General features: G+C 51.0%; 55 protein-coding genes, 1 tRNA gene and 3 pseudogenes (1 of these 59 cut by a window edge). 42 read left to right on the forward strand and 17 right to left on the reverse strand.

The window, feature by feature from the left end; all coding sequences use genetic code 11:
- The 13 genes and pseudogenes from rpmA to ON072_RS09060 form a co-directional block, all read left to right on the forward strand.
- Nucleotides 1-157: the 3' portion of a 50S ribosomal protein L27 gene (gene rpmA / locus ON072_RS09000; RefSeq protein WP_011760936.1), read on the forward strand. 98 nt of this gene lie to the left of the window's left edge; 157 of the gene's 255 nt are visible here — the last part of the coding sequence; the start codon falls outside the window, past its left edge; its stop codon occupies nt 155-157.
- 134 nt (nt 158-291) lie between these two features.
- Entirely contained in the window at nt 292-1458 is a 1167-nt protein-coding gene (cgtA, locus tag ON072_RS09005; protein ID WP_045282961.1) for an Obg family GTPase CgtA, read from the forward strand.
- 23 nt (nt 1459-1481) lie between these two features.
- Complete coding sequence (locus ON072_RS09010; RefSeq protein WP_025012065.1) at nt 1482-2243, forward strand: threonine/serine exporter family protein; 762 nt, start codon at nt 1482-1484, stop codon at nt 2241-2243.
- Nucleotides 2243-2710, forward strand: a complete 468-nt coding sequence (locus ON072_RS09015) for a threonine/serine exporter family protein (protein WP_174840187.1) — start codon at nt 2243-2245, stop codon at nt 2708-2710. Before ON072_RS09010 ends, ON072_RS09015 begins: the two co-directional genes overlap by 1 nt.
- Nucleotides 2711-2733: 23 nt before the next feature.
- The gene (gene folA, locus ON072_RS09020) at nt 2734-3216 is read left to right on the forward strand and encodes a type 3 dihydrofolate reductase (RefSeq protein WP_025890098.1); all 483 of its coding nucleotides are present in this window, start codon (nt 2734-2736) and stop codon (nt 3214-3216) included.
- 132 nt (nt 3217-3348) lie between these two features.
- The gene (locus ON072_RS09025; protein ID WP_025012068.1) at nt 3349-3738 is read left to right on the forward strand and encodes a DUF3718 domain-containing protein; all 390 of its coding nucleotides are present in this window, start codon (nt 3349-3351) and stop codon (nt 3736-3738) included.
- 2231 nt (nt 3739-5969) lie between these two features.
- The gene (locus ON072_RS09030) at nt 5970-7010 is read left to right on the forward strand and encodes a hypothetical protein (RefSeq protein ID WP_208190895.1); all 1041 of its coding nucleotides are present in this window, start codon (nt 5970-5972) and stop codon (nt 7008-7010) included.
- Between the two features lie 28 nt (nt 7011-7038).
- Nucleotides 7039-8796, forward strand: a complete 1758-nt coding sequence (locus ON072_RS09035) for a hypothetical protein (protein ID WP_144215763.1) — start codon at nt 7039-7041, stop codon at nt 8794-8796.
- Between the two features lie 108 nt (nt 8797-8904).
- A complete protein-coding gene (locus ON072_RS09040; RefSeq protein WP_208162327.1) occupies nt 8905-9342 on the forward strand; it encodes a hypothetical protein in 438 nt (145 codons plus the stop codon).
- 113 nt (nt 9343-9455) lie between these two features.
- Nucleotides 9456-10319 (forward strand): hypothetical protein, encoded by an 864-nt coding sequence (locus tag ON072_RS09045; RefSeq protein WP_037475914.1) that lies wholly within the window; start codon nt 9456-9458, stop codon nt 10317-10319.
- Nucleotides 10320-10408: 89 nt separating this feature from the next.
- Nucleotides 10409-10597, forward strand: a pseudogene (locus ON072_RS09050) (transposase); the annotation flags it as partial.
- 208 nt (nt 10598-10805) lie between these two features.
- The gene (locus ON072_RS09055; RefSeq protein ID WP_208162329.1) at nt 10806-11156 is read left to right on the forward strand and encodes a hypothetical protein; all 351 of its coding nucleotides are present in this window, start codon (nt 10806-10808) and stop codon (nt 11154-11156) included.
- Between the two features lie 358 nt (nt 11157-11514).
- On the forward strand, nt 11515-12132 hold the full coding sequence (locus tag ON072_RS09060) for a hypothetical protein (protein ID WP_144221414.1): 618 nt from the start codon (nt 11515-11517) through the stop codon (nt 12130-12132).
- Nucleotides 12133-12190: 58 nt separating this feature from the next.
- Here ON072_RS09060 and ON072_RS09065 read toward each other — a convergent pair.
- Nucleotides 12191-12388, reverse strand: a pseudogene (locus ON072_RS09065) (IS481 family transposase); the annotation flags it as partial.
- Nucleotides 12389-12397: 9 nt separating this feature from the next.
- Here ON072_RS09065 and ON072_RS09070 point away from each other — a divergent pair.
- From ON072_RS09070 to ON072_RS09105, 8 genes and pseudogenes are all read left to right on the forward strand, one after another.
- On the forward strand, nt 12398-12754 hold the full coding sequence (locus tag ON072_RS09070) for a DUF1993 family protein (RefSeq protein ID WP_208157276.1): 357 nt from the start codon (nt 12398-12400) through the stop codon (nt 12752-12754).
- 57 nt (nt 12755-12811) lie between these two features.
- A complete protein-coding gene (locus tag ON072_RS09075) occupies nt 12812-13234 on the forward strand; it encodes a hypothetical protein (RefSeq protein WP_044734674.1) in 423 nt (140 codons plus the stop codon).
- A 233-nt stretch (nt 13235-13467) separates the two neighbouring features.
- Nucleotides 13468-13971 (forward strand): ankyrin repeat domain-containing protein, encoded by a 504-nt coding sequence (locus ON072_RS09080; protein WP_186264642.1) that lies wholly within the window; start codon nt 13468-13470, stop codon nt 13969-13971.
- Between the two features lie 223 nt (nt 13972-14194).
- Nucleotides 14195-14584: a VOC family protein gene (locus tag ON072_RS09085; RefSeq protein ID WP_025889404.1), complete on the forward strand. Its 390-nt coding sequence runs from the start codon at nt 14195-14197 to the stop codon at nt 14582-14584.
- A 287-nt stretch (nt 14585-14871) separates the two neighbouring features.
- Nucleotides 14872-18108 carry a DUF748 domain-containing protein gene (locus tag ON072_RS09090; protein WP_274626032.1) on the forward strand — a complete coding sequence of 1079 codons (3237 nt, stop codon included), beginning with the start codon at nt 14872-14874 and terminating at the stop codon, nt 18106-18108.
- A gap of 348 nt (nt 18109-18456) precedes the next feature.
- A pseudogene (locus ON072_RS09095) lies at nt 18457-18699 on the forward strand (GNAT family N-acetyltransferase); the annotation flags it as partial.
- Nucleotides 18700-18756: 57 nt separating this feature from the next.
- Entirely contained in the window at nt 18757-19113 is a 357-nt protein-coding gene (locus ON072_RS09100; RefSeq protein WP_025889405.1) for a glutaredoxin family protein, read from the forward strand.
- A 101-nt stretch (nt 19114-19214) separates the two neighbouring features.
- Nucleotides 19215-19772 (forward strand): RDD family protein, encoded by a 558-nt coding sequence (locus tag ON072_RS09105; protein WP_243888511.1) that lies wholly within the window; start codon nt 19215-19217, stop codon nt 19770-19772.
- 11 nt (nt 19773-19783) lie between these two features.
- Here the strand turns inward: ON072_RS09105 and ON072_RS09110 are convergent, their stop codons facing one another.
- Complete coding sequence (locus tag ON072_RS09110) at nt 19784-20473, reverse strand: energy-coupling factor ABC transporter permease (protein WP_144221412.1); 690 nt, start codon at nt 20471-20473, stop codon at nt 19784-19786.
- Between the two features lie 146 nt (nt 20474-20619).
- Here ON072_RS09110 and ON072_RS09115 point away from each other — a divergent pair, with 146 nt between their 5' ends.
- From ON072_RS09115 to ON072_RS09125, 3 genes are all read left to right on the forward strand, one after another.
- The gene (locus ON072_RS09115; RefSeq protein ID WP_101059366.1) at nt 20620-21054 is read left to right on the forward strand and encodes a hypothetical protein; all 435 of its coding nucleotides are present in this window, start codon (nt 20620-20622) and stop codon (nt 21052-21054) included.
- Between the two features lie 66 nt (nt 21055-21120).
- A complete protein-coding gene (locus ON072_RS09120; protein WP_144221411.1) occupies nt 21121-21477 on the forward strand; it encodes a hypothetical protein in 357 nt (118 codons plus the stop codon).
- A 126-nt stretch (nt 21478-21603) separates the two neighbouring features.
- Entirely contained in the window at nt 21604-21831 is a 228-nt protein-coding gene (locus ON072_RS09125; protein ID WP_025011444.1) for a DUF2986 domain-containing protein, read from the forward strand.
- A gap of 45 nt (nt 21832-21876) precedes the next feature.
- On the opposite strand, the gene ON072_RS09130 is transcribed toward ON072_RS09125, so the two are convergent.
- Together ON072_RS09130 and ON072_RS09135 are read right to left on the reverse strand one after the other, a co-directional pair.
- Nucleotides 21877-23313 (reverse strand): MATE family efflux transporter, encoded by a 1437-nt coding sequence (locus ON072_RS09130; protein ID WP_232786041.1) that lies wholly within the window; start codon nt 23311-23313, stop codon nt 21877-21879.
- A gap of 106 nt (nt 23314-23419) precedes the next feature.
- The gene (locus ON072_RS09135; RefSeq protein WP_025011446.1) at nt 23420-24280 is read right to left on the reverse strand and encodes an ion transporter; all 861 of its coding nucleotides are present in this window, start codon (nt 24278-24280) and stop codon (nt 23420-23422) included.
- Between the two features lie 251 nt (nt 24281-24531).
- Here ON072_RS09135 and ON072_RS09140 point away from each other — a divergent pair, with 251 nt between their 5' ends.
- Together ON072_RS09140 and ON072_RS09145 are read left to right on the forward strand one after the other, a co-directional pair.
- The gene (locus tag ON072_RS09140) at nt 24532-25035 is read left to right on the forward strand and encodes a L,D-transpeptidase family protein (RefSeq protein WP_025011447.1); all 504 of its coding nucleotides are present in this window, start codon (nt 24532-24534) and stop codon (nt 25033-25035) included.
- 14 nt (nt 25036-25049) lie between these two features.
- Complete coding sequence (locus ON072_RS09145) at nt 25050-25616, forward strand: VOC family protein (protein ID WP_045284036.1); 567 nt, start codon at nt 25050-25052, stop codon at nt 25614-25616.
- 17 nt (nt 25617-25633) lie between these two features.
- Here the strand turns inward: ON072_RS09145 and ON072_RS09150 are convergent, their stop codons facing one another.
- From ON072_RS09150 to ON072_RS09160, 3 genes are all read right to left on the reverse strand, one after another.
- Nucleotides 25634-27034 carry a GGDEF domain-containing protein gene (locus ON072_RS09150; protein WP_261753049.1) on the reverse strand — a complete coding sequence of 467 codons (1401 nt, stop codon included), beginning with the start codon at nt 27032-27034 and terminating at the stop codon, nt 25634-25636.
- A 151-nt stretch (nt 27035-27185) separates the two neighbouring features.
- Nucleotides 27186-28028 carry a M23 family metallopeptidase gene (locus tag ON072_RS09155; RefSeq protein WP_243889657.1) on the reverse strand — a complete coding sequence of 281 codons (843 nt, stop codon included), beginning with the start codon at nt 28026-28028 and terminating at the stop codon, nt 27186-27188.
- 205 nt (nt 28029-28233) lie between these two features.
- The gene (locus tag ON072_RS09160; RefSeq protein WP_101059369.1) at nt 28234-29118 is read right to left on the reverse strand and encodes a 6-carboxytetrahydropterin synthase; all 885 of its coding nucleotides are present in this window, start codon (nt 29116-29118) and stop codon (nt 28234-28236) included.
- Between the two features lie 212 nt (nt 29119-29330).
- On the opposite strand from ON072_RS09160, the gene ON072_RS09165 reads away from it, so the two are divergent.
- Entirely contained in the window at nt 29331-30680 is a 1350-nt protein-coding gene (locus tag ON072_RS09165; protein WP_025889417.1) for a dihydroorotase, read from the forward strand.
- A gap of 196 nt (nt 30681-30876) precedes the next feature.
- Here the strand turns inward: ON072_RS09165 and ON072_RS09170 are convergent, their stop codons facing one another.
- A complete protein-coding gene (locus ON072_RS09170) occupies nt 30877-31119 on the reverse strand; it encodes a hypothetical protein (RefSeq protein WP_223828836.1) in 243 nt (80 codons plus the stop codon).
- 851 nt (nt 31120-31970) lie between these two features.
- On the opposite strand from ON072_RS09170, the gene ON072_RS09175 reads away from it, so the two are divergent.
- Entirely contained in the window at nt 31971-33056 is a 1086-nt protein-coding gene (locus tag ON072_RS09175) for an AI-2E family transporter (RefSeq protein ID WP_028781669.1), read from the forward strand.
- A gap of 89 nt (nt 33057-33145) precedes the next feature.
- On the opposite strand, the gene ON072_RS09180 is transcribed toward ON072_RS09175, so the two are convergent.
- Entirely contained in the window at nt 33146-34453 is a 1308-nt protein-coding gene (locus ON072_RS09180; protein ID WP_240647788.1) for an amino acid permease, read from the reverse strand.
- 264 nt (nt 34454-34717) lie between these two features.
- Here ON072_RS09180 and ON072_RS09185 point away from each other — a divergent pair, with 264 nt between their 5' ends.
- From ON072_RS09185 to ON072_RS09200, 4 genes are all read left to right on the forward strand, one after another.
- Nucleotides 34718-35101, forward strand: coding sequence for a RidA family protein (locus tag ON072_RS09185; RefSeq protein WP_144380420.1), 384 nt, complete (start codon nt 34718-34720; stop codon nt 35099-35101).
- Between the two features lie 23 nt (nt 35102-35124).
- Entirely contained in the window at nt 35125-36399 is a 1275-nt protein-coding gene (locus ON072_RS09190; protein WP_093982751.1) for an L-cysteine desulfidase family protein, read from the forward strand.
- Nucleotides 36400-36443: 44 nt separating this feature from the next.
- Nucleotides 36444-37103, forward strand: a complete 660-nt coding sequence (locus ON072_RS09195; RefSeq protein ID WP_025011455.1) for a helix-turn-helix transcriptional regulator — start codon at nt 36444-36446, stop codon at nt 37101-37103.
- A gap of 70 nt (nt 37104-37173) precedes the next feature.
- On the forward strand, nt 37174-37902 hold the full coding sequence (locus tag ON072_RS09200; protein WP_025011456.1) for a DUF4336 domain-containing protein: 729 nt from the start codon (nt 37174-37176) through the stop codon (nt 37900-37902).
- A 143-nt stretch (nt 37903-38045) separates the two neighbouring features.
- Here ON072_RS09200 and ON072_RS09205 read toward each other — a convergent pair.
- The 3 genes from ON072_RS09205 to ON072_RS09215 all read right to left on the reverse strand — a co-directional run bounded on the left by ON072_RS09205 (nt 38046) and on the right by ON072_RS09215 (nt 40378).
- Nucleotides 38046-38122: transfer RNA gene (locus ON072_RS09205), tRNA-Pro, on the reverse strand.
- A 158-nt stretch (nt 38123-38280) separates the two neighbouring features.
- Complete coding sequence (locus ON072_RS09210; RefSeq protein ID WP_025889703.1) at nt 38281-40062, reverse strand: DUF3413 domain-containing protein; 1782 nt, start codon at nt 40060-40062, stop codon at nt 38281-38283.
- A gap of 103 nt (nt 40063-40165) precedes the next feature.
- A complete protein-coding gene (locus ON072_RS09215) occupies nt 40166-40378 on the reverse strand; it encodes a YejL family protein (RefSeq protein WP_025011457.1) in 213 nt (70 codons plus the stop codon).
- A 79-nt stretch (nt 40379-40457) separates the two neighbouring features.
- Here ON072_RS09215 and yejK point away from each other — a divergent pair, with 79 nt between their 5' ends.
- Nucleotides 40458-41486, forward strand: a complete 1029-nt coding sequence (gene yejK, locus ON072_RS09220; RefSeq protein WP_025889702.1) for a nucleoid-associated protein YejK — start codon at nt 40458-40460, stop codon at nt 41484-41486.
- A gap of 284 nt (nt 41487-41770) precedes the next feature.
- Nucleotides 41771-43939, forward strand: coding sequence for a diguanylate cyclase (locus ON072_RS09225; RefSeq protein ID WP_274626033.1), 2169 nt, complete (start codon nt 41771-41773; stop codon nt 43937-43939).
- On the opposite strand, the gene ON072_RS09230 is transcribed toward ON072_RS09225, so the two are convergent.
- Nucleotides 43905-45365, reverse strand: a complete 1461-nt coding sequence (locus ON072_RS09230) for an alpha/beta hydrolase (RefSeq protein WP_107004962.1) — start codon at nt 45363-45365, stop codon at nt 43905-43907. The two genes, ON072_RS09225 and ON072_RS09230, sit on opposite strands and share 35 nt — an antisense overlap.
- Nucleotides 45366-45455: 90 nt before the next feature.
- Between ON072_RS09230 and ON072_RS09235 the strand changes: the two genes are divergently transcribed.
- On the forward strand, nt 45456-45935 hold the full coding sequence (locus ON072_RS09235) for a DUF6942 family protein (protein WP_274626034.1): 480 nt from the start codon (nt 45456-45458) through the stop codon (nt 45933-45935).
- Between the two features lie 47 nt (nt 45936-45982).
- Here ON072_RS09235 and nadE read toward each other — a convergent pair whose 3' ends face one another.
- The gene (gene nadE, locus ON072_RS09240; protein ID WP_093982763.1) at nt 45983-46813 is read right to left on the reverse strand and encodes an ammonia-dependent NAD(+) synthetase; all 831 of its coding nucleotides are present in this window, start codon (nt 46811-46813) and stop codon (nt 45983-45985) included.
- Between the two features lie 124 nt (nt 46814-46937).
- Here nadE and ON072_RS09245 point away from each other — a divergent pair, with 124 nt between their 5' ends.
- The 5 genes from ON072_RS09245 (at nt 46938) to ON072_RS09265 (ending at nt 51327) form a co-directional block, all read left to right on the forward strand.
- Nucleotides 46938-47762 carry an AraC family transcriptional regulator gene (locus ON072_RS09245; protein ID WP_144217075.1) on the forward strand — a complete coding sequence of 275 codons (825 nt, stop codon included), beginning with the start codon at nt 46938-46940 and terminating at the stop codon, nt 47760-47762.
- 97 nt (nt 47763-47859) lie between these two features.
- Nucleotides 47860-48612 carry a LysE family translocator gene (locus ON072_RS09250; protein ID WP_025011464.1) on the forward strand — a complete coding sequence of 251 codons (753 nt, stop codon included), beginning with the start codon at nt 47860-47862 and terminating at the stop codon, nt 48610-48612.
- A gap of 143 nt (nt 48613-48755) precedes the next feature.
- Complete coding sequence (locus ON072_RS09255) at nt 48756-49091, forward strand: hypothetical protein (RefSeq protein ID WP_028781680.1); 336 nt, start codon at nt 48756-48758, stop codon at nt 49089-49091.
- Between the two features lie 221 nt (nt 49092-49312).
- Nucleotides 49313-49987: a response regulator gene (locus ON072_RS09260; RefSeq protein WP_025011466.1), complete on the forward strand. Its 675-nt coding sequence runs from the start codon at nt 49313-49315 to the stop codon at nt 49985-49987.
- Nucleotides 49978-51327 (forward strand): ATP-binding protein, encoded by a 1350-nt coding sequence (locus ON072_RS09265; protein WP_025889696.1) that lies wholly within the window; start codon nt 49978-49980, stop codon nt 51325-51327. Before ON072_RS09260 ends, ON072_RS09265 begins: the two co-directional genes overlap by 10 nt.
- A 3-nt stretch (nt 51328-51330) precedes the next feature.
- On the opposite strand, the gene ON072_RS09270 is transcribed toward ON072_RS09265, so the two are convergent.
- Nucleotides 51331-52029: a 2OG-Fe(II) oxygenase gene (locus ON072_RS09270; RefSeq protein WP_025011467.1), complete on the reverse strand. Its 699-nt coding sequence runs from the start codon at nt 52027-52029 to the stop codon at nt 51331-51333.
- A gap of 114 nt (nt 52030-52143) precedes the next feature.
- On the opposite strand from ON072_RS09270, the gene ON072_RS09275 reads away from it, so the two are divergent.
- Nucleotides 52144-53403, forward strand: a complete 1260-nt coding sequence (locus tag ON072_RS09275; protein WP_025011468.1) for an HD-GYP domain-containing protein — start codon at nt 52144-52146, stop codon at nt 53401-53403.
- 124 nt (nt 53404-53527) lie between these two features.
- Entirely contained in the window at nt 53528-53839 is a 312-nt protein-coding gene (locus ON072_RS09280) for a DUF3135 domain-containing protein (RefSeq protein ID WP_025011469.1), read from the forward strand.
- A 25-nt stretch (nt 53840-53864) separates the two neighbouring features.
- Here ON072_RS09280 and corA read toward each other — a convergent pair whose 3' ends face one another.
- Together corA and ON072_RS09290 are read right to left on the reverse strand one after the other, a co-directional pair.
- On the reverse strand, nt 53865-54812 hold the full coding sequence (gene corA / locus ON072_RS09285) for a magnesium/cobalt transporter CorA (protein WP_025889695.1): 948 nt from the start codon (nt 54810-54812) through the stop codon (nt 53865-53867).
- Between the two features lie 99 nt (nt 54813-54911).
- On the reverse strand, nt 54912-55277 hold the full coding sequence (locus tag ON072_RS09290) for a hypothetical protein (protein WP_025889694.1): 366 nt from the start codon (nt 55275-55277) through the stop codon (nt 54912-54914).
- Nucleotides 55278-55926 lie beyond the last annotated feature (649 nt).

Consider the following 55926-nt stretch of genomic DNA (forward strand, 5'->3'; position numbering starts at 1 on the left):
TGGTAACATCATTGTTCGTCAACGTGGTACTAAATTCCACGCAGGTGTTAACGTAGGTATCGGTCGTGACCATACTCTGTTTGCCCTGACTGACGGCAAAGTTAAGTTTGAAGTTAAAGGTCCTAACAACCGTAAGTTCGTTAGCATCGAAGACTAATCTTCAAACCAGAATTGCTTGAGCCCCGCCATTGGTGGGGCTTTTGTTTTGGGCGAAAGCCATAGTTTCTGTTTTTTGGCGCCTTGCAGGGTTAGGCAGTATAATTGCCCCATTCCGTGGTGCCAGGAGTATGTATGAAGTTTGTCGATGAGGCAGTGATCAGAGTTGAAGCTGGAGATGGTGGCAGTGGCTGCGTCAGCTTCAGACGTGAAAAGTACGTGCCGGATGGTGGTCCAGACGGTGGCGATGGTGGCGACGGTGGCAGTGTTTATCTGCAAGCCGACGAAAACCTCAACACCCTGATTGACTATCGTTTTGAGCGTTTCCATATGGCCGAGCGCGGTGAAAACGGCCGCGGCCGTGACTGTACCGGTAAAGGCGGCCAGGACTTGGTACTCAAGGTACCTGTGGGTACCCGGGCGGTTGATGAAGAAACCGACGAAGTACTCGGTGACCTGACCAAGCATGGTCAGAAGCTGTTGGTGGCCAAAGGTGGTTTCCACGGTCTTGGCAATACCCGCTTCAAGAGCAGTGTTAACCGTGCCCCCAGACAAAAAACGCTGGGCACCCCCGGTGAAGTGCGTAGCTTGCGTCTTGAGCTGATGCTGTTGGCCGATGTGGGCCTGCTTGGTATGCCAAATGCAGGTAAATCGACCTTTATTCGGGCGGTTTCCCGCGCGACACCAAAAGTGGCCGATTATCCCTTTACCACCTTGGTTCCTAACCTGGGGGTAGTAAACCCACGTCCAGGGCAGAGCTTTGTAGTGGCAGATATCCCTGGGTTGATCGAAGGTGCCGCCGAAGGTGCCGGTCTGGGTATTCGCTTCCTCAAGCACCTTGAGCGTTGCCGTGTATTGCTGCATATCCTGGATATCGAGCCTATCGATGGCTCCAGCCCGGCCGAAGCGGCCAAGGCGATTGTCACTGAGCTTGAAAAATACTCGCCCAAGCTGGCTTCCAAGCCACGTTGGCTGGTGTTCAACAAGACAGACCTGCTGCTGGAAGAAGAGCTGCAGGAAAGAGTCGACAGCATAGTCAAGGAGATGGGCTGGGAAGGGGATGTTTATACCATTTCGGCTTATACCCGTGAAGGCACCAAGGAACTGGCAGAAAAGCTCTATGACTTTATCAGCAGTCTGCCGGCGGAAGAGCAACAGCAAGATCCTGACGCCGATGTTGAGTTCAAATGGGACAACTACCATCAGGATAGCCTGGAAGATCTCAACGAAGACTATGATGATGAGTTCGACGATGACTTCGACGACGATGATTATGATGTTGAGGTTATTTACCAAAGATAATATCTGAGCGAGCCTGAACACCTGTGTACGCTGATACCCAAAACGATATCACCCGGCAGGTCGTCCGGGTTGCTCAGCTATTGCTGGCCTATGGCGCTGAATCTGAACTGGTTGAAGAGATCAGTCAGCGTCTTGGCCGGGCACTTGGCTTGGCCAGTGTCGAGCTATCCATCTCCTCCAATTCGCTGGTGCTCACCAGCTTGGTTTCCGGCCGTTGTATTACCACTACCCGGCGCATTCGTGAGCACGGCATCAATATGACAGTGGTGTGCGAGCTGCAACGCATTTGCCTGCTGGCCGAAAAAGGCCTCTATGGCCCCAATGAAGTCCGCAAACGCCTCGCCAGACTGCAACCCAAAACTTACCCCAAGTGGCTGCTTATCCCCATGATAGGCCTCTCCTGCGGCAGCTTTTGTCACCTGTTCGGTGGCGATCTGGCTGCATGCCTTTTCACCTTCTTTGCTTCTGTCATCGGTATGTTTGTGCGCCTGGCCATGGCGCAACGTCACTTCAATGTGTTGGTGAATTTTGCCGTGACCGCCTTTGTCACCAGCTTGGCAGCCCAGTTGGGGTATCTCTATCCTGTGACCCAAACCCCAGAGCTGGCGATGGCGGCCTCTGTGCTGATGCTGGTTCCCGGCTTTCCGATGATCAACTCGATATCGGATATGGTTAAAGGTCATATGAATGTAGGGATCTCCCGCTGGGGGCAGGCGACCTTGATGACAGTTTCCTCAGTGATAGGCATTACCATTGCCATGCAGCTTGGGGGGATTTTCCTGTGATGGACACTCTGTTGTTACTGCTGAATGATGCCTTTTTCTCGGCTATTCCCGCCATGGGTTTTGCCATGCTGTTCAATGTTCCCAGGCGTTATCTGCTTTACTGTGCACTGGCCGGGGCCATAGGCCACAGCTCACGGACCTTGATGTTGCAGTTTGGCTTGCCGATAGAGTGGGCCACCTTTGCCGCTGCCGGCATCATAGGCATGGTGACTATTGCCTTTGCCAAGCGTCATCTGGCACCGCCGCTGCTGTATGCCGTGGCGGCGATTATCCCTATGATCCCGGGCTCCTATGCCTACAACACTGTGATTGCCCTGGTGCAATTGACCGCCCAGTCACAGCTCAGTACCGAGCTGTGGGAACAAGTGGTCACCAATGGCCTGAAAACCGTGTTTATTCTCGGGGCTTTATCTGTCGGTCTGGCCATGCCCAGCCTGTTGTATTTCCGTACCCGCCCTGTGATTTAATCCAATAATAACAAGGAGCGTATATGCGCATCGCCATGATTGCCGCCATGGCCCATGACAGAGTCATAGGCAAAGACAACCAAATGCCCTGGCATCTGCCGGAAGATCTGCGTCATTTTAAACAGATGACTCTGGGAAAGCCGGTGGTGATGGGACGTAAGACTTTCGAATCCATAGGTCGTCCTCTGCCCGGGCGCCACAACATAGTGATCAGCCGCCAGAGCGACTATGCCCCGGAAGGTGTTACCCGGGTTTCTTCCTTCAAAGAGGCTGTGGAAGCGGCCGGAAACTGCGAAGAACTGGTGGTGATAGGCGGCGGCCAGCTCTACCGGGAAATTCTGCCTCAAGCCGATACGCTGTATCTGACAGAGATAGACTTGCAAGTGGAAGGTGACACCCGTTTTCCCGAATGGGACGATGGCAGTTGGCAGCAAATTCACGAGGAAAGTGGCCATAGTGTAAATGGGTTGGATTTTCGCTTTATCAATATGGTGAGAAAATGTTAAATTGTGACGGACTTTTGAACCCTGAAACGTGAGTGGCGCCAGCCACGAGCCGATCCTTATGCCAAGAGTCCTCAGTAGATACGTTTGCTGAGGACTCTTGGCATTAATAACAATTACAAAAAGGAGTGTCAGATGCGTCTGTTGCCCGTGGCCATTGCTGCGCTGATTGCTGTATCCTCAGTGTCAGTCCCCTCAACTGCTAAAGCCGAAGATCTACTGGCTGCCAGTATCTGTGATTACGTCAAATCCAACGACAAAAACCGCCTGCGTAAGAAGCTGAAAGAGAACCGGATGAAGTTGCGTAACATCTATTCCGGGATCTCCTGTGATGGCGAAAGCCTACTGCGAACCGCCTATCACAGCAACGCCGAAGATACCGGCGAGTTTATTGCCAAGCGCTTGTCAAAGACCGAACTGGAAGTGGCGGAAGCCGATGGCAAGAGCATAGTCGACTGGGCCGAAGCCAATGGTTTTGGTGCCAGTATTATCACCCAAGCCATCAAAGAGCGCCTCGGTAGCTGAGGCTAGTATCTTTCTTCGCTCGATATAAAAGCCGGGTTTAATCCCGGCTTTTGCTATCTAACGCTATAACACTCGAGTTTTGGAAACCCATTGTTTTCTTGCTCCGAACAGCAGGTGTGCGAGAACCGTTGTTGAACGCCCTGAAGTCGTGGTGTAAATGCCTCCATGCACAATGGTCAGCTTTCCATCCCTGGCTCGCGCTCGAAAGCATGTTGCTGCGCAACTCTCGCCGAGTCACAGGATTGCCTGTGCGAAAGGCAGTTCCCGGACGTCCTGTCCTTCACTGCATTCAGGCTTCCTGCCTATCCGCACCGCAGGTGATGGGCTACACCATGGCCGGAAGTTCGGCCAGTACTAACTTAGGAACTTTTAGCTGAACGCTATGATAGCCGCTGTGCCAGCGGCCTAAAGTCGTGGAGCTTCGCCCCACACCCGACCAAGAAGGGATCAACAGCAATCCCCTCTTGGATCTCCCTTGCCGCCCCACACGGTGTCGAAAGCCCCTCGGCCCAATAGCGCAAATAACTACCACTTCAGACGCTCATCCCTGATTCGACTGTCGCTGCTTCGGCATCCATGCCTCAGCCACGTTATTTGCGCCAACGGCTTTCGGCGACACCGAGGGGGGACTGGTGCAATTATGTGAGAACTAACTTGTTTGAAGCTACCTATATGCTCACAGAAATACGCCCATATTCCAGGCATAGGCGGAACTGTGACCTTCCGAGCCAGGGATGGCGAGGCAGAGCTTACAGGGACGTACTCGCAGCGTGTCACAGGATCACCTGTGCGAAAGGCGCACCGCAGGTGATGGGCTACACCGTGGCCGGAAGCTCGGCCAGTACTAACTTAGGAACTTTTAGCTGGGAGCTATGATAGCCGCTGTTCCAACGGCCGAAAGTCGTGGTGTTCCACACCACACCGGGCAAGGGGCTTTGCTTGTCCAAAGCCCCTTGCATCCCCAAGGACACCCCGACGTAGCCGAAATCCCCACTGGCTTATGAAGCAAATTGGCTACACTCAGGACTCGCATCCTTGCTCGACCTTCGAGCCTCGACATCCCTGTCTCGGCTACGCCAATTTGCAACAACGCCAGCGGCGGCTCCGAAGGGGGAATGGGTGCAATTCTGCTAGCACTGAGTAGCTTGAAACATCTGAAGTGTCCGCAGACATACACCTCATTTCCAGGCACAGGTGGAACTGTGACCGTCGAAAACAGGGACGTTTTCGTCGAGGCTACATGGACGTATTCACGCCGTGTCACAGGATCGCCTGTGCGAAAAGCGCACCGCAGGTGATTGGCTGCTGCTTAACCACGTTATTTGCGCCAACGGCTTTCGGCGACACCGAGGGGGGAATTAGTGCAATTCTGTTAGCCCTGAGTAGCTTGAACCATTTGAAAGATCTGCAGGCATACACCTCATTTTCAGGCATAGGCGAAACTGTGACCGTCGAAAACAGGGACGTTTTCGTCGAGGCTACATGGACGTATTCACGCCGTGTCACAGGATCGCCTGTGCGAAAGGCGCACCGCAGGTGATTAGCTACACCGTGGCCGGAAGCTCGGCCAGTACTAGGTGGGACTATGACTGTCGAAAAAAGGGAAGAATGCAAACACCCAGTCAATTCTGTTGCAAAAACAACCCAAATCAGGGTTTTGTTGCCTTTGTCAAAACTTGACCTTTGGCTAATTGTTTTAACATTCAATGCTGGCTATTGTATAACCAATTCAATACCTTGGATTTAGCACTTTCTTAAGCTTAAGGCCGAAAGCAACAACACTTTTCCGCATTAAGCGGAATTCAGGGACGAACAGAGTTTGGACCCGTGCGGTAGCTATGGCCTTACTTAGCGTTTTTTTGTAGGGCCTGGGTTGTAGGGCCCTTGGTTGTGCGGCTTGAAGCGCCTATGACAAGTACCTCAGAGCTGATTTTTATACAGTATTATTGACGTTCCGGACAAAATGCCGGGAATTTGCAGCTAAGTTTGTGCGTTATTTCTGTAATATTTAGAAAATAGTATCAAATTCATAAAGTTAAAAAATATAGCTGGTAGATAATAGGTTTGGAAACCGCGCATGCGCGTTTAGCTGCAAGGGATATTTGGACTAAATGGTATTATATCCAGCTAATACAAGCAGATAGCGATGCGCGTTTACACTCCTCCGAGGACTAAAACGCGCATGCGCACTATACAGCTGTTAGGCCCCTATAGCTCTGAGAGAATCTTAAATGAATGAGGAGTTACCACCTGAAGTGGTGGAAGCAATAAAGCATTTTCAAGAGCGAGCTGAAAAAGCGATTGCTTTAGAGGATCTGCTTAAAAATACAGAGTTTCCTCAAAAAATAGATTTTAGCGATCTTCCCTCCCTTGAGGCTCGCGCCAAGCTTTATATAAAGATCGCGCAAGCTAGATACGAAGCAGGTGATATTTCTGAGCACGAGCTCGCGTTTCATAGATGCTATGCAATTGAGGTCCAGATACACGAAGCAAGATGGAGTAATGGGCAGTACGAAGACATTCTTGGGCCAATAGCAGAGAAAATGCGTGCTGTCGAAAAGTCTTACGGGCTCTCTGATGATGAGTATTGGCCAATATCAGAAGCGCCTGATGAGTATAAGAGCTTGTCTAAAGAGTATGATTTAGTTATGGAGCAGAAGCTTCTGGAGGCATTTAGCGAGTTCGGCGCTGATGATTTAAGAGACCTGTATATCAATGATCCAGAAGAGTTCTATAAGTTGCACGATGCAGGAAGGGTTGCAGTTTTCCAAAAAGACGAGCACGCAAAACTAAAATCAATCGCAATATACTATGAGAATGAGGCCCGCGTCTGTGAGGACGCTGGTTCTTTCTTGGCGGCGGCAGTAATGCTCGGATCAGCCATTGAGTCCAGATTGATTTTGACATGCCTTGAAAATGAAGCTCATATAAGAAAAACACTGACAACTCTAGGGTTAACGAATCGAGTCCTGAAGTCTAAGAATCCTCTGACGTGGACTTTGGATACCCTGATAAAGGTATGTTCTGCTGCTGGCTGGATACCCAATTACGAGACTGGCGATTATACATTTAGCGGACAAGCGATGATGGAGTTCTTGAAAGCATCAAGAAATCAGGTTCATCCTAAGATAAAAGTAAAGAATAAGGGTTTAGTAGTAGGAGAAGAGCAATTTAAAGATATAAAGTTTGCTCACCAACTCCTTTCGTCAACGCTAAATTGGCCTAACAATTCAAGCCAGAAGGACGCCGACAAAGTCGGCGCCTCTGCTTGAGGCGTTATGCCAAAGGAACTGATGACCAATGAATCAAGATTGGATTCTTCAAAAAAAGGAAACACGCCGGACTTTTTCAAAGTCTACTTGGGTGCCTTTGAGAGCATCAATTAACGATGAAAAAGGAAACTGCAAATATATAGGGCACGTTGACGAGTACTTTGGTTGTGGTTCTGTAGCATTTCCTCCAGAGCACAGAGAAATAGCAGAAAAAGCTAGCTGGAATGATATTGGGATTAGTTGTACCCCTCAACCTTATGCCTATGAAGATGGTTATTATTCTACAATTGAACAGTACCAATGGAATGACAAAGAACCAATCGGAGTCCATCTTATATTTGAGCACCCTCAACCCGTAGTTGGCGGAAGTTTATGGATATTGAATCCTGACTTAGTAGTAGCGCTTCGTCTTATAAAAGAGGGGAATAATTGGGTAAGGCCAGAAGAAAATTTTGTAGTAGTAGCTCGGGAGGTTCTCGATGACAAAGGGGAGCAGCGCCTGATCGAAATAAAAAGAGAGTTTCTTCTCGACTATTTAGCGGCTAGAAATTTATGTCTAAGGCTATCGTACTATCGACAAAGAGTTGAAAACGTACCGACACTTGAAAATAGCGAATATGCTGACCTAGAAGGCCACCAAGAAGAAAGGGATGGCGGCCGTTATGAACTTCGTATTCGCAATGTGAATGATATATTTGGCGGTAGCTGGGCAATGCTTCGTGCTTGGCGTACAGATGTAGACGAAGAGGAAGATGCTCCTGTGATGGGGCCCGAAACAAACGAAAATACTGATTATGAAAAGTCTGAAGGAAACAAATCCGGTTATGATGGTGTACGGGTGGAAGGAGAATTTTGGCGGGATGAATGGATTGAACACCAAGGCATAAGCAAACGCGTTAGAGGAGACGCTGATACAAATCTACCTCAATTCATAGTTGAAACAGATAGTACTCGCATCGCATCATCTGAACTAAACAATGAAGACGTTGGAAGGTGGCTGTGGTTTCGTCCAAGTATTGTAAATGAGCTGTTGGGACTGCGAGGCTTCTCACTTGAATGGTATACAGCAGAAACAGGTTCTATTCACTCAACGTCCGGTTATCGAATTCACTTTGGAGTAAACTCAGCGGATTTCATGACAGTATATGCTTATGATATTGCTCGCCTCCCTTCATGGGAACAGCACATATGGGCCGCACATAATGTAGTCCCAGAGGGCAAGGTTTCCAGTGAGTTGTTAGATTCTCAGGTTAAGGCTCAACCCGCATCCACACATGCAGTAGAGGAGTTACTATTCGAAGTAATGAGCATGCTGGAGAATGGATTTAAGCAAGAGTTTAATGTTTCTCTTTTCTCACATGATATAGATCGAAAAGAAGCCTTAAAGAAAATATCCAGATTCGAAAGTAAAGATCAAGCGTCATTATTAAGGCTAGCAAAAGAAATTGTACGCGTTTTCTCTGACCGGCTTAATGTCAAAGAGTTGCGGGCGTTATCAGTACATGCGAATAAGGATAAACTTGGCTCAAACAAACTACTTCAAGACATACTATCCCAGACAGTTGGAGATGATGCTGCTCGTAAAGTTTTTGGTTCAATTGTAGGTGCTTATGATATGCGAGTAGGTGATGCACACCCGACAAGTTCAAAAATCGGAGAAGCCTTAGAGCTTGCCGGAATTGACACTGAAAATTCGTTTTTAAGGCAAGGGCAACAATTGATTTCCAATGTTGGGCGGTCAATTTGGTGGATTGGTAAGATGATGTTTGAAAAGCCTAAAAAATAATGGGCTCGCAAGATGGCATAACAAGGCGCTGCTGTCGGACAAATTTTCCGCTGCGCTCCAAATTTGCCGCAGAGCGCGGCGTGAGCTGAACAGGAGGTTTATTTAAATATGGTGGCATATATTACTGAGGGTTATCCAAGTCGTTTAACCGACAGGCAGATTGAGCAACATATTAAAGAATACTCCGATGAAATTGTGAAGTTTCGGGGTAATACAAATTTTACTTCAGCATATGTACCGTTAATACAATTGGGTCAAGCTGAGTTACAAAATCGGCAGAATAAGAAAGTATTCAGATTGACACTTTTCATTAGTATTTTATCGTTACTCGTGTCTTTTGCGGCGCTTTTTGTTTCTTATTCGTCGATGGACTCTAGTAGTAGTTGGGAGCAGTCTCAGATTGAGCTTCTGCAAGAACTAAAAGAGACTATGTCTAACCCGAAGGTAAGTGTTGAAGCACCAAAAGTTGAAACCAACGAAGCCATTCAACAAGCTGATACACCGAAAGAAAGTTCAGCTAACAAGTTGCTTAAGAGTGATTCGTAACGCGTGGCAATTTTACTATGCGGTGACTTTTGTGTTTAAGGCACCGTGCGGTAGCTTTTGTATTGCGTTACTCACACCTTAGCAAAGCGTTGTGCGTAAGGGAGAATGAGTAAATGCCAAATTTACCCGTAATCAATCGGGTCCGGATATCCAATTTGCGGGAACACAAGACATCTTTGATCGGGGTCTTGCTCGGGATTTTATCTTTATCCTTGGCACATTACGCTGGATTTCTAATGAAGGTTCCAGTGCAGATTATAGCGGTAGCAGGAGCTCCGCTTGCCCCTGGCGTGACTGCTACCTTTCTGTTCTATGTGTTTTTCTGTGCGGTTTGCGCGAGGGTCATGGCTTCGATGTTTCAGCTCGCCTTTCTACCGTTCATGGCAGCGATGGATAGACTCGATCGCGGGCTATTCCGGCGGATGAGCTGGTCCAATCAGCGCCACTTTGTGAAATCCCACACTCAAACCATAAGATGGGAAAGCTATTATTGGCTGGCTCTTCAATCAGTGCTCTTCCTTCTCCTTATGTTAGCTATTTATGTGAAATTCGATATGGGTTGGTTTAGCGGGGCAGCATTAGCTTCCTCCCTGCTGCTTGTTCTCCTGACCGGGCTTGTTCGTTCTGGTTTTTTTCTTCAGCCAAAAGTCAACGTTTTCATTCGGAAGATAAAAAGCCGGCCAGCGCGCGCCAGACTTGCCGCATCTGCAACACTGGTAACAGCGACTGGAGCTTCAATTGTTGTCTCGTTTATTTTAGGGGTAATGCGCGCGGATCTCTTGCGGAATCAAAGCCCGCAATTAGTAATCACGGAGAATTTCTCAGCTATGGCAGCGGTGATGGCGAGCTCAGAGAGCGAACTTCTGATTTTCCAAAAGAAAGGGTTAGATTCTCGATATGTATACTTTGCATCAAATCTCATTACCACCATAGAGCCTAAAGATGTGTTTGAACCCATAGGATCTCAGGGGAAATAGTATGAACAACAAAAAGGACACCCAGCGTTAATGGCGCGGTAGTTAGCCTCCGACTATGCTTTGTTTAAGCATTTAACAAGGAGGTTATTATGCCGCGCCCTCGCCGAACTCAAATCAGCCTTGAAGATACACCTTACTACCACTGTTGCAGCCGCGTGGTACAGCGTGCCTTCTTGTGTGGTGATGATGCCTACTCGGGCAAGAATTATGACCACCGCCGTGGTTGGGTGGAATCGTTATTGTTTGAACTGGAAGCTGTTTTTGCCATTGATGTGGCGGTGCGAACAATATGGGCACCCACTATTAGTAGAGCAGAGACTCTAGCACCCAGACTCCTAAAAGACTGATGTTTCCACGAAGAGAACATCAGTCTTTCGCCTCTTTATTAGGCCATTCGGCTATAGACGTGAGTACAATAATTATGGCTCTCTGGGATTTAATAGCAACGCATCAAGATCAGACGGACGTTATGTGGAATTAAGAATCATGGATCAGGATTTCGATATAGAGATAGTGGCAGTACTGGGGCTGGAATGCTTGGAAAAGCATCTCAGTAAGTGTCCTATAGAGTTAGAACTTGTAGAGGCTCTCTCAAACACATTTGTACTAAAGCAAAACAAAGTATCTGAAATTGCAGGTTTTACGTTTGAATCTCAAGAAAATGATGTATACACATTTTCAATGTTTATATCTCATAAATCCCCGATCCCGGCCAGAAAAGTCGTTTCACAATTTTCAGAGTTTTTAAGAGCTGCTAAATTGCCCCATAAAATAACCAATCTACAGTATGAAGTTGATTTTTATGAGGAATGGGTAGACTATAATTGGCCGCCATAAGCATAACATGCAAAGGCAGCATCGGACTTTGGCGAGCCAGGTCGACGGCTGACCTTGCAACTATTTCGAAGAGAGCGGCGTGAGGTTTAACCACATGACCATGTTTTCCGGGACCTGCCTCATAAGCGGGCTTGTCAGAAAGCCAGGCCATATCAGTCGTCTCCTTGTGTACATCCAACCCGATAAAAAGTGTGTTTACTTTAGACATGTCGGCCCTCTGTAATTGTTTGCCAGGTCTTTCAATAAAGGCAACAAACAGTGGCTCTTGTTTAACTATATTTAACTAATCCACGCAAAAACGTGGAGGCCTACAACGGCATAGAGAATCATTGTGTCTAAATACCTAAAGTAGTCAGTTATGGAATTCAAAGAAGAATTAAAGTCAAAGTCACCACCTAGAATTAAGAAAGCTGCCCAAAAGATAGCCAAGAGTAAATTTGGCGGTTATGAACAACTATTGCTGGATGCTTTAAAGTGTTTGGTCGAGAGGCCAAATTCCTGGCAAGCACAATCTGAAGTGATAAGAGCTCTTGGCTTCGTTGGTTCTAGTTTATCTCTTGAATACCTAAGAGAACTTGAAAGCAAGAGTCATGATGCAACAGTTCTTTACAAGGATATAGGTTTTGCAATTTGCATGATTAATGATGTGAGCAATGATTCATTCTTATACATTTTGAGCATTCTCGATACAGAGAATGACCTTTTGCTTTCAGGGGCATGCGCTGCAATTTTAACGTCGGGCAGGGTACCAGATGAAAAGACGATCAATATGCTATTAAGCTCCGTCATTAAAAGAGATTTGGATGAAGGTAAAGTAATAACACCTAGATGTTACATTGCTGCAGCTTGCTACAATTGGCCTCAAGCTTTAACTAAAAGTTTTCTTTTAGCATGTACTGAATCGAAATGGAGCGGACTCATAGAAATCGCAGAAAGCTCGCTAGCAGGTAAAAAGACAAAGTATGTACTTGTGTAAGTTGTACTAGCTCAGACCTGAGCTGACAGTTACCCGATTTTGGGGTGCCGTTGTCAGATTAGATTTGGGTTAAATTCTTTTCCGCCCTAATCCGTTTTCCATCAATTAATGTTGCCATCGGTGTGCGGCCGCAGCACATTTTGCCTTGATGGGTGCGTTCATTGTTATACAGCGCCAACCATTCGTCCAAGTCTTTTTGCAGTTCCTCCAGTGTGCCGTACAGCTTTTTGCGGAACGCGACCTGATAGAACGGTCTTGTGGATAAATAGCCTTTACATACAATCAACCACGCAACTTCGCGCAGTGGTGTGCCAATCAGCCTATGGACAATCTGGATTCGTGTGTGGAGTCGTTAGATAAGGCACTGGTACATATCAACAACACCAAACAACTGTTGCTTGCTGCACAGAGTGATGACTCAAAGATGTTGGAAGTAACGCGCATTGAGCTGGATCAAGGCTCGTACATAGACCTTCCAGGTACCTTATATATCAATGACTTCCTCATCCCCAATTTTTACTTCCACATGGTTACGGCCTACGATATTCTTCGCCATAAAGGTCTGGACATAAGCAAACCGGACTACATGCTGCATCTTGCATCCTTGGTGAAGCAGGCATGAAGCCCGATTGTTCATGTAAGCCAATACAACTTAATTAAGACATCAAAAGAAATGGATATGGAATACAGCAGAGAAAATATTGAGCAACTGCTAGAAGGAAAACTGCAGGAAGCGGTAGATAATTTTGGTAAAAAAGAGCTAAGAATCATTGATGTAGGCGTGTTTCCCTGGCACTCGGAGATTAGCGTATCCTTTCTCTTCAGCGAAGATTCGGCAGAGGAAGATGATATCGCAGCATGGCCCTATTTTGATTACTCCAAGATATTTGCAGGAGATTGGGAGCAAGCCAGAGAATTAGCCAAGAAAATGAATGAAATGTGGGCTATCAATAATGATCCAATCCCATTCTTCTCGGATTTCGGTTCTGCATTAACATCTGACCGAATATCGAGCGTTATAAAACGGTTTAATTTGGCACCGGACTTCAGGATACAAGTACTGAACCCTGATGATCCTAATAGTAAGAACTTCTGCACCTAGTGAGTCGCCGCAACCTTCTGCCAAAGCGCCAACTGCAATTTAGGCCTATCTCTACAAACAGAGTGCCACGAGGACTTGTTCGCACCTTCCTTAGGTATACAGGCCACTTGTGAATGTTTGCCAGTATTTTACGGTAAAACTCGGCAAGCATGAGGCGGTCGATTAATCGAATACACTCGAAAACACTAGGCTTGATATCCACAGGGAATCATTAAGTCAGGACGGATAAATAAGTGAACGAAGCAGTAATACTGAAATTAAGGACACTCATGGCATGCATCAGGGAGAAGAGAACCGCTGATGCAATCGACTTTCTATCAATGAACACTGAGCTGGTTCAGTTACAAACGCCATTGGGCAGCTTTCTTCATATTGCGGCTGATAATGACAACTTGGAATTGTGCCAGGCTCTAGTCAAGCTGGGAGCCGATATAGATAGTAGAGACAATCTCAGTGGTAGCAGCCCAATCCATAGGGCTGCTTCGAATGGCAACGAAGATATTTTGAACTACTTCATCGGCCTTGGCGCAAGGCTCGATACTTCTGAGCCAGACCGTAATCCCCTTTTTACCGCAATTCATTATGGCCACTTCCATATTGTGAAGCGGTTGGTTGAGGCGGGCATAGATACCAGCATCCGTTATACCGGCCAGACGATGAAGGAAATGGGAGCCCTTGAGTTTGCCCATGAATGGGGCCGCACTGAGATTGCAGATTACATCAAACTCATCAGCTAACCTCCCCCCTTCAACTTTGCTGTTAGCACATTCTTCAGCGCCGAAAAGGTTTCCATAATTCGGGCTCCGGCATCTTGTGCCCCTCTTCTTCGTAGTCCAAGAAAGCCACAAAGCACAGCCGACTCGACTACACTCAAAGCTGAACTCAAAGCGGCTCAAGATCCGCTGGCCGGCGATCTTCGCAGCCGAATTGTCAGCCCCTCAGTCTCAGGAGAACCTATCTATGAACTCCCCCTTTACTACCCATGGAGCCTTAAGTTGGCACGAACTGACCGCCAATGACTCTGAGTTGGCGATGCGGTTTTATGGTGAGATTTTTGGATGGAGCTTCAAGACGATGCAGTTGCCACAAGGCCCCTATCACATCATAGAAAATGACGGTATCAGCATAGGTGGCATCACGGACAGCCCGGCGCCGGCCATGCCAAGTAACTGGACTGGTTACATTACCGTTAAAGATGTCGACGCCGTCGCCATTAAGGCCAAAGCACTGGGGGGCGATGTACTCTACGGCCCTGAGGACATTCCCCAGGTCGGCCGCTTTTGTTGGATAAAAGACCCCTGCGGCGCTATTATCGCCGCCATCACCTACAGCAGCCCAACCAAAGGATAAAGACGGGCAAAGGCAATAGTCTTGCCAGGATTCAGGTTTGCTGAGCTGATACTGAGCATTCAAGGTCTTTACAACCTTGGTTATTGCCCTCTTGTGAATGCAATGTTCAGCGAAAATCACTCTTGATCATTGCAACATGTAGCTAAGTTTTCTTTTTGTATCATGCATGTATCGAGCAAGATAACAAAAATCATAGGTTCAGAAGTGACTTACAAAGCATACCGAATACGCGTTAGAATAACGCCAAATTTTTGCCGCAAACCTGCTTCAAGGGATCTCACACCGCTATGCCCAATGTGCTGACTCAGCTCTTTTTACGCTTTCGCCGGGCGCCGCTCGCCATCAAAACAGGCATCTATCTGCTCATCGGGTATGGCCTCTACGCCCTGCTGCTTGGCGGGCTCGCTCCCTGGGTGATAAAGTCACAAACCCCAAAGCAACTGCAACAACTGCTCGGCCGTCAGGCGAGCCTGAACGATATCAGCATCAACCCGTTCCTTCTCAGAGTCCGCCTGGATAACTTCGCCCTGCAGGAGAGCGACCCACAGCAAGTCTTTGCATCTTTCAGCCAGCTTGAGTTGGAGCTGGCATTTTGGCGCTCGCTGACCCAAGGGGCCATCGCCATAGATCATATCTACCTCGTTGATCCACAAGTGAATGTGCAAAGGCTTGCGTCAGAGAATGGCCAAGCTCAATTCAACTTCAGCGATATGCTTGCCCACCTTGAAACCAACCAAGCACCACAAGCCGAGGCTACAGAAGACACCTCTGAACCGCCCAGAGTCATTGCCCGGGATATCCGGGTAACAGAGGGTAAGTTCGCTTATATGGATAAGGTCGCCAATACAGAGCTCAGTTACGACGAGCTTAATTTCAGCCTGCAAGCTTTGGATACCAAGGCTTATAGTCTCAGCTTGCCGGAAGACGAGAACGAACCAGTACTGGCGAAAGATGCCAACCGCTATGCCCTGTCCTTGACCGGCAGCGATAACGGACAATTGCAGACTCAGGGACAGTTTCAGCTGCAGCCTCTCGAAGTCAGCGGTGAGCTGCAACTGGCCAAAGTTTCCCTGCTACCCTTCTGGCCGTTTGCCGATGGGCTTATTGCCGCTAAGCTCAGTGACGGTGAACTCAGCTTCCAAAGCCAGTACCAGTTGAAACAGCAACAAGACCAACTGCATTACAGTACTCACAAGGGCCGGTTTATTCTGGAAAATCTGCTGTTCTCCGACCAACAGCAAGCCAGAGTCAAGTTGCCGCTGTTGGCACTGGATAACATTCGGGTGGACGGCGACAACCAGAATGTTGATATCGACGAACTGGCGCTGCAAGGCCTGTGGGCCGATGCCCGCCTGGATAAGCAAGGCCTGGATTTACAGCAGCTCTTTATGCCCGCCATGCCTGCCACAAATGCCAAGCCCGATGACACCGCGGCCGAGGCACAAGTGGAACCAGCACTAGCCCAACCAGAGGCGGCAGATGAAACCGAGGCGTTAAATAAGGCCACAGCGAAAGAAAAAGCCACAGCGCATACAGCCGCAGAGCCAAACAAAGCCCAGGAGCAAGAGAAACAGTGGCTGCTGACTATTGGCAAAATCAGTCTCAAACAGGCCGATCTCAACCTGTTTGAGCAGCAGCAAAGCGATGGTGTCCACTGGCGTGTCTACCCATTGGATATCACCACAGGTCCAGTGCGTTCCGATCTCGAAGGAAGCATAGACTACCAGTTGCAACTGGCACTGAGTTCTGATGCCCAAACCCAGCCGGAAACCAGCCAAGGCCAGTTCAGCTCCACCGGCGCGATAGATGCCAAGGCATTCACTGTCAATGGCGAGCTGACGCTGACTGAGCTGGAGTTGCAGCAGTTCCAGCCCTATCTGACGCCCTATCTCAATATGCAGCTTGAAAGCGGCAAGTTGAGCACTCAGGGCAAGTTCACGGCCAACGCCGAGGGGAAGGCCCATTTTCAGGGACAGGCCGGAATTGGCAAACTGCTTATCAAGGATGGATTGGCATTTGAGCCTCTGCTGAAATGGCAGAATATGGCGATAGATGCGATGAGCTTTGATTCCGAAGCAAACAGCCTGAAAATCAGCAATATATTGCTGGAACAGCCATACGCCAAAGTAATGATCACCGAAGATCAGCGCACTAATATCGGCGAGCTGATCCGCGCCGAACCACCTGGTGATAACTCGGCGGCTCAGTCGCAGACAAAACAAAGCCAGGAAAACGAAGCGCCACAGCAAACGGCCGCCAAGGAAAAAATCAACACCAAGGCCTCGACAGATAAGGCATTTAAACTGGATATCGGCAGCATTGCCATCAAAAACGGCTCGGCCTATTTTGCCGATAACTCCCTCACCCCTAACTTTGCTTCAGGTATCGAGGCGCTGGAAGGCAAGATAAGCCACCTGTCTTCTACCCCGGGAACCAAGGCCAGTGTCGATATCAAGGGCAAGATAGACAAGTATGCTCCAGTCACCCTAAGGGGAGAGGTGAATCCGCTGCTGGAGAAACCCTATCTGGATCTGGATTTGGTATTCAAGAGTGTCGAGTTGACCTCGGTGAATCCCTATTCGGGCACCTATGCCGGTTACTACATAGACAAAGGCCAGCTGTCTTTAGCGCTCAACTATCAACTGGAAGACAACCAGCTGAAGGGAGACAATCATCTGGTGATAGATCAGCTTAAGCTGGGTAAACCCAGTGATTCCGATCTGGCCACCAGTTTGCCGATTACCTTGGCTATCGCCCTTTTGCAGGACAGACATGGGGTGATAGATCTTGGCTTACAGGTTTCAGGAGATCTCGACAGCCCAAGTTTCAGCTTTGGCAGCATAGTGATGACCGCCATCACCAATGTCATCACCAAGGCGGTCACCGCCCCCTTCTCTTTGCTGGCCGGTCTGGTTGGCAGTGATGAAGAGCTGAACCTGGTCGCTTTCCAACCCGGTATAGCCACGCTGGGCGCTGACGCCGAAGATAAGCTGAGCAAGCTGGCCAAGGCGCTGGATGACAGGCCCAAGCTGCAATTGAGCATTGAAGGCAGCGTGGCGCTGCGGGAAGACAGTGAGGCACTGGCAGAGCAAAAACTGCAGCTGCAACTGCTCAAGGCCAGCAAGCTTGCAGCCCTACCGGACGAGCTGAGCGCCAGTCGATTCCCTACCCAGGGTAAGCTGGCAGATGCCCTGGTGGAATTGTTCGAGCAACAGCTCAAACTGGATGCCGATGCGGAAAAAGACAAAGTGAAGCAAAAACTTGCCGAAAAGGCCGACGGTGAAAAAGTCGATGAAGATACCCTGCTCACCGTCTGGCATATGGGCCTTTACAACCAACTGCTCAGCGCTCAGGAGATCAGCAATAACGAGCTGGCTAATCTGGCTCAGGCCAGGGCCCAGGCCATCAAGGCCTTCCTGGTGGACAGAGCAGCCGTCGCGCCGGAAAGAGTCTTCCTGCTCGACAGCAAGACAGAGATGAAACAGGATGCATCTCAGGCGATTCTGTCACTGAATGCCGATTAAAACCTATTGAAATCACCTAAGAAAGGCTCCTATGGGAGCCTTTTTCGTATTCATGACGGATTATTGAACTGGTAAAGTGTTGCAGGGCTGTTATTATCGCCGGCAATCAATTCAGCCAAAACCAATAACCACAAATGCCAATAAGTCTGCAACAGATAACCCGAGACAACTTTGAAATCGTAGGCCCCCAAGCCGGAGCAACGCGATCTGCTGGCCGATAATATGCTTTCCATCGCCGAAGCCCAGTTTTTTCCTTTCTATGTGCCCAAGGCGATTTACCTGGACGACACTCCGGTAGGCTTTTTGATGTATGAATAGCTTGCTGAAGAAGAAAAACCCGACGATTACAACATATTCCGCTTCATGGTAGCCGAAGGGTATCAGCAAAAAGGCATAGGCAGCCGCGCGATGGCTCTGGTACTCGAGGAGATCCGCGCCCAGGAAAATGCGCAGCGGGTGCATATCTGCTATGCAGATGAACACCAAACAGCAAGAGAGTTTTACGCCGGTTTCGGCTTTGTTGAGCAAGGGCTGGATCCGGAGGATGAAGATGAAATCATCGCTACCCTTGAACTCCAAGTCCGGGCTTGAGTTTCACCACCACTGAGTTAAACTGCCTGCCGTTTCAAGCTTATATAGAGGATGCTTATGTTTGTTATTCGTTGGATCCTGGGGCGGATTATTTTGCTGCTCAACTTTGTTTTTTCACCCAAGGGCCTTAAGCGGCAACCCGAGCAGCAGGCGGATATCGATGAACAATGTCGTAGCCTCAGCCTGTATCAGTATCCGGCCTGCCCTTTCTGCGTCAAGGTAAGACGAGCCATGAAACGCCAGAGCCTGAATATCACCACCCTGGATGCCAAGCAGGAGCCACACAAGAGTGCCCTGCAAAACGGGGGCGGCACCATGAAAGTTCCCTGTTTGAAAATAGAACAAGCCGGTGAAGTGACCTGGATGTATGAATCCAACGACATCATCAGCTATCTCAATCAGCGTTTCGGTTGATCAATCCCTTGCCTGCCGTGCCAATACGGCAGGCACAGCTTGTTCCAAGCTTTATTCCTGTGTATCGTCCCAACAGTAATTATTAATCAGGGACAGAGTAAATGGCAGCAGAGCAAAACCCACGCAACATAGAGTCAGTCTTGGCTCATCAAGAACAGACAATCCCTACGGAACTGGCCTCGGGAATGACGCCTCCACCACCCGTTGCAGAAGCAGCAAGCAATGAATCCAGCTATCCCATCTATGTCGGTTTTTGGGAGCGACTGGCGGCAACCCTGCTGGACTCACTCATGTTGATGTGCATCACAGTGCCACTGACTCTGCTAGTCTTTGGCATTGATGCCATATTGGAGAACGATGCCCTAATCTTGGGCCCGCTCGATGTTGTGATCAACTACCTGTTGCCTTTCATCTTGATCATCTTGTTCTGGCATTATAAGTCGGCGACTCCGGGCAAGATGGTGCTAAGAGCCGTCATTGTTGATGCCGACACTTTGCAAAAGCCATCAACCACCAGCCTGATAGTGCGCTATTTAGGCTATATCCCCTCTACTCTGGTACTCGGCCTTGGCTATCTCTGGGTGGCCTTCGATCCCCGGAAACAAAGCTGGCATGACAAACTCGCCGGCACCCTGGTGATCCGCGCCCCCAAAGACTAAAGTCGCACCTGTCAGTGACGCCAGAGATAGACCCGGTCCGAGTAGTCGTAGAGCCACTCGGGCCGGTAAACCACCAATAGAGTCACTGCCATACCGTTGAGTAAAGCCTCCGGGAATCCAAGCAGCGGAATAAGCAGCAGATAGTTATCCACCAGGTAAGTGGCACTGTAATCCGTGCTGGCCCAGAGATAAGTCGACCAAGCGAGAATATGGCTGACGACAGATAGCCCGGCATTGAGAAAACCTGCCACAAAAATGAACACAAACAAATGTTTGGGTAATTTATGATAACTCAAGCTGTGTACGGTCAATGCCAATAAAAGCGGCAGGCAGACAGCAAACAACATCATGGGGCCCAGCATCCAGGGCTGGTGATAGACAAACAGGCAAAAGAAGCTCACCGGCAGCAGCATCAATACGGACGCCAAGCGCCAGCCGAACATCAACATCAGGGTTACCAAGGCCAGAAAATGAGCGTGGATCCCCTCGGTAACACTGGCATTGAGTAGCCAAAGGCCATTAATGGCCAAGGTACTGAGCAGCGCCCGCCACTGCAAGCTCTTGTCCGCCAGCAGTTGTTGCCAGTCCCGTTTGGGCCAGATCCAGGCATACCAGCCAACGAGCAGAACCAAATAGAGGATATCCGTCAGCCCAGGTTGCCATTGCACCTTATCGAAAAGATGTTGAAGATACTCGAACATAACCTACCATCCGGTTATCAAACAAAGGCGGTAGAGGTCGATGCTGCGCTGACTTATCACGCCGTTAATGCAATTGTGCTTATTCTGCAGTAAGTTAACGATAATTTGTATCTCCAAAAAAATAATAAGGATAATCACCCCAGCTTATGCGTGCGCTTTTTCTGTTATTACTGCCACTGCTGCTTTGTAGTTGCAGCTCAAAACCCAGCATAGATCCGGCCGATTTTGCCGGTGCCATCAAAGACAGTTTCCAGACGGATATCAAGGCCGATGGCTTGAAGCTCTTTACCTATACGGCGCGGCTGATAACGCCCGATTCTGGCGGCAGTTACAGGATAAGTGTCCAGGCACCACGTACGGCAAAGGAGATGCGCCAACAACTGGCTATCAGAGAAGCCAGGCAAGCCGTGTTTGAACAGCAACTGCAGCTTGGACTCGATAACACCCTCAAAATGAATCAATACTGCCGTGAAGGTTTTTATGAACTCAGTCGTCTGCTGCAATCCGACAGAGGGGAGATCCGCGGTGAATGTCGGGATGGCGCCAGTGAGATGGACAGGAGTCGCTTCGGCAACAAGTAATTTTTTTGAAAATAAGCCTCAAATTTGCTAGTTTTGCCGCAGTTTCCCGCTTCAGGTGTATTTGAGATGGAACCCACAGGAATTATTCAGGAGATAGAAGAGTCGGTTAACCGCAGCAAGGTTAATCGTCAGTTGTTGTTGGCCACCAGTCTGTCGGCCGTGGTCGCCATGGCTTTATTGCTGTTTGGCGATCAATATGCGCACCTGTGGCAGGATGAAAGCGCACTGCAACTCAGCCTGTTCCGCCCCGGTTTTTTGTTGCTGATAGTCTCGGGGCTGATAGTGATCCCCACCAGCGTGGTAGAACTTATCAAGGCTGCCAAAACGCCGGATAGGCCACTGATGTTGGATATGGCCCTGCTCAGTATTGGGGTCGCGGTTTCCATGAGCTATATCGGTGTCTTCATGACCCTGTTCCTGTAAGTCGGCTCCAGTCATCGCGGTATTCAAACACCGACACTGAGACAGTTTGAGCTTGTTGCCCGGCCGCCGGCAGGCTAAAATGCCTGCCCTTTGCCCATCCAAGTGGGAAGTACCAGGAAATTTAGCATGAACAAGCGACAAAAACTGACCAAAAAACTGGCCAAGCGTGCCAAAGCCCGGGAAAACAAGAAAGAGATCCCCAACTCAGGCCCAGCCAAACAGGGTTACATCTCCAAGGCCGAGCGCGCCAAAATCGCTGCCGCCGAGCAAGCAGAAAACAATGCTGTTGAGCAGCCAGATAACGGCGCTACGGAAAGCGCTGCGGCCGCGACTTCCCAATCTGACACCCAATAAAACGTTTCCAGGCCCCCTCTTTAAACGCATGAGTCGTTCCCGGCATTAAGACCTCTCCCGCTGGGGCGAGGTAGCCTGGGCACTGGCTATCGGCTCCAGCTCTTCGGTCATCTGCCCCATCTGGGTACAGGAAGACGACAATGGACTGCTGGAGGCCATGGAGAGCTCCTCCTCATCAAGCCCGTCGGCCTCAAGACCTTGCTGGCGGCCATTGGCGGCCACTCTGGCAACCAAGCGGTAGGCGGTGATCACCGCCAATACACCAAAGAGCACTGAACCCAATGCCTGACCAATCAAGACTCCATATACCCCACCGAGCTCGGCTCCCAGATAAACAAATGGCAGCGTCCCGATAGTGGCCTTGCCCACATTGAAGGCGGTCGAATACTTGGCTTTACCCAGATTGTTGAACGAGGCGTTGGCCACAAACAGTGCGCCGTTGAACAGGAAAAACAGCGCCATATACTGGCAGAAGAAACGTACCAGCTCGGCAGAATCCCCGCGCATGTCGAATGCCAAAACCAAAGGCTCGCGCAGCAACCACAACAGCAGCGACATTCCAAGCACATAGGCGATACAGAATTGCAGCGCCCTTGTCAGGCATTCGCTGAGCCTGTCATAGGCCCTGGCGCCATAATTCTGCCCTATGATGGGCCCTATGGCGCCGGAAAGCGCAAAGATCATTCCAAAGGCCACAGGGGTCAAACGCCCAACGACGGCCCAGCCGGCGACGAAGCTGTCACCAAAGTCGGCAATCGCCCGGGTCACTACCGCATTGCCTATGGGGGTGGCCACATTGGTCAGCATGGCCGGCCCTGCGATGGCAAAAATGGCGCGCAGATCGCCGCGAAAGCTTGCAAGTTCGAAACGGCTCCAAAGGCCGTGTTTGATAAACACACCTCTTGCCGCGATCAGCAGCACACTGAGGCGCGCCAATACCGAGGCGGTAGCCGCGCCTTCTATGCCCATGGCAAACAGGAAAATAAAAATGGGGTCAAATACCGCATTGACCGCGCCGCCCGCCAGGGTCGATAGCATGGAGAGCCTGGCATCACCCACGGCGCGCAGGGCACTGCCAAGCGCCATCGCCAAACAGATGACCGGCAAGGAAGGCACCAGAATATACAGATAATCGGCGGCAAGCTCGGCGGTATGTCCCCTGGCGCCCACCAGCGCCAGCAGTTCAGGGATAAGAGCCGTCACCACTATCGCCATCAGACTGGATACCAGCAGAGTTACCATGGCGGCATTCAGCAGCAAGCGCTTGGCTCCTTCTGTGTCTCTGGCACCTACGGCGCGGGACACCAGTGCCCCCAGCGCAATCGACAGGCCGATACCTATGGAAGTGGTAAAGAAAGAGATGGTACCGGCATAGCCCACGGCGGCCGCCAACTCCAACTCTCCCAGCATGCTGAGGAAAAAAATGTCCAGCAGGTCGACCACAAACAGCGCCGAGATCCCAACGGCCGCGGTAGAGCTCATCACCAGAATGTGACGCAGTATATTGCCCTCAACAAACTTAGCCTGAGTGACGGCCTGAGTGGCTGTTTGAGTGACTGTCTTAGCAGATGATTGGTTGTTTGACACCCTAGTCCTTGTTTTCTTCCGGAGGTGGCTCCAGTTCACTGCCACAACGGTTACAGTAGAGAGCATGGTGATCATGCCCGGTTTTCAAGCAGTTGGCGCAGCGGCGCAGATCGCGGCTACGGCCCATCTCCTGGGAGATTTCAGCGGTGAGGATCCCCGTGGGAATGGCGATTATCGAATAACCCAAGAGCATGGTAAACGCCGCTATGGCCTGTCCGAGTTCTGTCTTGGGAGTGATATCACCGTACCCTACTGTGGTAATGGTCACTATGGTCCAATAGACAGACTTGGGGATCGAGCTGAAGCCGTTGTCCGGGCCTTCGACCACATACATGATGGCGCTGAGCACCATAATGATAAGACTCACAGAGAAAAAGAAGATAAACACCTTGCGACTCGACTGCAGCATCGCCTTGAGCAGCAGGTTTCCTTCACTCAAGTATCTGAGCAGCTTGAGTACCCGAAAAATTCTGAACAACCGCAGAATACGGATCACCAGGGTAAAATTGGCCCCGGGGAAGAACAGCGCCAGATAACTGGGCAGGATACTGAGCAGATCCACTACGCCGTAAAAACTGCGGGCATAACTCAAGCGATTGCTGGAACAATAGAGCCGCAGCAGATATTCCAGAGTGAACACCAAGGTAAAGGCCCATTCCAGTGCCAGGATGATATGTCCGAAACGGGCATGGATATCGGCCACTGTATCGAGAAAAACCAAGGCAACACTGAGAATAATGCAGATGATCAAGCTGATATCAAACCAGCGGCCGGCGGGCGTTTCTGTACCAAAGATGATGATCCTGAGCTTACGCTTGAGTTCCGGCTCCGGCGGCGTATCTGTCATCTTATGTTGATTCATGCGCTAAGCTTTCCTTACTTTCCAACCAAACGGCACCTCAATCTTTACCCTTTCGAGTCTCACGCATTCGAGTTCGTGGCGCCGCGCCTAAAAGGCAGGGGCGTAAGTCTGCCATGCATTGGCGTGAGTGCCAAATATTCTCTGGCTGACGCTCCGCGACTCTCGGCAACAATCTTGTTTAAGGGCTTCAAGAGGGCCCCCTTTTTCAGTTATTATCCCGTCAAAATAACCATAATCAGAGCCAAGTGGTCATGGGCCCATCGTTTCGTCATATAGTTTATGCAATATTTCTGCTGGCGTTTGCCCAGTTGTACAGCCCCTTTGCCTCGGCACAGGTGGATTTGGTGCTGGTCAACAAGTCAGATTCACGTCTGAGCCTGATTAAGGCCGGTAAGGTCATCAAGGAATATCGCATCGCCATGGGGGATATGCCCAAGGGCCACAAATATCAGGAAGGCGATCAACGTACCCCTGAGGGGCGCTATCTGCTGGACTACAAAAAGGCCGACAGCGCCTTTTACCGCGCGATTCACATCTCCTACCCCAATGACGAGGACAGACTCAGGGCCAAGGCGCTTGGGGTCAGCCCGGGCGGCCAAATCATGATCCACGGCCAAAATCCCCGCTCTGGGTTAACTCCGGAAGAGGCGCAGCAGTTTAACTGGACCAACGGCTGTATCGCCCTCACCAATAAAGAGATGGATGAACTCTGGCAGTTGATTGAGCCGGGCACGCCAATAGAAATTTGGCCCTGAAACAGGAATCAGATATGCAAAACCTCCAATCTCTGTCGCAATTGCTGGCAGACTGGCAAGCCTTTGCCGACAAAATCATGCCCCTGATTGAACGCTTGGGACTCGAGCGTTTAGGCGAGTGCGATCACGCCGCGCTGCGGGTCAACTCTGTCGCCGCGGCAGAAAAGCTCAAGGCCGAGTTTGCCCAATGTGGTAAAATTATCTCGGAAAACATCATCAACGGCCGCCCTATCCTGATCATACGACTGCAGCAATCCCTGCAACTGGGTCAATGGCAAATTCCCTGTGTCGAGCTGCCCTTCCCCGGCGATAAACACTATCCCGAAGAGGGATGGGAACATCTGGAGCTGGTTTTGCCTGGTGGCGCCCAAAGCTGCGATGAACTGGCTGAGCAACTGCGTACTCTTTGCCCCCGGACCCAAGCCACACTCGATGGCGACACGGATATTAAACTCAAGGCCAGCAGCCCCAAAGGCGAAACCGAACGCCTGGCCAACCCGACGTTGGCGTTCAAGGCCGGCGGTGTCTGCGTAAAGGTTCACCCTCACAGCATTCAGGCCATCATCGCCAGCGAGCATTAAGCGGCTCTGATGCCGCTTTACCCTTGAACGACCCGGTTGCGCCCTTCAGCCTTGGCAACATAAAGAAAATGATCGGCTTTATCCTGCAGATCTTTACCCGAGCGGCAACCAGCGGGGCCGGACACCAGGCCGACGCTGATACTGAGGCGGATAGGTTGGCCGCTCTCATCATGGAAATCTTCATCGACTACTCTGGCCCGCAGCCGCTCCATCAGATTAACAGCCTGAGCCGGCGCGCAGTTTGGCAGCAAGATAGCAAACTCCTCACCACCAATTCTGGCAATGGCATCCGATTGGCGACACTGGGCCTGCATCAAGCCGGCCAGTTGCTTCAATACTTTGTCGCCGGTGGCATGACCAAAGCTGTCGTTGATTAACTTGAAATGATCCAGATCCAAAAGCGCCAGGCTGTAGTCTTCACGATTGAGCCTGGCCTGCTTATCCACCAGCTCCAATTGCGGCTCGAATCCACGGCGATTGAGTAACCCTGTCAGCGGATCGCGAAAGGCCACCTGTTGCCAGGCTTCCCTGTGCTGCTCGGATAGGCGCAACTGGCGATTTTGCAGGGCAATCCCCAGTAAGACCAGCGCGTTGGCAAAACAAAACGCGGCCAGTTCCGCCGTTTCTGCCGAATACAATCCGGCATCGAAGGGCCCCAGCCCCTTGGCGCTGCCACAGATAACGACAATGAAGGCACTACTGCTGAGGCTGCACGTCAGCAGGAAACTGCCCTCGAATGCCTGCATCACCAACACAGGCAAAAGCAGATACAAGACCCAGGGTTGATTGCCAAATGCCAGAGAGAAAATGAGTACTAAAGCCAGGATCGACAACAAAGATGCCCGGATTTGCCGTTGGCTGATAAAAAACCGCTCAGACCACCCCAGATACACCTGATAAACCAAGACTATCCCCAGGGCATCAGCCAAAAACAGCATCACCGCCATGGTTGGCCAGTAACTCTTGTCGATATAACCGCCCCAAACAAGATTTGCCGCCAGCAGGATACTGGACAACGCCACAGGAATAACGCAAGCGTAGATCCCAAAACCCAGTAACTCCCTGGCTCTTTGCAACCCCATGGGCAGGGCCCAACGCAGCATTCTGGCGGCCAAAAGTGGCATCAGGGCATCAATTGCGGCGGAGACCCAGGTGTGCAGCAAGGTTTGGCTCAGATGACCGTTATTGAGCCCGGGAAGATTGGCCAGAAAGGAGGCGAGAAACAAAGGGACTATGGCGACGGCGCCAAAACGCAAGCACAGAATAAGCCCTATCCCCGAAGGTAACCATAGAAGGGTTATATTGCTCGGCTGCAATACCAGAGTGGCCATGCCCAGTCGGCCGCTGAGATAACAGACCAAACCTCCGAGCAAAAGCAGCAGCCATTCGTCGCGCCCCCAACGTCTCAAATCAGTCACTTATTCTTCCGGCTATATTCATAGAATGAGTATAGCCAACCCCTTCTAAGCCTGTGGCTGACAAAGAAAAAAACAACGCCGCCAAGGGGCAAGTCCGGCGGCGTATGACATCGAGTGTGAGTCAGTCCAATGAGTCAGTCAAAGTAAAGCGCTACTTTTTCGCGTCACTCTTGGCTTGCTGTAATACCTGACTCATTGGCGGCACTAAAGTGGTAGGATCCAGACGCATCTGATACCAGTTGACCCGCCAATCCAGATGTGGCCCAGTGGCTCGTCCTGTCGCCCCCACTTCGGCCACCGCCTGGCCCTGTTTCACCTCATCACCCTCTTTGACATAGAGCTTGCTTAAATGCAAAAAGCTGGAGCTGACGCCATAGCCGTGATCGATAATCATGGTGCCGCCGGAATAGAACATGTCCGGTACCGACAGGCTGACAACGCCATCGGCCGGCGCCACCACCACAGTGCCGGTTTTTGCAGCAACATCCACACCATAATGCGGTGTGCCTGGCTTACCGTTGTAAACCCTTTGGCTGCCATAAACCCCTGAAATTCGCCCGGTCAGCGGCCAGATAAAGTCGTCGGCAAACGCCTGCTGGGTGCTGAAATGACTGCGGGCCGTCTTGACCTGGGCGCTGTCTTTGGCGGCGCGCTCCTGGGCCTTGGGATCCGGTTTCATGATTTTCTTGCTGATCCCTTCAACATACTGAATGCGATAATCCCGCTTGTCGAGTTTGAGGTTACGGCTCTCACTGCTGCCATCCGGGTAACTGAGTGTCAGCGTCTGCTCGAGCGCGGCCTCACGCTCAAAACCAAAGGCAAACCGGCCATCCGGCGTCAAGATGATGCTCTCGCCATTGAGCTGTACCTCAGTACCCGGCTCTGTTCTGGCTCTGATCAGGGCCCCCTGTTCAAACTTGCCCTGAAACTGCACCCGTGATGACTCGGGTTTGATGTTAGGCTGGGGCTCTGACTTGGATTCGGCCTGCAGCATAGGACTCACAACCAAAGTGCCCAGCAGCATCAGTGGCAGCGCCTTAAAAGATGGGATTGGCATCTTGCTGTTATTGAACTTCACTCTTGCTCCTCTTTATCTTTACGCCCCATAGACCCCAAGGTGCGGTCTATTTGTGGATGCCTTTAGATTGCTTTTAGGTTGGCTTTATTCTTGGTCCGGCTCTCAGGCCAGGCAGTATCTATCAGTCGCCCTGATGCTGCGCCGATGCGATGGCGCCCTTGCCTATGCCCTCGAAGGCGACCACTTTAAAATGTTTGCCCGGCTCAAAGCCCGCCATGCTGTCGGCCATAAAATGAGCCAGCAGTTCGACCGTGGTGTCATGGGGGATCAAATCACAGCAGTCTCTTGGCATCGCCAACTGGAAATCCCCCTGCGGCGCCTGGTATCTGAAGCCAATATGGCTCTTGTCATCTATCTTGGTTTGGGGTGAAAGCTCAAGCTCGCTGACACCAACCACATCTTCTTCACTGCCAAGGTAGATATCTTTCCAACGTTTGGCCCAGTATTCATCCCATTTGGGCGCGGCGATACCATCGGCAAACACATTGACAGGACTGCGGTGACCGTGAGCGATACGCTGGCAGTTACCGTCGTGCTTACGCAAGCCGTGACTGTAATGGTAATAGGGCGTTTCCAGCACCTCGTTGCGAAGTGTCAGGCTGATACCCTGAACATTGTCCGGCAAGGCATCTGTCAACGCCTTGTTCAGAAACTGGTTAACGCTGTCAAAGTCAATAATCTCGCTGGGGATAAGGGCGAAAGCCTGCGCCGGGCAAGCCAGGTGAATGCTGCCGCGCAGACTATGGAAGTCCATCCACACCTTGTCGCCCTGCTGTTGCCAGCGTACCTGGCTACAGGCGGTGGGCACCAATAAACGGTGATCGGCCACCTCATCTATGGTTTGCTTTATGGTGCGCTTGACCTTGGAAAAGTCGAGCAACATGTTTTGCTCATCCAGGCCACCGTCGAGCAGCACATCGACTATCCAACTTTCGCCAACCATGCCGCGAAACGGGCACAGGTAAGAAAAATCAACCACAGTTAAATCTTTGACAAATAATTGCATTCTCGCTCCCAGGCAGATAAACAGTCCACCCATGTGTTATCGGCCGGCCGATATTGGCACCGATTGAACCGATACCGGCCAGGGTATCGGCACTTGACGTATCTTTCGCAAAAAGTCTGTGATCTTGTCCAAAAGCTCCACAGCTTTTTGCTTGAGTTTCCGGTATTATACGCAAGTCACTGCCAATATTAATAACGCTAATCAGGTATCCTATGAAAACCCTCATCTGCAACGCCCAATTGGTTAATGAAGGAACAATCCGTACTCAGGATCTGCTGATCGACAACGGCCGCATCAGCCAGATTGCCTCCCAGATCACGGCTCCGGCAGGGGCTCAGGTCATAGATGCTCAGGGTAAACACCTGCTGCCGGGGATGATCGACGATCAGGTGCATTTCCGTGAGCCGGGTTTCCCCAATAAGGGCACCATCGCCAGTGAATCCCGCGCCGCCGTGGCCGGGGGTATCACAAGCTTTATGGAAATGCCCAATGTTAACCCGCAAACCACCAATCTGCAGGCGCTGGAAGACAAGTATACCCGCGCGTCTCAAAGTTCATTGGCCAACTTTGCTTTCTATCTCGGCGCCACCAACGATAACCTGGAAGAGATTAAACGTCTCGATCCCAACCAGGCCTGTGGTGTAAAAATCTTTATGGGCGCCTCTACCGGCAATATGTTGGTGGATAACAGTGCCACTCTTGACGGCATCTTCGCCAACTCTCCTGTGGTCATTGCCACTCACTGTGAAGACAGCCCCACCATAGCCGCCAATGAAGCCGCCATGCGTGAAAAATACGGCGATGCCATACCTATGGAGCTGCACGGCGAAATCCGCTCCCGTGAAGCCTGCCTCAAGTCATCTCAACTGGCGACCGAACTGGCCATCCGTCACAAGGCACGCCTGCATGTACTGCATTTAACCACCGCCGACGAACTCTATCTGTTTGAGCCGGCCAAGCAACTGGCACAACTCAAGGGTGCCAACATTACCGCCGAAGTCTGTGTACACCATCTTTCGTTCAACGACAGTGACTACGCCCGCCTCGGCAGCCAGATAAAGTGTAACCCGGCCATCAAGACCCTTGCCGATCAACAGGCACTGATAGATGCCGTCAATCGCGACATCATTGACATTATCGCCACAGATCACGCGCCGCACACCTGGGAAGAGAAGCAAGCCGACAGCTATTTCAAGGCGCCGTCCGGTTTGCCGCTGGTGCAACATGCACTGCTCGGCCTGCTGGATCTGCATGCCAAGGGGCACTTCAGTTTGGAAAAAATCGTCCAAAAGACCAGCCATGCGGTGGCCGAGCGCTTTGAACTCAAAGACAGGGGCTATCTGCGCGAAGGCTATCTGGCGGATCTGGTACTGGTGGATCTCAACAAGCCTTTCGAGGCCACGCTGGAAAACACCCGCTATCACTGCGGTTGGTCGCCCTTTACCGGCCACAAGTTTGCCGCATCTATCAGTGGTACCTGGGTCAATGGTAACCAACTGTTTGACGGCAGTCGCTTTATCGACAATACCCTGGGCCAACGCCTCACTTTTAGTCGCACTTAATCGCAGTTAATCGCTAAACCAAGGGCTCCGTTGAAGGAGCCCTTTTTACATAGACACAAGTATGCGTGATGCTGGTCAATATCTTGTTTATTTCAAGTCAATGCATAATGAATTCGGTAAACTGAAGCTATGCCAGTTGCTATCTTTTCCGGAATTTAAGGCCTTAACATAGCAAGTTCATGATTTTTATTATTTTCTAAGATAATCGAACATGCTGGGCAACCTTATTTTTAAGTAAGGTCACAAGAGCAGGATCCATCCGCTGGTAATTGTCAGGAATATCCAGACACACAAGCTTCTTGCCTTTCAGAAGCTCCTTAAACTTCTTTGCGACCTTAATCTTGTGAGACTTTTCCATGACAAAGATAAAGTCAGCCCATTGAATAAGATCGCCACTTACCACAGTTTCGGCATTAGGGAAGGTGCGAACAAGTCCCATGCGTGCTCTGCGTCGGCTTACGGGCCTGGATGCAAGGCGTGGTTCGCAGCAAATGGCCCTAGTCCTTCGTAAGAAGCACAACACAGCAGGCAAGTCTGTAAGCCACGCCCTTCGGGGCTTTCACAGCAACAGGCTCTCTGCGTTATCCGACTTCGACAGGCCCCGGCATGCCTTCAGTCAGATGCCTTGAACGCCAATTGCTGTGTAAGCCAGAGTGCCGCGAGGACTTATTCACACCTTCCTTTGTACCGGCTCCAATCGCGTAAATCCCCTCAAATGCAGAGAAAACCTCTTCTCCGGTAGGGCTTCGCAAGCGATTCTCACTGCATACAAAAAGTAGATTCATGGTTAATTTATTTTCTCAGTCTGCATACCAGTTAACAGCGGCTTATGGTCTAAACATAGCCTTACAACTGTTCCTATCTGCTATAGGTTTATTGCTAACGGGATTAACGCTCGTTTCCTAATTTCAATGAGTTAGCCTATAAAAAACGGTTCTAAAAGTCTATTCCGCCAGTTATGCGGCAATGCGACTAAAACCTAAGTTTGACAAGCATTTTGCCCCAGTATCCGCCCCCTACGGCACCGGCGGCAACGCATAGCATACAAAACCAGCGCCAATCCCCCTTATCAACCAAGCTGTGCTTCTCTTGCCCCGTCGCTCCGTGGTTTAATAACTTCCGCTGTAACCGAGTCTGGGTCGCCCGGACAGGCAGGAGAAGGTACAAGCAAGTCCCGGATATGCTTGGCTTAAAAGCCTGGAGCCCTTGGCAACAGGCCGATGAGTCTATAATCCATGCCCTTCCCTGCAGATGGCAAATTCAACACACTCTTGATTAAAAGGAATTCCCGTGTCCGTACGTTTTCGGGTTGAACCCCGCCATTGGTTGATCCTCGCCGCGTTGGCCATTGCTGCCTACGCTTGTTATCTATTGGTCGCTCCCTATCTGGGGGCGATACTGCTGGGATTTATCGTCTCCTTGCTGTTTTTGCCTGTGCACAAGCGCATAGAAGCGAAACTCCCCAAACATCCCAACCTGAGTGCATTGCTTTCCTGCATCTTGCTGACGGTGATCATCTTAATCCCCTTGCTATTCATGCTGATTTCCGTGATTGAACAGGGCGTCAGCTCTGCCACCCATGCCTATCAATGGCTGACCCATGGTGGTGCCAAGGAGCTGTTGGAACATCCTTGGGTACAGTCGGCACTGGCACTGGCCAATAAATGGCTACCGTTTGACAGCATAGAGCCGCAGGAGATATTGCAAAAAGCCACCGCAGCGCTTACGGAGCTCAGCACCCGTCTGGTTGGTTTGAGCACGGCATTGCTCGGCAATATCACAGGTTTCTTTGTCAATTTCTCCCTGATGCTGTTCGTACTGTTTTTCTTCCTCAGGGACAATGAACAGATTATTGCCAGCCTCAGACACGTGATCCCCCTGTCCCGCAGCCAGGAAGACAAAATTCTCGATGAGGTGGAAAAAGTCGCCAAGTCGGCGGTACTCGGCTCATTCCTGACCGCCTTGGCACAGGGTTTTGCCGGTGGTATTGCCATGGCCATAGTCGGCCTGCCGGGATTGTTCCTCGGCTCCATGATGGCATTCGCCTCTTTTATTCCTGTGGTGGGTACCGCACTTATCTGGGTGCCGGCGGCACTCTATCTGGCATTGACCGGAGACTGGGGCTGGGGGCTGTTCCTTTGCGCCTGGGGCATATTGGTGGTTGGCTCCATTGACAACTTCCTGAGGCCGATTCTGATGCAGGGTTCTGCCGGAATGAGCACCCTGTTAATTTTCTTCTCTTTGCTGGGTGGCTTGCAACTATTTGGTCTAATCGGTCTGATTTACGGCCCGATCATCTTTGCCGTTACCTTGGTGCTGTTCCGTCTCTATGAAGAGGAGTTTCATGAGTTTTTGCAGCAGCAGGACCAAGCCTGAGTCTGCCGCCTGAAGCTCAAAGAGCCCCGCATTTGCGGGGCTCTTTGGCACTGATTTTAAGACTGCGTTCTTAAAGCAAATTGCATCTATCAACTGAACGCCAGGAAGGGCGAGATACACAGCAAGATACCAGTGGCGATAATCACGTACAGGCCTAAGCCCTTATATTTGTGCAGCGAAGGTACCCGGTAAACCAAATAGGCAGGGATCAGACAGCCCACCAAACCGAATACCGGGCTGCAGATGGAGGTGAAACTCAGCACAGGGGCATTCAGCACAATCGCACCCCAGGACAGCAGTATGGTGAATACCATGATGCCATACCCCACCAGCTTGGCGTTGATCTTCTCCTTGGGCATAACCCGCTGCAGTAGGTTCATGGTGATCCCCTGGCACGCCTCCCGAAAACCCAGATACACCCCGAAGTAAGCCGTCATCACGGCAAAGATGTTCAGCGTCAGGCTCAGGAGTTTCAGCGTCTGGCCAGGCATACCTTGAGCCACCATGGCCAAGGCAGAGATATTTTCCTGCTCGGCCCTCACAGCTTGCTCATGGCCCATCGCCAGAGTGAAAGAAACGGCGTAGAAGAACACAGTAACAAACAGCACACCAAAGGCAATATTCATGGCTCGCATCGCCTTGAAGCGCGCCACTTCAATCGACTTCTCCCGCGAACGATAAGAGATCACCATGGGGCTTAGACTCTGGATAAACAGAATGGAAGTCAAGGTAAAGGGCAACATCACCACGGCATCACGGATCCAATGAGTCGTAGTGGGCACTGCACCGACATTATTGATATCCCACTTGTCGACCATCATTAAGCCAAGCAGCGCCACCACACCCAACTTGGTGAGCACCATAAGGGTAGAAATTTTAAATAACAGGTTTTCGCCGCGGGAGGCCAATGCGACCAGAAGACAAATAAGCCCCAGACCATAGAAGGGGTTTTCAGACAGCAGGCTCTTGGTAGCTCCAAAACTCTGCAGGAAAGAGGCACTGTCATTGGTGATCGCCGTCGAGTAGACAAACACCCAGATGACCAACATGACAAAGTAGAGTGCGCCGAGAAATATGCCCCAGTTTTTCCCCAGATAGCCACTGATCACACTGGGATAATCCTGACATTCGCGGGACTCGGCCAGGGTATTGATAAACAACTTCTGAAACATGTACATGGCCGGATAACCCACCACGGCAGACAAAAGAAACACCCATAATCCCATCAACCCCACCTGCACAGGCAAAAATACTATGCCCGCGCCTATGGCCATGCCGATGGACATGATGATCCAGCCCCAGTCAGTACTGTCGAATCGGGTCGCTTCCTTCCAGGCCTGCGTGTCTTCCCGAGTAATTGTTGCGCCCCACTCTGATGTCAAAGTGTCAGTTTTCATATAACAACCTTAGTTATTGTTGGATACCCAACATGTTATTTTTTGCAAATATATTTGAACCAACTGACAGCAGCAACCAGATTTTTGCAACTTTTGCTGATGCCGAGAATTTAACCACAAAACCGCCAACTTATAAGATCAACGTCACACTAAAAGCAATTACAGCCCACCTTTTTATAAAATAAATTTGCAAGAAGAAGCCTATTTGCAAATAATTGTGCAGACAAAATCGCTTGTTACTCAAATATATTTGCAAGGAATATCATGAAAAAGACTATCAATGCAGACAAAGCCCCCGCAGCCATAGGCCCCTATTCTCATGCAGCCGCTTATGGTGAGCTGCTTTTCACCTCAGGCCAGCTGCCAGTCTGCTGTGAACAAGGTGCTTTGGTCGAAGGTGGGATCAGTGAACAGTCCCGCCAATCGCTTTTGAATCTGCAATATGTGCTTGAAGCCGCCAACAGTGGCCTGCAAAACGTGCTCAAAACCACCTGTTATCTATCCGACATCAATGACTTTGCCGCCTTCAACGAAGTCTACAAGACCTTCTTCAAGCAAGACTGCCCTGCCCGCAGCTGTTTTGCGGTGAAAGATCTGCCCATGGGCGCCTTGGTGGAAGTCGAAGCCATTGCCCATATCAATCCTTAAACCAGACTCGGTGGAACCTAGTGATGAAACCACAGTGGCAACAATATATAGATATCCTTAATCAAGTTGTGCGTCCCGCGCTGGGCTGCACCGAGCCTATCGCGGCGGCTTATGCCGCGGCCGTTGCAGCCGAAACCTTGGGCGCCAAGCCTTTGAGCCTGGAAGTTCAGGTTTCGGACAACCTCTACAAAAACTCCATGGGAGTATTTGTTCCCGGCACAGGCAAGATAGGCCTGGCCATTGCCGCAGCGGCAGGAGCCCTTGGGGGCGATGCCGATGCAGGCCTTGAAGTGCTGGCGAATATCAACCCGGCACAAGTGGCCGAGGCCCAGGCGCTTATTGACGCAGGTAAGGTCAAGGTATGCCGCATTCAGGCCGACGAGTTTATTTACTGCGCTGTGACAGCTGCCAACGACAAGCACCAGGCCAAAATCGTTATCAGTGGCAGCCATACCCGAATTGCCGAGAAATGGCTCGACGGCCAACTATTGTATCGGGCAGAAGCCTCTGCCAAGGGCAGTACCGCTTCGGTATGCGACGGGGTCGATATCAGCATCGCCTCAATATATGAGTTTGCCACCGGGATAGATGTTAACCGGATCAGATTTATTCTGGCGGCATCGGATCTAAATTCCCGTTTGTCCGACGAAGGCATGAATTCGGCCTATGGCCTGGAGGTGGGCAGAACGCTGAAGAAAAACATAGATACCGGCTTGCTGAGTGATGACCTGCTCAACTCCATAGTCATGTATACGGCCGCGGCTTCTGATGCCCGCATGGGTGGCGCCACCCTGCCGGCCATGAGCAATTTTGGCAGTGGCAACCAGGGGATAGCCGCCACTGTGCCTGTGGTTGTAACGGCCAAGAAGTTCAACTGCAGTGAAGAGCAGCTGGCCCGGGCACTCATCATGAGCCACTTGGGCGCGATTTATATCAAGTCCCACTATCCGCCACTGTCAGCTTTTTGCGGCAATACAGTGACCAGTGCCGCCGCTGCCATGGCCATGGTTTATCTCGCCGGAGGCAGTTTTGAGCAAGGTTGCTACGCCATTCAGAACGTTATCAGTGACAGTGCCGGCATGGTTTGTGACGGCGCCAAAGCCTCCTGCGCCATGAAGGTCAGTACCTCATCAAGCACGGCAGTCAGGGCGTTTTTGATGGCACTCAATCAGCATGCCGTATCGACTCAGGGCATAGTCGCCGCCGATGTCGAACAAACAATCAAGAATCTGGGACAGATGATCTGTGATGGAATGGTGTCGACCGACAGTACCATTATCAGTATTATGTCTGCCTAATCTCCGACGCCCGGCAATTGCCGGGCCATCGCAAGAGGATAGCTGTGAAACTTCATAAGTTGACCCCCAAAGATATGGACATACTCAACGCCATGGGAAATGTGGTCGATGGTATAGCCACCATGTATGGGCAACACACAGAAGTGGTTTTGCACAGTCTGGACCGAGACCACCCTTCAATCATCAAAATAGCCAATGGCCATGTCACCGGCCGCAGTGTCGGCGCTCCCATTACCAATCTGGCATTGGAAAAGCTCAAGAGCGGCCACGATATTTCCGAGGCCTATCTCAGCCAGAGCAGCAACGGCAAGACCTTGAAATCCATCACTACCGTTATTCGCAACGAAAAGCAGATGGCCATAGGCCTTTTGTGTATCAATACGGATATGGATGCGCCCTTGATGTCTGTACTGCGCTCCATGCTGCCGCAGCAATGTCCGCTCACAGAGAGCAGTGGCACATCGGAAGTCTTTGCCCGTAATATCGAAGAGGCGCTGCACAGCACCATAGACAAGGTCAACCAGGAAGTACGCCACAGTGAACTGATCCCGCCATCGAAAAAGAGCCGTGAAATAGTGACTCGCCTCTTCGATGCCGGTATTTTTGAGCTCAAGGACAGTGCCCAGGTGGCCGCCAAGCGCCTGGATATTTCTGTGCACACCATTTACCGCTACCTGAGGGAATTAAAAGCCCCACAGGAGTAACATTGACAATGGGCGGGATCATCGGCGTTAGATGACAATGCCATGGAAGAAGTGAGACCAAGGAGCCGGAATGCCAAATCACAGACTCATACCCTTCGGTGATAACATCTGGATAGTTGCAGGCAAGACAGTGCCTTTCTTTGGCCTGCCTTACAGTACCCGGATGACAGTGGTCAGGCTTGATGATGGCACGCTTTGGCTCCACTCCCCCATAGAGCTCAGCCGCGAACTGCTAGAGGAGGTCAATGCCCTCGGTGAAGTCAGCTATCTGCTGGCGCCCAACTCATTGCACCATCTGTTTGTCAAAGACTGGCAGCAAGCCTTTCCCAACGCCCTAAGCTACGCGACCGAAGAACTAGCAAAAAAACGCAGCGATCTGCATTTCGACCAACTGCTGCTCAGCGAATTGGCAGACTCGCAACACAATGCCCCTTGGCTTACCGAGCTGGACTTCTGCCTGTTTCAGGGCAGCCCTGTGATGCAGGAGGCTGTATTCTTTCATCGCCACAGCCGCACACTGATCCTGACCGATTTGATTGAGAACTTTCAGCCCAAGTGCTTCAAAGCCTGGCAAAGGCCGCTGGCAAGCATCAGCGGCATACTGGCCCCTAACGGCAAGACACCTCTGGATTGGCGCCTGAGCTTCAGTTTTGGCAAACCTCAGGCCCGAAAGGCCCTGGCGACTATACTTGGCTGGCGAGCGGAGAAACTCATCATAGCCCACGGCGAATGTCAGTCCCGGGATGCCGACCGCTTTATCCGCCGTTCATTCTCCTGGCTTGGGAACCTTGACCATTAACAGGCACAGCAGCATAAACCAGCAAGACTGCTGACTTCGCTGTTTACCCAAAGACAGATAAAAAAGACAGATAAAAAAGACAGATACAAAAAGACAGGCACAAAAAAGCCCAATCATAAGATTGGGCTTTTTTGTTTTGAATGTGGTCGGTATGAGAGGATTCGAACCTCCGACCCCTGACACCCCATGACAGTGCGCTACCAGGCTGCGCTACATACCGATATTTGTCTTGAGCGGCTGGCGCAGTGTGCCGTCTCAACGAGGCAGAACTTTATCAACAGTCGCGAGGCTGTGCAAGCTACATCTGAGGATTTTTAGTTTAACTGCCTAGTTTGTGGTCTGTTTTTTCTCTATCGTACAGTCTTTAATCCGCAGCGCTTAATGGTTGTACAAACGCCGCCCTTCACGCATCACTTCGATAAGTTCCGGGGCACTCATCTTCTTGTCCAGGCGGTTCTGATAAGCCTTGTCATAGATACGATATTGACCGTGACGGTCAATCACAGTGATCTCCGACTGCTGATAGATGGCAAAAATTCTGGCATCACCGACATAGACCCAAGTGAGACTGTCGGGTTGCAGCAGATGGCGACCGGCACTGTAATCTGTGGCCGGATTGCTGCACCCCAGCACCTGGCTCATCAAGGTTGGCACCAAACCATAGTGGCTGGTGCGGTATTTAGCCTGGGCGTGGCCGCCGACGGGCCAATGGATCACCAGAGGCACATTGACATTGGCCGGTGACAGGTCGCGCCTGGCTTCATCGGCATTACTGGTGAACACCTTGCCATTGACACCTGTGATAATCACCAGGGTATTTTCCGGCATAGCAGACAAGAGTTGCTCCAGCTGTTTGTCGATAAAGTTCAACGATTGCCGATATTGATTGAACAACACCTTCTGCGCCGGCTTGAGGGCACTGTCGGGTTTTACCGTCTGCACACCGAGGAAACCTACCGGGGTATCATAGTCTTCCGGTGATTTGAGGTTCAAAAGCGCAAACCAAGGGGCTTGTTGCTGGGCTCGCCACTGCTTGAAACTGTCGATATTTTGAATATCGGCCATGGCACTGCCCCCCTCATCTTCGGCAATATGAGCGTCGAAGTCGCGGAAAATTGCCTGGGGCCGCGCCTCTGCATAATTGCTTCTGCTGGTAAACAGCCCCAGATTATAACCCTGCTGCTTGAGGCTCTGCCCCAGCAAGGGGCTGGTGTAATTGAGTTCCACCGCATCCATATAACTGCCCTGCAGCCCATAAAGCAGGGAAAACATGCCGCTGCGGTAGGTATTGCCACCACTGAGGTGATTCATAAACTCATGGTTTTGTTTGCTGTAGCGGCTGAAAAACGGCATGGTCTGCTCGTCGGCCATATCGGCCCTGAGGCTGTCGATGGCAATAAGCAGCACATTGGGATGTTCTTCGGCGCTGCAGGTCAGCGGCGCTCTTGGGTATTTAAAGCTGGTTTCGGTATCCACCTTCAAGCTGCTGGAGCCATCGATACCATGATTTTCCATGAAGGTGCGCGCCGTCGCCGGATAGGATAACGGGTAGGCATCATCGAAACGGGTAATTTCGGTGACATCGGCGGCATCGGCCCAGATATGAATAAGATGGCTACTGACAAAGCAAACCCCGATAAAGGCCACCACCTTGTTGCCATAATTGCGCTTTTGAATTTTCTCAATCCGCTTCCAGATAAAGTTGGCGGCGGTCAACTCCAGAGCGAGGATCCCAAGGGGGGTGACGATATAGGAAGTGCCATGCAGCAGACTGTTGAGGTCGGCCCAGGCCAAATCGACCGCGAAGGGACTCAAATGCATACCATAGTCGTCATAGACTATGGTGTCATAAAGCATGATACACAGGCCAAGGGTGGCCACCACTGCTGCGTATCCCCGAAGGATACGCGAGTAAGGCAACAACAGAGTAACGGGAAACAGCAACACCAGATAGACAATAAACGCCAGGAAGCTGAAATGGCCTATGGTACTGACGCCAAGGTAACCCCAACCAATCCAGGTTTCCGGGTAGCCGACACTTTCCAGATATCGACTGCCGACTATCATGGCCAAAAAGCCATTGAAGAAGGCAAACCAGTGCCCCCAATTGATTAGGCGTGAAACCCTATCCTTGCCCAACTGCTTTGTTCGCTCGACCATATGGATCCGCTTTTTGTAAGTTGCCTGTGTATCTTACATTGATTGCTATTATGTGCTTTTTGACTTACAACGCCACTATTTAGCGCATTTCAGTTGTTACAAGTCAACGCAGGGATTGTGTCAATGCCTTGGCAAATTGTTCCGCCACCTGCTGACGGGCTTCCTTGGGCACCTTGGTCGATAACAGATGCGAAGCCGCATTCCCCAGCGCCATCAGGCCAAGATCGGTCGGAGCCTGGTGCTTTTCCAGCACAGCCAGCAATTCGGCGATCAGGGATTCAACTTGAGCATTGGTATATTTTGATTGGATAGCCATAAATAAAAAATGATTCACTCAGATTAGGATTAGCGGCATATAATAGCGGATTTACAACAGAGTATCACTATCGGGGCTTATGAGTATTCACGTCGAACAAGCGATTATTCACGCAATCACCCAAAACGGCGAAGGCCAGCTCAGCTGCCGTCTGCGCCCTCAACCACTGCTGAACAGCCAGGCCGTTGAGACCATGCTTGATGAGCTGCACCAAAGCTATTCCAGCAAAGCGGGAAAAGGCTTTGGTTATTTTGGCGTCCCCGGTGATGATGGCGAAGCCAACCCCGCCTTCAAGGAAGCACTCAAGTCTTATCGCGATGGGCAGCAAGGCTTTGTAGAATTCTCAGCAACTGCCGGCAAACTGCTGCAGGAAGAACTCTCCAAGTATGACTTCAGCCAGGGCGGCTTTTTGCTGCTGGCCTGCTATACCTTTATGGCCAGCGACTACCTGTTTGTGGCACTGCTGAATGCCAAGTCGTCAATGACAGTGCTGGATGATATGGAGCTGTCGCAAAACGACCATCTGGATCTGAATAATATCCAGTTGGCGGCCCGAATCGATCTCACCGAGTGGCAAGCCGACAGTGAGTCACGCAAATATATCTCCTTTATCCGCGGCAGAGCCGGTCGCAAGGTGGCCGACTTCTTCCTCGACTTTATGGGCTGCGTCGAAGGGGTTAACCCCAAGCAGCAGAGCAAGACCCTGATGCAGGCGGTGGAAGACTTTGTCGGTGGCGGTGAACTGACCAAAGAAGAGCGTCAAACCTGCCGCGACCGGGTGTTTGAATACTGCACCTCCCAGGTCGACAGCGGCAGTGAAGTCATGCTCAAGGATCTGGCCGATGAACTGGCAGAATCCGGCATGGATTCCTTCTATGACTTTGCCGTGGGCGGTGATTACGGTTTGGAAGAGGAGTTTCCGGCCGATAAATCCACCCTGAGGCAGTTGAAGAAATTCTCCGGCACCGGCGGCGGCCTGACCCTGAGCTTTGACAGCTCACATCTGGGCGAACGGGTCATCTACGACCCTATCTCGGATACCATTTTGATCAAAGGCGTGCCCGCCAACTTAAAAGATCAACTGGACCGACGCCTCAAGGGCGAATAAGACTGTTAAACACATCAAGGCGCTTTCATTGTTCAAGGGCGCCTTGATGCTTTTTCCGGCCGCTATCTTCAGCTATTCATCTTTATCGGCTTGCCCTGTTTGACCACCCAACCATCCCTTTTTATGCAAAACCGCCACCACAGCTAACCTTGGCGAGTACCGATTCAAAACAGGTATTGGGTAGCGCTCAAGACAAATATTCAAAAATTATTGTTAAATAAACCATTTAGCTCTAGCATTTGTCATTAACCATTCGTTAACTCCAGACAGGAGTTGAAACCGACTTGACCCACTTGCCCTGGTATCGACAACCACTGTTGCTGAGTCTGATGGCCGGCCTGATAGGCTTTGCCTGTAACAGCTTCCCTATTCCCTTGTTTGCCAATGTGCAGCTGGTGTTGGGTAATACCCTCTATGTGATTGTTGCCATCTTACTTGGGCCTTGGTATGCCCTGCTCGCCGCCACCATCAGCGTCACCTCGCTGATGCTGCAATGGGACAGCCCGCACGTTTATCTACTTTTCTGCCTTGAGGCCCTGGCACTGGGGTGTGCCAGGCTCAGGTGCTGGCCGGTATTTTACGCGGGTGTCGGCTTCTGGTTGTTGCTGGGCATGCCACTTATTTATGGTTATCTCCACTTTTTCAGCGACTTACCTTCTGAATACATTCCATTTGTGGTGATCAAGCAATCGGTCAATGCCATGGTCTATATCACCCTGGGGTGCTTGATTGTATTGTTAATCCCTGCATTGACACGCCTGATTGCTCGTCAGTTACCCGCCAAGCGCAGTGGCTTTGGCAACCAACTCTTTTACAGCTTTTTACTGCTGCTTAACCTGAGCCTGATGATCTCTACCCTGGTATTCAATTATTACTGGGTCAACAAGCAGCAACAGACCCTGGGTAAACACTTACATGAAACCGCCAAAAATATCGGCCTGGCGGTAGAGCATTATCTCGAGCGGCATAAGTCGGTTATAGCCACTGCCGCCGAGCTTATCAAACACAGTTCACCCACTCCCGATGAATTGCAGCGGATGCTGTCGCGGCTGCACAAACTCAATCCGGGATTTTTAACCATGTTGATTGCCGATCCCGAAGGCAGCATAGTGCAGGCAAGCCCTGTCAGCAGGCTTCAGGGCCTTGAAGGAAATCATTTTCGTATAGATGACAGGGATTATTTCCAGCAGGCGTTTTTCAACGAGCGCCTCTATGTCTCACCGGTATTTCTCGGCCGGGGCTTCGGCTCAGATGCCATAGTCGCCATCAGCAGCCCACTGTATCTCGCCACAGGCCCACAAGTTATCGGCGTATTGGAAGGCTCACTCAACCTCAATCGTTTCAGCGAACTGGATAATGACTTTCTTGGACAAACCAACCAGTTGATGTTTATTGTCGATGAGAACATGCGCCTTATCTATGCCTCCAGGGCGTTGGCCTTGCCAAAACTCGAGCGACTCAACTATCGCCAAAGTGGCAAGCACTACAGCTCTTTATTGCCCATGCTCAACCTAAAGGCACTGGATAATGACAGCCCGGAATATGTTTACAGCCACTATCGCCTGCCAAACAACTGGCAAATTTTTGTGCTCAACCCTTACGCCCCATTGCTGTACGAAGTAGAGCGCCAGTTTATGTTCACTTTTGCTCTACTGTTGCTGTTTTTACTCTTGTCGCTGCTGGTCGCCAGGGTGGTGGGGCAACACCTGACCATGCCGCTGGAGTTGATTTCAAAGCAGCTCAACAAGGGTAAACGTCTTACCGAGGATAAGTTACTCGATGGCCACAATGTGCCCGTGGAAGTAAGCCATCTCTACAGTGAGCTCAAGGAAAGCCAACGCCAACTGATGGCGCATCAGTTGGATCTGGAGGAAAAAGTCATCATACGAACTCTGGAGCTTGAGCAGGCCAACCGTAAACTCAAACAGTTGGCCCAGACAGATCCACTCACAGGACTTGCCAACAGACGCCATGCCGAAGCGAGTTTCGCCACATTGCAGGGTCTGTGTCAGCGCAATCACGAAGCCATAGCCGTGGTGCTGATGGATCTGGACTTTTTCAAGCGGGTCAATGATGAATATGGTCATCTGGGCGGCGATGAGACCTTGAAACAGGTTGCCGATTTACTTAAGACAAAATTCAAGCGCGACTCGGATCTTATCAGCCGTTATGGCGGTGAAGAGTTATTGTTACTGCTGCCCATGTGCAACCCACTCAAGATAGAGCAGTTTCTGAATGAAATTCGTCAGGCCATTGCCGAGCTTGAGATCATCAACCCCGAAGATCAACGCCTAATAAGTGTCACTGTCAGTATCGGCGCCCTGATTGCCAACGCCTCCTACAGCTCATCTCTCGAGGTATGGTTGAAAGAAGCCGATGCCAACCTGTACCAGGCCAAAAGCGAGGGGCGCAACCGGGTCATCTGTACTCTGTCGGCTCAGGATCTTGACTGAAAAAGGCTTCAATCCGCTGCATCTGATAATCGAAGAAAGGGTTCCAACGTTGGCGCAGCATATCCGCAGCCGGAATGCTGATGACACCGCGCTCCCCTCGGGACGCTGCGGCGCCAATTTGAATGCGCTCCATACTGTTTGGCATCTGATTGCCATACAGGCTGTCGCTGGCAGAAAACGGCAAGGCCACATGAGACAGGGAATAGACAGACACGGGCCATTTGAAGTCGAGTTTTTCCACTCCGGTATGAGTACCAAACTCTCTGGCCTGCACCAAATGGCTAAAGCCCACCTGGTTCTCAATCAAAGTTCCCCGGAAAGTCAGGTTGGTTCGCGCCAGTATGCCGCTGATTTCCGCCAGCGGATCAACAGGTGTCATGCTGAGGTTCACTTGACTGCGGTTCATATCATAGATCACCAGCTCATTGGCTCCCTTGGGCAGTTGCAGAAACAGGTTCTCCAGCACAGCTTTCGTCGATACCGAATCATCCACCAACGACTGAAACGCCAAAATCGGCGGCAACTGGCGTTTTTTATCCTCAGGCAAAGCCAACAAACGCTGACTGTTGTGCTGCGCCAGGCGATAAACCACATCACCGGCATTAACGGCAAAAGAGCTGTATTTGAAAGGGTCATACTCGGGTGAGATAGTATTCCAGCTGAGTTTCTCCAGCCCCAGAATATAGCCCAGCTGCGACTGCCACTGCGCGCCCACGGCCATGGGGGCCAAACCTATGGCCGGTGACAGCATCACCACCTTTTCATAGTCCGTGGGCCGGCCGCTGTGAAGGTTTTCCAACTCATGGTTGAGTGCCAAACTGGCACCGGTGGAATAACCTATCACGTAGAGAGGTTTGCCGTTTAGCACCTGGCTCATATGGCGACTGGCCAGCCTGACGGCAGCGGCGAGATCCTGCCATTCCAGGCGCACCAGGCCTGATGGCAGAGTGCCATGTCCCGGTAGCCTCAATGCCAACACATGAGCGCGCCCCTTGAACTGCTCGGCAAACTGATGCATGGCGTAGGGTGAATCTGACATACCATGAAGCAACAAGAGCCCGAACTGCGCGTCCGCATTGGCCCACTCAAAACTTTGATTCCAAGGCAAAGCCCAGCGCTTGGGATCCGCTATGCTGCCACTGTGATAACGATTGATGGGGGAACTGATGCCACCGGAAAGCTTGCCAAGTTCCTGATCAAGCTCGGTAAACAGCTGCTGCTCCAACTTGAGATAATCACCGAAGTCCTCGACTCCCTTGTGGCGATCAAACTCATGGCTCAGAAAATGGGTATGCCAAGGACTTAAATCGGCGCGGCCATTGAGTAGCCAGATCCCGGTTACAGTCAACGCCAGCCCTATACCGAAGCAAGCATAAAAAAGCGCGATAGAGAGCTGTTTCCCCGAACTGATAAGCAGAGTTTTCATTGACCTTTACCTTGAACTGCCCCAAAGTGGCGACGCTGGAATGGCATTACACTGAGATTCATTGGCATAAAAGTCTAACAGAGAGCAAACGTGCACGCACACTCAACGCCTTCATTTCCTTTGCGTATTGGTAACGACCTGGCCAAAGCGCGGGTTTATCTGCCCAACCCGCCAACACTGCCGCTTGACTGGCATTGGCAGCAGAGCGATGCCGCCGCGGCCTTGATAGCCGCCAACTCCAACCACTGGCGCAAAATCCTGGTGATCTGCGCCAAGATATTTGCCCCGGATGACGACTGGCGTAGTTTTCTGCAACAGGGGCTCTTGTCCCAGGTAGCGCTTGAGATAGGCGCGACCGAGCTAGTAACTGATAGCGGCATAGCTCTTATCGCCGGCAATGAAGCCGCCGACAAACTCAATATCGCCGACGATGCCGGACAGAAGCTCACCGGTGCCTCTGGGGTACAGCGGCTGGATCAGTGGCGCTGGAAAGTCCCCTACCTGGATTACCGCCAGTTTCCCAACGCCAGTATTTTGCTGCTGCGCCAAGCGCTGCACTGCAACCCATAAAGAAAACGCCGCGATTAACGCGGCGTTTTACGATTCAATTTGAGCGGTTAATCGTAAATGGTCGGGATAGGCCTGCGCTTATGCTGCGTGGCTTTGTAGATGGCTATGATCCTGCTTTCCACCTCGGCGGAAACCGGCTTGCCCTCAAGGAAGTCGTCTATCTGATCGTAACTCAGCCCAAGGGCGACTTCGTCCTCAAGCCCAGGGTTGTCACACTCAAGATCCGCCGTTGGCGCCTTGCGGACCAGGGTTTCCGAGGCGCCGAGGAAGGCGGCCAACTGCCTGACCTGACGCTTATTCAGGCCAAAAAGCGGCGCCAAGTCGCAAGCACCATCGCCCCACTTGGTATAGAAACCTGTGACATTTTCGGCGCTGTGATCTGTACCGACCACCAGGCCCCCGAGTAAGCCAGCTACCTCGTATTGGGCTGCCATCCGCATTCTGGCCTTGACATTACCCTTCACAAAATCAACCTTGTTGGCATCCGGTAGCGCCAGTTCAGCGCGGTCAAAGCCACTGAGTACATGCTGATGAATGCCGCTAACCCCGTCATGAATATTCACAGTCACCAGTTTGCTGGGGCGGATAAATGCCAGCGCCTGCTGCGCCTCATGTTCATCGCGCTGTTCAAGGTAAGGTAAACGCATGGCCACAAAAAGGTACTCAGCCTCGGCTTTGCCTTCATTTAACGAATCTACCGCCAACTGACATAAGCGCCCGGCCAGGGAAGAATCGACCCCGCCACTGATCCCCAGTACCAGAGTCTTGCAGTGAGCCTCCTGCAGTTTGGCCTTGAGAAATGCTACCCGCCTTTCCACCTCATATTCAGGTTCAATAGCACTCAGTACTTTCATTTCTCTTAAGATCTGTCCTTTCACAGTGGGCTCCAATCTGTTATCGGTATTTATAGGTCTGACTTTGATACCGGCCGTGCAATAATTTACTAGGCGGCCTGGATCACCGACCGCTAAGATAACATAAATTCTTACCCAGGATAGCAAGATGCACGAGGAGAAAATCCATTACTGGCGCGCCCCATCCCATCCCGAACTGGAGATCAGTCGGGCCAGTTTTCAACATTTTCACTTCGAGCCCCATGTTCATCTGGACTTTCATATCGGTGTGGTCAGTCACGGCGGCCAGGACTTTCATTACCGTGGCCAAACCTGGCACCTGAGACCCAATTGGCTGTCGACCCTGGATCCCGACAGCAGCCATGATGGCCAGAGCAGCGAACAACAGGGTTATTGTGCCCTGGTAATGTCCCTGCCCCATGACTGGCTGCAACAACTGGCGCGGGATCTCGGCCTGGGATATTTCAGTTTTGCCGCGCCTATGTTGCATCATCCGGCGCTGTATCGGGAATTTTGCCAGCTGCACCATTTGCTGACCCAACCCATAGCAGCCAATGATCTCCTGGTTCCCGAAGCAGCGGTTATCGCCTTTTTGGAAAAACTGATGCGCCTGCATGGCCGCCAGCTCAATACAGAGAGACAGCACCATGCCTTGAGTCAGAGTCAGCTCGATAGGTTAAGAGAAGCCTTTCATGCCGATCCCGGTGCGCCATTTAGGTTGCCGCAGCTTGCCAAGGAGCTGGATCTCAGCCAATACCAACTGCTTAGGCAGTTTCGCCAGAGAACCGGCATGACGCCACATGCCTATTTAAAGCGGATCCGCCTGGAATATGCCAAGAAAGCCCTGCTCAGGGGAGACAGTGTGATTTCGGTGGCGCAGCAAGTCGGCTTCTTCGATCAGAGCCATCTGAACAAGGCCTTCAAGCGTGCCTTCCTGCTTTCTCCACAAGCGTTTCAGCGGCGCATGCTGTGAATGCCACACGCCCCTCTCTGGTGGCTGAGCATTTTTACCCATATACCCAAACACTTTCAGCCTCGTCTTAATGAGGCACTACAGGATAGAGTTGACTATGACAGATCTGCATCTTTTGCTGACCCTGGGCACCATTCACCTGCTGGCATTGGCGAGCCCGGGGCCGGATTTTGCATTGATCCTGAAAATTGCCAGCCGAGAGCAGCGCAGCACCGCACTGGCGGCCGCCGTTGGCATCTCTCTGGCGATATTGGTGCACACTGTCCTGAGCCTCACAGGTGTCAGCCTGGCCATTCAAAGCTCGCATACCCTGTTTGTGCTGGTGCAGCTCTTTGGCGCCCTTTATCTGGGCTGGATGGGACTGGGAGCTTTTGGTGTTCAGGCCTGGCTTAAACGCGCCTTGGCGGCAAGACCACTCGCTGAAGCTCAAACCAATGAATTGCCAACCAGCCGGGCAGCAATCAATGATACACAAGTCATGCAGTCCGAGGAGTTAAACAACAGGGTAGACAATGAGCCAGGTAAAAGTGCGAGCGATAACACCATGTCTGCCGCCGCCGGGTTGCTGCTTGGGTTATCGACCAACCTGTTCAACCCCAAGGCGTTGGTGTTCTTTTTAACGCTGTTTTCCACCCTTATCACCCCGGAGGTCAACAGCCAGACCAAGCTATTGGCCGCCATATTACTGCCGCTGCTCTCGGTTATCTGGTTTGCCATGCTGGCCATGCTGCTGTCTCACGCCCGGGTGCAGCAACGCCTGCTGCGCTTTGGCCATTACATAGACTACCTTTGCGGCGCTATCTTCCTGGCCGTCTCGGTTGCCATACTGCTGAGGTTGCTGACGGCTTGACGCAGAACAATTGAGCCACAAACTTGGTATAAAGCCTGAAGGACTTAACCCTTGGAGCTCCGGGGGTAAACTGTGAAGCAGTAAATAGAATGCACTTTAAATCCAGACTAGAATAGCCCCAACTCAATCGATTCGAGGTTTCTATGTGGTGGCGTGTTGTTTTACTCTGTCTTGCTTATTGGCTGCTGGGAGCCCATTTTCTCAGATACTCACACACAATCGCCGCCGCTATCTGCCTGTTGGCGCCGGCCGTGCTGTTTGTGAAAAGCGCCGTTGTCGTTCGCATCCTGCAAGTCGGCCTATTGGCCGGCGCCTTGCTGGTATGGGCCAAGAGTGGCTTTGAATATGTTGCCATGCGCCAGGCCATGGATGCCCCCTGGCTCAGGCTGGCATTCATTATGGGCGGGGTTACCCTGTTTACTCTGCTGTGCGCCTGGAGTGGTAATGGGCTGGCGAGAAACCGAAGTCGCCTGTCATAACACCAACTCACCACAACCTTTCCATTTCTTAGACCAATTACTCAACAATCCGCATCAGAGGTCAGCACAGGTTAAGTAAAAGGGCTATACACTCGAGCCAGTGTATAGCCCTGTTTAAGCCAGCCGGGTCTTTGGCCTAAGCCCTTGATTTAGCCCCTCGGCTTGAGCTGTTCCAGGGAACTGCGTACACTGTTTGGATTTCAGTTAAAGGCGTAAAGAATATGAGAATTTTGGTTGTTGAAGACGATCCCTTGCTCTCCCATCACCTCAAGGTACAACTGGGAGAATTGGGAAATCAGGTCCAGGTGGCGGGAACAGCCAAAGAGGGATTTTTTCAGGCGACCAACTACCCCATTGATGTCGCCATTGTGGATTTGGGATTGCCGGATCAGGACGGCATTGCGCTTATCCAACGCCTGCGGGATGAAGATGTCAAAGCCCCTATCCTGATCCTTACTGCCCGGGTCAACTGGCAAGACAAAGTTGAGGGACTCAACGCCGGCGCCGATGACTACCTGGTCAAACCTTTTCAAAAAGAGGAACTGGTGGCCCGTCTCGATGCCTTGGTCCGTCGCAGTGCCGGTTTCGTCAAGCCGGTGATCAACAGCGGCGACCTGTCGTTGGACCTCGCCGCCAAGCAAGTCACCATGAACGGTGAGCCGATGGAAATTACCGCCTTCGAATATCAAATTCTTGAGTACCTGATGCGTCACAACCATGAAGTAGTCGCCAAACAGCGCCTGCTGGACGTTATTTACGGCGACAAGGAAGGCGATCCCAACACCATTGAGGTGATGGTGAGCCGACTGCGCAAGAAGTTGACCCGTGACGGTATCGAAAATCCAATAGTGACCATCAGAGGCCAGGGGTACAAATTCAACCTGCCATGCAATTGAGAATAAAACCCAAGAAACGCCTGCTGACGCGGATGTTTCTCACTTCGTTATCGATCATTGCCGTGGTCGGTTTTGGCTTGGCCTGGATGGTCAACATATTGCATGCGCAAAACAGCTATAACGAAGAGACGGCGCAGCTGATAGCCGAAATCCCTCAGGTGGCTGCCGAGCTCAGGGAGCACGACCTGATACCGGACACCAGCTCCTGGCTTGAGGAGAACAACAAACAGGAGCGCTATGTCATCGCCTCCTGTGATGAGAAGTTCAAGCAGGTATGGACCTCGTCGCTGGCGGTGGACAGAGGCCTGTTCGATACCTGTGAACGTTTCAATGAAATCCGCAACGAAGCGCCCCCCTACTACCTCAACATGGCCGATAATCGCGCCTATTTTGCCTATCTGCTGTCGGTCGATATCGCCGGTATTCACTACAACCTGTTGGTGCTCAAGGATGCGGCCAAACTGGAGCAGGAATACAGCCAATTTGCCAAACGCACCTATATTCGCCTGGCACTGGTGTTGGCACTGGCGCTGGTACTGCTTATCAGCGCCGCTTACTGGGGCATGCGGCCACTGGTACAGATGCGAAATGAGTTGAGATCCATCATCAACGGTAAGTCCAAGTCACTCTCGGGCGGTTATCCTGTGGAGCTTGAAGGCGTCACCCAAGCTCTCAACCAACTGCTGCAGCAATCCAGCGCCCAACAACAGCGCTATCAAAATGCCATGAATGACCTGGCCCACAGCCTCAAGACCCGTCTCGCCGCCGTGCATGCCATCACAGATGATGCCAGCCTGGACAAACAGGCCAGCAGCGAAAAAATCATGGAACAGGTGAGCCAGATGGATCAGCTGGTGAAATATCAGCTCAAGCGCGCCATGCTGGGACGCAAAGGCCTCAAGCAGGAACAGACTCCGATTGCCCCTCTGGTGGAGCAACTGGCACAGATGCTGTTTAAGGTATACCGTGACAAACAGGTGAAGTTCAGCGCAGAAATAGAGGAAGAGCTGCAGTTTCCCGGCAATCAGGGCGACTTGATGGAGCTGTTCGGCAACCTGATGGAAAATGCGTTCCGCCTGTGTATCTCAACCGTTCGCGTCAGTGCCGGTTATCAAGGCAACATACTGCAGATACTGGTAGAAGATGACGGCCCAGGTGTTGATGAGAGCCTTAAACAGAAGATCATCCAGCGCGGCGTGCGCGCCGATACCCAGTCACCGGGACAGGGAATTGGTCTGGCGGTATGTAATGAAATCGTCAGCAGTTACGGCGGCACCCTCAGCATTGAGGATTCAGATCTGGAAGGTGCCCGCTTCCGCATTCAAATTCCCATGCAGTGAGTCTCAGCGCCGGGTTGGCCCATAAAGTTGCTCGGCGCGGTTAAACATGATCCAGGAGGTGGCAATATACTTGTCATCACTCTTGGGACGATTCCCTCTGTGGCTATGGGTAAATCCCGCCGGGGCTATCACCATGGTGCCCTTCTTTGGCGCAATTTTGCGCTGCTGATAAAAGAATTCAGTCTCCCCGCCTTCGGCCACATCATTGAGATAGAACATGTAGAGCACCACTCTGTGAAGGGCGTCGTTGTGACCGGCCTGGGGAAACTGCTCAGAATGCCAATGAGGATAACCACCGACATCGCGCTGATATCTTTGCAGATTGATGGTACCACTACGATAAAGGTATTGTACCAGCGCCTCGGCTCGGGGGGCTCCCAGACGAGCATAGTTATCCGGTGTCAGGGTTACTGCATTGCCGGACTCATCAGCCACCTGCACGGCAACGGCTCCCATCAGCGCCATGGCATACTTATCAAAGTATCGCCCGGCATGCTTTAGTGTGTGGCCCAGCAGCTCATTGCGCAGAGGCTGCAACTCGGGATACTGATCCAATGTCAGATCGCGGCTGATTTTCTTTTCCTTGTCGACACCATGGCCTGTGCGGCCCTCAGTAACACCCGGATGAGCATCAAAGGCGGCAATAAGACGATCGCATAACTCATCAGGAATGGCATTGGGATATACTTCGATAAAGTCCATAAAAATCTCAATTTGATTAATTTTTTATCCAAACATGCTTACATGTGAGCTAACTAATTGTAAAGCGTACTCTTTGCGCTAAAATGATTCGATTGCTTAAAAAAGATGATTTGAATGAACAAGAGCTGTAGAGTCAGTGTCCAACAACTGCAGGTAGGCAACTTCGTCCGCCTTCCACTGGCGTGGAAAGATCACCCTTTTCTTTTCAGTAGCTTCCGTATCAAACAGCAGGCTCAAATCGAGCTTATCCGCAAGCTGGGCATAGACAGTGTATTCGTGGTGCCGGATCGCAGTGATACCCCGCCGCTACCGGCCGATCAGCAGCCTGCCCCGGTGGAAAATCCACAGGAAGTCGACTCTCTGCAACAACAGATGGAAAGCGACAAGCAAAGGCGAATCGAGATCCTCAAGAAAATGCGCCGTGAGCTGCATAAGACAGAGGAACATTTTGACCGTTCACTGGCAAGAATGCGCAATCTGGTCAACAAACTGCGCAGCCGGCCTCTGAATGCTGTTACCGAGGCGCAGGACTTGGTGCGTGACATAGCCGAGCAACTGTTATCCTCCGACAACCTTATTCTGCATCTGATGGCCGATTCGGATAAAGACGAAGGCATCTATTTTCACTCTCTCAACGTAGCCATTCTCGCCATGTTGGTAGCCAAAGAGTTGCAATGGCCCAGAGAAGATATCGAGGCCGTGGGCCTGGGTTCACTGTTCCATGACGTAGGCAAGCTCAAACTACCAAGCCAGATACTGCGTAAGCAGGAGCCACTGAACAAACCCGAACAAAACCTGCTGAATCAGCACCCTTTGATGGGTGCAGAGTTCATCAAGCTGGCAGCCGATTTTCCGGAAAATGCCAGGGACGTTATCACCAATCACCATGAGCTGCTCGATGGCAGCGGTTTCCCAAGAGGCCTGAAAGCCGATGAACTGAGCCAGACCGCCCAGTTGGTGGCTGTGGTGAACCAATATGACTCTCTTTGTCACCCTGGAGTGCAATCCAAGGCCAAAACGCCTTATGCTGCTCTGGGCTATCTGTATAAATACTCCAAGGGGAAGCTGAATCAGGAATATGTCGGCAAGATGATCAAGATGCTCGGGGTCTATCCTCCCGGCAGCGTGGTCGAACTCTCTTCCGGTCAATATGGGCTGGTAATGTCGGTCAACCTAGATAAGCTACTGCTGCCACGAATTCTGGTATATGACGCTCTGGTGCCCAAAGATCAGGCACCGATTATCGACTTGGAAGCAGAAGGCCTTTCTATTGTGCGCTGCCTGCCACCGGCGGCCCTGCCGGAGAAAATCTTCAAGTATCTCAACCCCAGAGAACGGGTCAGCTATTACTTCGGCAGCGAAAGCAAAGGCTGAGCCCTTCGGCCTATATAACCAAAGTCATTATCGCCATCATAGTTAGACTGAACTAATCTTGTTGTTGCAACCTGGATTTGGGTAGCCTGAAACCAGGCTCACCCCTCACAGGCGGAGGCCGGCAATGACAGAACTACCGGATTTTGACACCTTGATGTGGCTGGCTCAAAACCAGCCTGAAGAATTGGACAAGCTACAGGAGCGTTTGAGTGATGAGTTGATCAATGGTTCCGACTCCAACCAGGACCAGCTCAGAACCATTAAACACCACCTGCAGCAGAGTCTGGCACGCTGCAATAACCCCTATCACAGATGCCTGGTCAGCATCCGCATTATGCGCCACAAGTTCGCCGCGTTGGCGAGCGTGTTGGAAGCACCGGACCAGTACAGAGATCACAAGGCTCAGGTGATACCATTAAGGCGCAAGCCCCTGTAACCAAGGTGCTAAAGCCCTTACAACGTTACAGCCAACCTTTGCGGCGGAAAAACAGGTAAGTGCCTGCCGCACTGGCTAACATCATCACCAGCGCCATAGGGTAGCCGAAGTACCACTCAAGCTCAGGCATCTCTCTGAAGTTCATCCCGTAACTACTGGCAATCAGGGTTGGCGGCAGAAAGACCACGGCCGCAACCGAGAAGATTTTAATGATCTTGTTTTGCTGCAAGCCACTGAAACCCATGGCAGCATCCAATAAGAAGTTGAGTTTGTCGAAGATAAACTGACTGTGAGGCATAAGAGATTCGATGTCCGACAACATCTCGCGGATCTCCTTGAGCTCATCTTCGGCCAGTTCTTTACGGTAATACTTCTGTATGTAACGCAGAGACCTTTGGGTATCGAGCAGACTCAAACGTATCTTGCCGTTGGAGTCTTCCTGCAAAGTGATCAGCTTGAACACATCATCGAGTTCATTACTCTCAAACACCTGCTCACCAACGTTTTCCAGCACAGTGTAAACATCTTCAATCAAGTCAGAGAGGTACTCTACCTTAAGATTAAAGAGTTCGATAAACAGCGCTTGAGGCGTGGCCACCATGATGCGTCCGAGGCGCAAATAGTTACGCAGCAAACGAATAAGACCGACATCCTCTTCACGTATGGTAACCAAAAACCGGCTACGCAGGTTGAATGAGACGTTGACACCACGAACATCCTGGCCAACCCGCTGCGGAAACAGAGAGTTGATATGCAAGCCGTCTTTGTTTTGATAGAAACGTGCCGAGGCCTCAATCTCATTGATATCTTCCTCGTCGGGTACCTCTTCCACCGAGTAACGACTCAACCAATCCCGCTCATCGTCATCCGGCTTGTAGAGATCCAACCACAGAGTTTGCTCCGGAAGACCGTCTTCTATTGTCAGCTCAATAATTTTAAGCTGCTGATCCTGATAGGTGTATGCAGTAATCATGGGTCCTCCTGAAGATAGCCGTGCCGTAGAAAGAAATGCCCGGCAAAAAAATGTGCCTAGTTTACCTGATAAGCCATTAATGGAAAGTGCTCAATGGCGTCAGGGAACACTTTTCTCGGCTATCATCAAACGCTCCTCACTGGAAAGGCGGATCCTAAGTCCATCCACGGTAACCAATTCATTAGTTGAGATATCTTTCTTGCGCACCTGATAAACTTCCCGCCGCTCCTCCTTGGGTGAAACCAAGGTCACGGAAACCACCTGATAACCATCAAACCATTGCCAGGCAAAAAAGCCGCAGGCCAGTATCAAGGTAACGCCCACGGCTCCAGGGACCAGAAAGCGTTTGAACAGGGGCAAAGGCTCGGCAATCTCCTTCTGCCTCACTTCAGGGCTTGCCCTTCGCTTGAGCATGGTCCACGCCAGTACCAATACCAAGGCCGTCAGCAGAATTTTGGTCAGCAAGCTCGACTCCTCATTCTTAACCAAGAATATATGAAAGCATCAAATTGTTAATTATAAAGGAAAAGCCTGTCCATGACAGTTAGCTGTATCATAAAGCCACCAGTAACATCTTAAAGCCTTTGGATTGATAGCATATGACAACAGGTTTTGATGAGTGCTTGTGACATTAAACTGCACCACGGCGAGCTGAAATATATGACTGCCATGAAAGTCATGCTCGCTGGAAGCGAGATAAACCCTTCTCGACTTAAGCCTCGAGTACCTTTATTGAGGATACCGGTTGGGTGAAATCTTTGTGCTCCAGAGATTGGATAAATCTGACCAGATAGTTAATCAAATTGGTATTAGCCGTCTGGCGATGGCCAGCTTCGAGCAAGCTCTCCGCGTTCGTTTGTCGCATCAAACTGAGTTTGATGCGACAACCTCACCCTACTCCACATGGGATTGTGCCTCACTGCGTTCGGACTCTTTATCTTCCCCATGTGAGAGTGGACATTTCAAAATGCAATTAAAACGAAAAATCCCCAACACAAAGTGCTGGGGATCCATCGTTACTGTCTTGTCTTCACTTTTCTAAAAAGTGAAAACCAAAGTGGCGTCTGGCGATGACCTACTCTCACATGGGGAGACCCCACACTACCATCGGCGC

This window comes from Shewanella sp. K8 (assembly GCF_028823715.1).
Classification (GTDB): Bacteria; Pseudomonadota; Gammaproteobacteria; order Enterobacterales; family Shewanellaceae; genus Shewanella; species Shewanella algae.

What these genes read in the sequence shown, in the direction of transcription:
- cgtA (WP_045282961.1), top strand. Translation starts at nt 292, where the DNA reads ATGAAGTTTGTCGATGAGGCAGTGATCAGAGTTGAAGCTGGAGATGGT.
- ON072_RS09015 (WP_174840187.1), top strand. Translation starts at nt 2,243, where the DNA reads ATGGACACTCTGTTGTTACTGCTGAATGATGCCTTTTTCTCGGCTATT.
- folA (WP_025890098.1), top strand. Translation starts at nt 2,734, where the DNA reads ATGCGCATCGCCATGATTGCCGCCATGGCCCATGACAGAGTCATAGGC.
- ON072_RS09025 (WP_025012068.1), top strand. Translation starts at nt 3,349, where the DNA reads ATGCGTCTGTTGCCCGTGGCCATTGCTGCGCTGATTGCTGTATCCTCA.
- ON072_RS09030 (WP_208190895.1), top strand. Translation starts at nt 5,970, where the DNA reads ATGAATGAGGAGTTACCACCTGAAGTGGTGGAAGCAATAAAGCATTTT.
- ON072_RS09035 (WP_144215763.1), top strand. Translation starts at nt 7,039, where the DNA reads ATGAATCAAGATTGGATTCTTCAAAAAAAGGAAACACGCCGGACTTTT.
- ON072_RS09040 (WP_208162327.1), top strand. Translation starts at nt 8,905, where the DNA reads ATGGTGGCATATATTACTGAGGGTTATCCAAGTCGTTTAACCGACAGG.
- ON072_RS09045 (WP_037475914.1), top strand. Translation starts at nt 9,456, where the DNA reads ATGCCAAATTTACCCGTAATCAATCGGGTCCGGATATCCAATTTGCGG.
- ON072_RS09055 (WP_208162329.1), top strand. Translation starts at nt 10,806, where the DNA reads ATGGATCAGGATTTCGATATAGAGATAGTGGCAGTACTGGGGCTGGAA.
- ON072_RS09060 (WP_144221414.1), top strand. Translation starts at nt 11,515, where the DNA reads ATGGAATTCAAAGAAGAATTAAAGTCAAAGTCACCACCTAGAATTAAG.
- ON072_RS09075 (WP_044734674.1), top strand. Translation starts at nt 12,812, where the DNA reads ATGGAATACAGCAGAGAAAATATTGAGCAACTGCTAGAAGGAAAACTG.
- ON072_RS09085 (WP_025889404.1), top strand. Translation starts at nt 14,195, where the DNA reads ATGAACTCCCCCTTTACTACCCATGGAGCCTTAAGTTGGCACGAACTG.
- ON072_RS09090 (WP_274626032.1), top strand. Translation starts at nt 14,872, where the DNA reads ATGCCCAATGTGCTGACTCAGCTCTTTTTACGCTTTCGCCGGGCGCCG.
- ON072_RS09100 (WP_025889405.1), top strand. Translation starts at nt 18,757, where the DNA reads ATGTTTGTTATTCGTTGGATCCTGGGGCGGATTATTTTGCTGCTCAAC.
- ON072_RS09105 (WP_243888511.1), top strand. Translation starts at nt 19,215, where the DNA reads ATGGCAGCAGAGCAAAACCCACGCAACATAGAGTCAGTCTTGGCTCAT.
- ON072_RS09110 (WP_144221412.1), bottom strand. Translation starts at nt 20,473, where the DNA reads ATGTTCGAGTATCTTCAACATCTTTTCGATAAGGTGCAATGGCAACCT.
- ON072_RS09115 (WP_101059366.1), top strand. Translation starts at nt 20,620, where the DNA reads ATGCGTGCGCTTTTTCTGTTATTACTGCCACTGCTGCTTTGTAGTTGC.
- ON072_RS09120 (WP_144221411.1), top strand. Translation starts at nt 21,121, where the DNA reads ATGGAACCCACAGGAATTATTCAGGAGATAGAAGAGTCGGTTAACCGC.
- ON072_RS09125 (WP_025011444.1), top strand. Translation starts at nt 21,604, where the DNA reads ATGAACAAGCGACAAAAACTGACCAAAAAACTGGCCAAGCGTGCCAAA.
- ON072_RS09130 (WP_232786041.1), bottom strand. Translation starts at nt 23,313, where the DNA reads ATGAGCTCTACCGCGGCCGTTGGGATCTCGGCGCTGTTTGTGGTCGAC.
- ON072_RS09135 (WP_025011446.1), bottom strand. Translation starts at nt 24,280, where the DNA reads ATGAATCAACATAAGATGACAGATACGCCGCCGGAGCCGGAACTCAAG.
- ON072_RS09140 (WP_025011447.1), top strand. Translation starts at nt 24,532, where the DNA reads ATGGGCCCATCGTTTCGTCATATAGTTTATGCAATATTTCTGCTGGCG.
- ON072_RS09145 (WP_045284036.1), top strand. Translation starts at nt 25,050, where the DNA reads ATGCAAAACCTCCAATCTCTGTCGCAATTGCTGGCAGACTGGCAAGCC.
- ON072_RS09155 (WP_243889657.1), bottom strand. Translation starts at nt 28,028, where the DNA reads ATGCTGCAGGCCGAATCCAAGTCAGAGCCCCAGCCTAACATCAAACCC.
- ON072_RS09160 (WP_101059369.1), bottom strand. Translation starts at nt 29,118, where the DNA reads ATGCAATTATTTGTCAAAGATTTAACTGTGGTTGATTTTTCTTACCTG.
- ON072_RS09165 (WP_025889417.1), top strand. Translation starts at nt 29,331, where the DNA reads ATGAAAACCCTCATCTGCAACGCCCAATTGGTTAATGAAGGAACAATC.
- ON072_RS09170 (WP_223828836.1), bottom strand. Translation starts at nt 31,119, where the DNA reads ATGGGACTTGTTCGCACCTTCCCTAATGCCGAAACTGTGGTAAGTGGC.
- ON072_RS09180 (WP_240647788.1), bottom strand. Translation starts at nt 34,453, where the DNA reads ATGAAAACTGACACTTTGACATCAGAGTGGGGCGCAACAATTACTCGG.
- ON072_RS09185 (WP_144380420.1), top strand. Translation starts at nt 34,718, where the DNA reads ATGAAAAAGACTATCAATGCAGACAAAGCCCCCGCAGCCATAGGCCCC.
- ON072_RS09190 (WP_093982751.1), top strand. Translation starts at nt 35,125, where the DNA reads ATGAAACCACAGTGGCAACAATATATAGATATCCTTAATCAAGTTGTG.
- ON072_RS09200 (WP_025011456.1), top strand. Translation starts at nt 37,174, where the DNA reads ATGCCAAATCACAGACTCATACCCTTCGGTGATAACATCTGGATAGTT.
- ON072_RS09210 (WP_025889703.1), bottom strand. Translation starts at nt 40,062, where the DNA reads ATGGTCGAGCGAACAAAGCAGTTGGGCAAGGATAGGGTTTCACGCCTA.
- ON072_RS09215 (WP_025011457.1), bottom strand. Translation starts at nt 40,378, where the DNA reads ATGGCTATCCAATCAAAATATACCAATGCTCAAGTTGAATCCCTGATC.
- yejK (WP_025889702.1), top strand. Translation starts at nt 40,458, where the DNA reads ATGAGTATTCACGTCGAACAAGCGATTATTCACGCAATCACCCAAAAC.
- ON072_RS09230 (WP_107004962.1), bottom strand. Translation starts at nt 45,365, where the DNA reads ATGAAAACTCTGCTTATCAGTTCGGGGAAACAGCTCTCTATCGCGCTT.
- ON072_RS09245 (WP_144217075.1), top strand. Translation starts at nt 46,938, where the DNA reads ATGCACGAGGAGAAAATCCATTACTGGCGCGCCCCATCCCATCCCGAA.
- ON072_RS09250 (WP_025011464.1), top strand. Translation starts at nt 47,860, where the DNA reads ATGACAGATCTGCATCTTTTGCTGACCCTGGGCACCATTCACCTGCTG.
- ON072_RS09255 (WP_028781680.1), top strand. Translation starts at nt 48,756, where the DNA reads ATGTGGTGGCGTGTTGTTTTACTCTGTCTTGCTTATTGGCTGCTGGGA.
- ON072_RS09260 (WP_025011466.1), top strand. Translation starts at nt 49,313, where the DNA reads ATGAGAATTTTGGTTGTTGAAGACGATCCCTTGCTCTCCCATCACCTC.
- ON072_RS09265 (WP_025889696.1), top strand. Translation starts at nt 49,978, where the DNA reads ATGCAATTGAGAATAAAACCCAAGAAACGCCTGCTGACGCGGATGTTT.
- ON072_RS09270 (WP_025011467.1), bottom strand. Translation starts at nt 52,029, where the DNA reads ATGGACTTTATCGAAGTATATCCCAATGCCATTCCTGATGAGTTATGC.
- ON072_RS09275 (WP_025011468.1), top strand. Translation starts at nt 52,144, where the DNA reads ATGAACAAGAGCTGTAGAGTCAGTGTCCAACAACTGCAGGTAGGCAAC.
- ON072_RS09280 (WP_025011469.1), top strand. Translation starts at nt 53,528, where the DNA reads ATGACAGAACTACCGGATTTTGACACCTTGATGTGGCTGGCTCAAAAC.
- corA (WP_025889695.1), bottom strand. Translation starts at nt 54,812, where the DNA reads ATGATTACTGCATACACCTATCAGGATCAGCAGCTTAAAATTATTGAG.